The following is a 50378-nucleotide window of genomic DNA, read 5'->3' as shown; positions in this document are numbered from 1 at the left end:
GAAGGCCCGTACCCATGAAGAGCTTTATGCGGTAGTAGCGAAAGCCCTGAGCATGATCACACAGAATGATGCCCAGGGCTGGTTTGAATCGTGCGGGTATGAAAAAATTTAAAGTTAATCTGCTCTACTACACTTCATGTGCAGCATAATCCGGAAAAAGAATATATAACGCTTTGTTACTCCTGAATTACTCCTTGCATAGATAATTTAGTTGTCAAAACTTTCAATAAATCTGAAGCTAATTTTGCTTAAACATCTCTTCTCTTTCAATCAATTTTCCCTGTTTTTCATATAGCTCAATGTATATATTTCCATGTGTATCTGTGGCCATATGCTTTTCTAATGCTAATAATAAAGCGGGCAAATTTTTCCTAAAGTCATTCGTCTCATCTGAAGTTACTAATATAATTTCCCATACTTTTTTAGAGAGTCCTATGTCTGCTTTTGAAAAGGAATATGCCGCTACAGATAATAAATGTGTATAAGATATTTCTGTTGTTTGGTAATTGTCATAGCCAATAGTTCCATATTTTGGAGTAGTATATGTATGTGGTGTCATCCCATACGGGCCATATGTATATGTCGTATGAGTATTGACTCCAACTTGTCCTGTTATTGGAGTAGAATGATTTACGATATTTGTGTGTCCATTAACTTTAAAATTTATAAATACAACATAATCAGCCTCATATATATTTTCAACTATATGATAATTATTTTTTCTAAATATATTTACTATGTTATCATAAACGGGCTGATAATCAAAATCATATTTATTTCTTTCATTATCGAATATTATTTTATAATTATCATTAGAACTTTTATTTTGTTCATACTCTTGTGATGTTCTTCCATCAACAAGAACACTAAACTTTGGGGAACATCCAACAACACATAAAAAAATGGCAATCAGCAGTAATAAGTTTATTATGTACCGCATTTCTTCCCTCTATTGTATTTACTCGTTATGTAACACTATTAGTGTATATTGCCATTGAAAATATCTAAAAATATTTTAAACTATACTCATGGCAAGCGCAAGCAAAGAACTCCGGATCAGGGCTATTGCGGCATATAAAACTGGCAAATTTACACAGCAACGGTTAGGGCGTTTAGCTACTTTCATGCGCAAAACGCTCTAGCTTGTCGATATCTTGACAGTTACTTCTAAAAAACGCGAAAAATCCTGCCGCAACTGTCCATAAATGCAGCATGGCCTCTGCATGCAGCCCGCTCGCCCCTGCAGGAGCGGCGTCGCGGCCGCGCGCCCGGAGCCCGCTTCTTTTTGGCCCTTATTTTGCATTATCGGTTTTGCCGTCAGACAAACGTCGGGGAAAGGCAACAGCATGTTGCCGCACGGCAAAGGAACCGGATCATGCAAGTAAAGACATTCACAGGCGCCACATCGCAAGAGGTTCTTGCCCGGATCAAGGCTGAAATGGGGCCTGAGGCCGTGATCCTGGGCAGTCGCACCTACCGCCGAAACGGCGTGGTCTGCCATGAGATCACCGCCGGGCTTGACCGCGACGCGAGCGGCAGCCGGGAGCGGGAGGCGGGCGCGCCCGAGGGCTGGAACCAGTGGCACAAGGAATGGATGCAGATCAAGGATCAGCTCTTTGCCCTGATGAAGCCCGCCATCCAGCTTGAGCGCCTCACGCCCCGGCAGCGCGTGGCTTTGGAATATCTGCAGCGCGAGGGCGTTTCCGACGCCGTGGCCGTGGCCCTCTACCAGCGCCTGCTCTCCGAGCCCGGGGCCTCTGTGCTGGAATGCCTGTGCGGCATGGTGCCGGTCAAGGCCTGGGGCCTTGAGCATTGGAACCAGCGCACGCATCTTATGGTCGGGCCGTTCGGTTTCGGCAAGACCACCACCGCCTTGCGCTTTGCCCTGCATTTGCGCAAAACCGAGCCCGAGGCGCGTATTGCCTTCATCAACGCCGACTGCCTGCGCGGCAACGGCCGCCTGATTCTGCGCCACTGGGCCGGACTCTCCAATTTCAACTATATGGAAGCGCCAGACAAGGAAACCATGCAGCAGGCGCTCCAGGCGACAACAGGCTGCCGGGCGGTCTTTGTGGACGTGCCCGGCCTCTCCCGCACGCAGAATCTCGCCCAATGGCGGGTCGAGATGGGCCTGGAGGCGCTTGAAGCCGCCACGCATCTGGTGCTTTCGCCCTTCTGCGATCCGATCCAGACCCAGGCCTTTCTGAGCCGCTACAAAAGCGACGGACCGGGCAGCATTGTCTGGACCAAACTGGACGAGGCCGAAAGTTTCGGCAGCATCGTCAACGTGGCCTGCGCGGCCGGGCTGCCGGTTTCCGCGCTCTCCTTCGGCGCGGAACTCAAGGAAAGCCTCGCCCCGGCCACGGAGCCGCTGATCTGGCGGCTGATCTTCAAGCGTCAGATTCCCGGCCAGGCGGCCTGAAGGCCCGGCCCCAAGCCCATTAACCCATGCGGAGCAAACAGATGAGCGGCACATTTCCCCTGGTATTTTCCATCACTTCCGGCAAAGGCGGCGTGGGCAAGACGAACCTTTCAGTCAACCTGGCGCTCTGTCTGGCCCGGCTGGGCAAGCGCGTGGTGCTGATCGACGCCGATCTGGGCCTTGCCAATGTGGACGTGCTCCTGGGTCTGACCCCGCAGAAAAATCTTTTTCATCTTTTCCATGAGGGCGCGTCGCTTCAGGATATTCTTTTTCCCACGCCCTATGGCTTTTCCATTCTGCCCGCCTCATCGGGCATGAGCGAAATGCTCACGCTTTCCACCGGCCAGAAGCTGGAGCTGCTGGAAGCCGTGGGCGAGCTGGAGGACGATCTGGACTACCTGATTGTGGATACGGGCGCGGGCATCAGCGACAACGTGCTGTACTTCAACCTGGCCGCGCAAGAACGGCTGGTGGTGCTTACCCCGGAACCGACCTCCCTGACCGACGCCTATGCCCTGATCAAGGTGCTCAAGCTCACGCACGGGGTGGAGCATTTCAAGGTCTGCGTCAATATGTCGCCGGATCTCAAGACCGCCAAAAACATGTTTCTGCGTCTGCACCAGGCCTGTGATCACTTTTTGAGCGGCGTTTCCCTGGATCTGGCGGGCGTGTTCCCGCGGGACACGGGCGTGCGCAAGGCCGTGGTGCAACAACTGCCCTTCTGCGTCAGCGATCCCGAAAGCCCGGCGTCCAGGGCCGTGCTGCAACTGGCCAACGACATCACCGCCTGGGAAGCGCCCGCGAGCCTGGACGGCAACATCAAATTTTTCTGGAAGAAACTGTTGTTCAGATGAAGCAGCGCCGCGGCACGGACAGAAAAAAATTGTGCGCGAGCGCGAACGCGCGCCAGCGGGCCGTCCTGACGGGCCCGCGCGGGCATGATTTCTGGCTGTGGACGCAGACGCAGTGAACGACAAGCATCCGGATCAAATATCTCCGCTGTACGGGCCGGGCGGGCCGAGGACAGCGGCAACACAAAAGGCAACTGACATGCCGTGGAGAAGAAGAGGCACGAACCGGAAAGGAACGACACATGAAAACCGGCACAGCGCAAGCATCGCAGGCGAGTCCCTGGGAAGCGCTTGAAACCGGCGCCACGGCCTGGGAAGACTTTTCCTCGGCCGAACAGGAAGCGGTGGTGCGCCATTATGCGCCCAAGATCCGTTTTCTGGCGCTGCGGCTCAAGGCAAAGCTGCCGCGCAACGTGGAACTCGGGGAAATGATCAGCTCCGGCACCCTGGGGCTTATGGAGGCTCTGGGCAAATTCCGGCCGCAGTTGGGCATCCGCTTTGAAACGTACGCGGAAAACCGCATCCGCGGGGCCATGCTGGACGAGCTGCGCAGGCTGGACTGGTTTCCGCGCTCCTTGCGCCAGCGCGTGCGCGTGCTGGACGAGGCCATGCGCAAAGTGGAGCACGAGAAAGGACGCCAGGCCACGGAAGAAGATCTGCAGGACATCACCGGCCTGGAACTGCGCGACGTGCGCCAGGGGCTTGAGGCTTTGCAGAACCAGCTCTGGCTTTCCTTGGACGCCATTCAGGACACGCTCTCCGGCGACAGCCCGGAGAGCGGCGGCGAACTGTACAGCAGCACGGCCCGGCGCGAGCTCATCGAGCGCGTGGCGCCGCTTATCGACCGCTTGACGCCAAGGGAAAAGCTGGTACTCTCCCTCTATTATACTGATGAATTAAACATGCGTGAAACGGCTGAAATCATGGGCATTACCGAAGGCCGCGTCTCACAGTTGCATTCGCAGGCCCTGAGCCGTCTGCGCAGAGAATTTGTGAGCCTGTACGGCGACACGGCGGAACTGTAGCTGCCCGCTTCAGGCCCGGCCGGTCCGACGGAAGATCCTGCATTTCCCGGATGCGCTTCTCAAAATCTTCTGCCGTCCACTGTTGCGTTGCCGCGCGGGCACAAGGGCCGCAACCGCGGAGCCGGATTTTTGCCGGGGCAGCCTCCGCACGATACGCGCCTCGAAAAGCCCCCAAGGAGATATTGATGCCTTACAATCCCAATATGCGCGTTCTTGTCGTGGATGATTTTTCCACCATGCGCCGTATTGTGCGCAACATCCTGCGCCAGCTCGGCTTTAACAACGTGGTGGAGGCCGACGACGGCACTACGGCCTGGGAAGTGCTCAACCGCGACAAGATCGACTTTATCGTGTCCGACTGGAACATGCCGCAGATGACCGGCATTGATCTTTTGCGCAAGGTGCGGGCCAGCGAACAGTTTGCCAACATTCCCTTTTTGATGGTCACGGCCGAGGCCCAGCAGGAAAACATCATTGAAGCGGTGCAGGCCAAGGTTTCCAACTATATCGTCAAGCCCTTCACCGCAGACACCATGAAGCAGAAGATCGACAAAATTTTTCCCTAGCGCCGCATCGGGCATGGAGACCTGCCACGGGCCTGAAGAGCGCAGAGCAAACAAACGCGCTTTGGCAGCGATCCCCTGTCGGCGCGCCGTGCCGCGGGCTTTGCCTGATGCCGCTTCACGCGGCGCTCAAGCTTTTTCAGCATGGAATCCGGAAAATGCTGCATCCCCAAGAGGCCTGCTGCCGGTACGCTTTCCCCGATGCGAAACAGCCGCGCTTGGGCGGCATCTTGCTGCCCGCGCCATGAACCCGGCCGCGCTTTTGCTTTTGCCCTCCGGTGTTTTGCCTTGCCGCTTCACGCCTGCATTCCGCGCCATGTTGCGGCCCTCGAGCGTTCTGCTGGAGCATTTTCTCTTTGAAAATGCTCTGCTGACGCGAAAGCGGCAGCCGCCGCAACGCGGCGTACATTCAGGCGAAAACCGCGTTTTTCGCCTGAATGCCACCTTTGACTTTCATAAAAAGTCAAAGGTAATCTGCTCTAAGAAGACAAGCCGCTCTTCTTTTTTTTGACGGAGTAGCCTGTGGCTGACAAAAACAAGCTTAAGGAAGCCCCGGTCAGGGACGATATACAGGTCACGCTGCACCCGGATGCGGGCCTGGGCAAGGTGGAGCTGGATCTCGACGACGCGCCTTTTTTACTGGACGAGCCGGATGCGCCGGCCGTGCCGGAAGAGAGCGAAGCGCCGGCCGTGCCGCAGGAGGCCGAAACCGCCGCCGCGGCTCCGAAAAAGAAAAAACTGCTCCTGCTGGCCGGCGGGGGTTTGCTGTCGCTTTTGCTTCTTGGGGCGGCGGCCTGGTGGTTTTTTGCTCCGCCGCCAGAGCCGGACGCGCCCAAGCCCGAAGTGATCGTGGTGCCCTCCAAGCCGGCCGTACCGGCCAAGCTTGAGTACGTCAAGGAATTTGCGCCCTTTCTGGTGGAACGGCCGGACGGCAAGGGCGGGTCGCGCTTTTTGATCTGCAAATTCTCCGCCCTGACCAAGGTTCCGAACCTGGACAAGGAAATGGATCAGAAAATGCTCTCCCTGCGTGACGCGCTTTACTATTATCTGCGCAGCACGGACAACGACTTCCTGCTGGCCCCGGAAAATGTTCAAACCATAAAAAAGGATCTGACCTCCGTGCTCAACAACTACCTGACGCAAGGGCAGATCGAGGATGTGCTTTTTGAAAGATATCTCAGCGAGTAAGGGGAGTTTTGCCTGAGAGGGAGAGTGACGCGCTTTCGGCCGCGCTTTCCCGGCCGGGCTTGCCGCGCCCTCCCATGATGGGGGCAAGGTCGCGGCGCGGCGCATTGCCGTAAACGGCACGGGATCCAGGGAAGTTTGCCGCCAATCTAGAGCGTTTTGCTAATGAAATTAGCTAAACGCTCTGGCGACAGCGTTAGCTGGCGTCCGCGCCGAATGAGCGTCCAGACCGCGTTGCGGTAGCCGTTAGCAAGCTTTGCTTGCTTACGGATAGCGACAGCGGTTGCGTTGGCTGGCGCCGCAGTAACCAGTTGCTGTCTTCATCCGTAGCTTCCTTCGTCGCAACGGCTGAAGCCTGGACGCGAAATGATGGCAGCGAAGTGATTGAAAATGGATATTTTCAATCAAAAAATGCTCTAAGGACGTCCAGGAGGACGTCCGGGGAGAGCCATGAGCGTTGACGCCACCATGGCCGTGCTCTATGCCCAGACCAATCTGGCCGCGCCCTTTGCCAACGCGGCCGCGGTGGCCCCTCAGGCCTCCATGGCCATGTCGCGGGTGCTGGCCGCGGAAATGGCCCGGCAGGAACAGCAACAGATCGAGAAAACCGAAAAAACCGAAGGCAGCGCCGTGCTCCCGGACGGGCGCAACGGCGGCGGGGCCTCTTTCGGCAGCCGCCGCCGCACGCGGCGGCCTTTGCCCGAAGCTTCGCCGGAAGACGGGGAGATCCGGCCATCCGCGTCGCCGCTGGTAGGCAACCTTTTGAATCTCAAAGTATGAACGCAACCCTGACGTTGGCGCTGATTATTCTTTTTTCCCTGCTGGAGCTGGCCATATTGGGCGGCGTGCTCTTTTTTTACCTGCGCCTGCGCCGCTCGGAGGCTTTGCTCAACGCCTTGCAGGGCAATCAGGAAAGCCTGCTGGCGCGTATTGAAATGAACGCCCGCCTGGAGCGGGAAATAGTGGCCACCTTTGCCCAGCGCCAGGCCGAATTGCGCAATCTGGACGAAAAGCTGGAAGAGCGGGCCCAGGAGCTGCGCCGCCTGCTGGAACAGGCCGAGGGCATCCGCCGCTCGCCGCAATTTTTGCGCGAGATCATTCTCAACGGCCGCCGCAAGGGGCTGAGCACCCGGCAGATCGCGCGCAACGCGGGTTTGAGCGTGGATGAGGTGGAGTTGATCCTGGCCCAGAACACGGAAGCATAACCACTTTTCCGGCGAAGCGATTTTCACACGAAAAAATGAAGCGTTATGTGTGACCTGGTGACGAGAGCGTTTTGCTGATGAAAGCAGCTGAGCGCTCTAAAAATCCATCTTGAACTGCATACCCATACCCAGCACGGATTCGGGTTGGCTGGCGTTGGAGTTGCGCTCGCGCGTCTGTTCATCTCTGAGGATCAGTTCCGGCCCCACGCTGATGCTGAGGTCCTCCCCGGCCGTAACGTCCGCATAGGCGCGCACCACATGACGGCTTTCCAGAGGCCGCGCTTCATCCGCGCGCACGCCGTCCGCCGGCAAGGGCTCGCGCCAGGTGGAAACTTCGCTTTCCATGCTGATGCCCAGCGGCTTCTTTTTTTTCCTGGCCTGAGCCGCCGAGCCGCTCAAGGCGCTGCTGATGCCCCTGGCCGTGTTCACGGCCTTTTTTTCCAGCGCGCCTGAAACCGCGCGGTCGTGCAGATCCTGCGAGGCCACGCCATCCCGCCAGATGGCGGCATTGCGATCGCTGGAGTGGCCGAAAGCCCAGGAACGCCCATGCAAGCCTTGTTTTTTCCGGGTCGCCTTCCCGGAGGAACGCTGCGGCGTTGCCCCGGCAGCCTTGACAGACGTTTTGAACCGCGTGGCCTCCCGGCCGTTGTCGGCAGCCGCCTGAAAAGACTGCCCGGCCGCCGAAACAGGAGCAGTGAAAAAGAGACTCAGAGTCAGGGCCATAAAACCCATAAACAGGGTAACGGGCAGTTGTCTGTCCATATTCTTTTTTACGCCACTCCGTATGTATCTGTAAAGTCCCCGGACATGGGAGACATTCACGCCTTCAATGAAAATGATATTACAACCATCTGAAATTCAAAACGAATTTTTTAGAGGAAGCCGGGAAAAACAAATGCGCAGCGACCGGCCTTTGCCCATGTTTCAGGGGAAAAGCCGGTCGCTTGATTCACGTTTCGATTCCGCCGGATTGGCCGGGAAAAAGCCGCGGCAGGCCAAAGCGCCTTGCGTTGACGTTTACTGCCGGGCGGCCCCCGAAACAGGAGCCCTGGTGGCAGGCGTGGCCTCGCGGGCGCTGGTCTCCTGCTGCAAAAGCCGCTCGGTGTTCACCACCGGGAAGCTCGGACGCGCGCCCGGATCCTGCCAGCCGCCGCCCAAAGCCATGCACACGCTGACCACGGCGTCCAGCCGGTCGCGCAGGGCCGTGGCCAGTTGCAGCTCGGCCGAAAAAAGCTGGCGCTCCGCGTCCAGGACCGTCAGATAGTCAGTATAGCCGTTATCATACTGCAAACGGGCGATGTCCACCGCGCGGCGCAGGCTTTCCACCTGGATTTGCATACTGCGCACAATGGCGTCGGCCTCGCGCTGGGCGGTGAGCGAAACGCGGATATCCTGAAAGGCGGACTGCACGGTCTTGCGATACACCGCAATGGCGGCCCTTTTCTGAGCCTCCGCATCCTTGAGATTATACCAGTTGCGCCCGAAATCCAGGATGGGCAGCGTGCCTGACGCTCCATAGCTCCAGACCCCGGCCGGCCCGCTGAAGAGATTGCCCACCGCGGCGCTGACCGTGCCGAGCATGCCTGTCAGGGAAATGGACGGGAAAAACTGGGCGCGGGCCACGCCGATATTGGCATTATAGGCCATAATCATGTATTCGGCCGCGCGCACGTCCGGACGCCGCTCCAGCAATTCCGAAGGCAGGCCTTCGGGCAGTACCGGCGGCGCGGGCAGCATGCCCACGGCCCGGCCGCGCGTCATGCCCCGGTTGATGATCTCGCGCGGCGAGCGCCCCAGCAGCACGGCCAGGGAGGCTTCGGCCTGATCCACGGATACGGTGCTGGTGTGCACCTGGGCGCGCGCGGTTTCCACCTCGGCCCGGGCGCGCTGCCAGTCCAGCTCGGTGATGTCGCCCTGCTTGTAGCGGCTGGTGTAGATGCCGAAGGCATCCTCCCGGCTTTTCAAGGTGCGCCGCGCCGTATCCAACTGCATGTCAAGAGCGAGCAGGGCAAAATAACTCTGCGCCACCTGACCGGCCACGGAAAGACGCAAGGCCTCGTGCCCTACCACTGTATTCATCAGCACATCGGAAAGGGCCGTATAGTTGTTCCGGTACTTGCCCCAGAGATCCAGTTCCCAGGAGGCGTTGAGCGAACCCTGGTAATTGGTGGTGGACCGCGAAAGCCCGCTGCGGTTGAAAGGGACGGTGTTGGCTGTTTTTTCAGAAGCGCCCTGCGCCGCTGCTCCGGCGTCGCCGCTGACAGAGGGCAGCAACTGCGAGGTGGCAATGCCCACCTGAGCCGCGGCCGAATCGATCCTGGCCAGGGATTCGGCCAGATCCTGATTGTTGCGCAGCGCTTCTTCCACCATGGCCGTCAGCACGGGATCGTTGAAGCGCGTCCACCAGTCGGTATGCAGCGGAGCCGATCCCAAATCCACCTTGCGCCATTGATCCGGGATATCCTGTTCCGGCCGCTCGTAGCGCGGCGCAAAAGAGCAGGCCGAGAGCAGCAACGCGAGACACAGCGCCAAAAGCGGAACCGTGAGCCGGACCTGGCGCCGGGCCTGAACCCGGACCGGCCCGCCTTGGGGGGTGGCGCTCATAAATCCTCCTGTTCATCCTCAATGCGGCCCTTGCCTTCATTGGGATCTTTCTTGCCCTGCAGTTTCAGGGAAAGCTGCATAATACTCTTGAAGAAATACGGCACAAAGAGCGTGGCGATGGCCGTGGCGGCCAACATGCCGCCGATGACCGCGACGCCGATGGCGTGTCGGCTGTTGGCGCCCGCGCCGGAGCTGATGGCCAGGGGCACGCAGCCCAGGATAAAGGCCAGGGAAGTCATGATGATCGGCCTGAAGCGCAGGCGCGACGCATGCATGGCCGCCACGTCGAGGCTGCGGCCGCCGCGCCAGGCCTCCACCGCGAATTCCACAATCAGAATGGCGTTTTTGGCGGCCAGGCCCACCAATGTGATCAAGGCCACCTGGAAGTAGACGTCATTGGACAAATCCCTGAGCCAGGTCGCCAGCAGCGCGCCGAACACGCCAAAGGGCACGGCCGTGAGCACAGCCAGGGGCAAAGACCAGGACTCGTACTGGGCGGCCAGGATCAGGAAGACCATCACCAGAGCCAGCCCGAAGATCAGGCCGGTGTCCGCGCTGGCCAGCTTTTCCTGCAGGGCCGAGCCCACCCAGCCCAGGCTGTAGTCGGCGGGCAGCGAGGCCGCGGCGGCCTGCTCCATTTCGCTCAGAGCCTGGCCCGATGAATAGCCCGGCGCGGGATTGCCCAGGATATGCGCGGCCGGGAACACGTTGTAGCGTTCCATGACCTGCGGCGCGGTGCGCCGTTCCAGGGTCATGATCGCGGTGAGCGGGATCATCTCGCCCTTATTGTTGCGCACATACACGTCGCTCAGGTCTTCGGGCAGGACGCGAAATTCGGCTTCGGACTGCATACGCACCTGGAAAGTCCGGCCCATATAGTTGAAGTCGTTCACATAAGTACCGCCGAACGTGCCGCTCATGGCCGTATAGACGTCGGTAATGCTGATGCCCATGTCCTTGCAGCGTTCGCGATCCAGATTGGCGTACAACTGCGGCGAACCCGTGGAAAAGAGGCTGCGCACACTGCCGATGGCCGGATACTTGGGCTTGCCGTCGGCGTTTTTGGACAGGGCTTCGGCCACCATTTTGTTGGCATTGTTTTCCAGATCGTAAATGGTGCCCTGGCCGCGCATCTGAATATAGCCTTCAAAGCCGCCGGTGGTGCTCATGCCGCTGATGGGCGGCGGCGAAAAGCCCAGAACCACGGCTTCGGGCTGCATCATGGTCACGGCCATGACCTTTTGGGTCAGATCGTCGGCCGACATGCCGGGCCCCTTGCGCTCGCTCCAGGGCTTGAGCGTGGCGAAAAAGGTGCCGTAATTGCTCTTTACCGCCATAGAGGTGATGTCAATGCCGTTGATGGTGGCCACCATATCCACCGAGGGCTGCTTGCGCAGAAAATTGCTCAGAGTTTCGGTGACGGCCAGGGTACGGTGCTGGGAAGCGCCGTCGTCCAGAATGGCCATGCCCAGGATGTAGCCCTGGTCCTCATTGGGCACCAGGCCGCCGGGCACCACCTTGAGCAGCCAGAGCATGGCCGCGAGCATAAGCGCAAAGAGCGTCAGGGCCCGCAGGCTGGAATCCTTGATGTAGCGAACCGTGCGCACATAGCGGTGGGTGACGCGGCCAAAGGCGTAGTTGAACCAGATGAAGAACCTGGCGGGCTTGTAGTCATGAGCATGAGGCTTGAGCAGCAGCGCGCACAAAGCCGGCGTGAGCGTCAGAGCCACAATGCCTGAGAGCACCACGGACACCGAAATGGTGATGGCGAACTGCTTGTACATCTGCCCGGCCAGCCCGCCCATGAAGGAGACGGGAATGAACACCGCGCAGAGCACCAGCACAATGGCAATGACCGGGGCCGTAACCTCGTTCATGGCCTTGGCCGTGGCTTCCCTGGGCGGCAGATGCTCGGTGCTCATGATGCGCTCGACGTTTTCAAGCACCACAATGGCGTCATCCACCACAATGCCGATGGCCAGCACCATGGCGAAAAGGGTCAGGGTGTTCAGCGTATAGCCGAACGCGTACAGGCCCGCAAAGGTGCCGATGATCGATACGGGCACCGCGATACAGGGGATCAGCGTGGTCCGCCAGTTCTGGAGAAAGACATAGACCACGATGAACACCAGGATCATGGCTTCTATCAGCGTCGAAACCACTTCCCTGATGGATTCAATGACAAAGTCATTGGTATCCACCACGATACGGTATTCCATGCCGTCGGGCAGGTTTGCGGCGATATCTTTCAGCTTGGCCGCGACCAGGTCGCCGGTGGCAATGGCATTGGCGCCGGGCAGCAGGTAAACCGCGCCCATGCGGGCAACCATGCCGTTGGCCCGGGAGCTGACGCTGTAATCCTGGCCGCCCAGCTCCACCCGGGCCACGTCCTTGAGGCGCAGCATGGCGCTGTCCGGCCCGGTGCGCACCACAATCTCCCCGAACTCATCGGGCGTGACCAGCCGGCCCTGGGTGTCGATCTGCCAGGTGAGCTGGGTGGAGGAGGGCGAGGGCATATCGCCCAGACGGCCGGGCGCGAACTGGGAGTTCTGCTCCTGAATGGCCCTGGTCACATCATTGACCGTCAAGCCATACTTGGCCAGCTTGTCCGGCTGGAGCCAGATGCGCATGGAATAGCTCATGCTGCCGAAAACAGAAACGTCGCCCACGCCGGGCACGCGCTTGAGCTCGTCCACAACGTTGATCTGCATCCAGTTGTGGATATAGACCTCGTCGTAGCGGCCGTCGGGCGAATAATACGCAAAGAGCTGAAGCATGGCCGGAGAGCGTTTGACCACGCTCACGCCCTGGCGGCGCACCTCCTCTGGCAGCTGTGTCTGGGTCAGGTTGACCTTGTTGTTGACGTTGACCAGGGCCATGTCCGGGTCCGAGCCCAGGGCAAAGTACACGTTGATGGAGCCGGAGCCCGATCCGGAAGCGGCCGTGGAGGTCATGTACAGCATGTTTTCCACGCCGTTGATGTTCACTTCCAGGGGGGCCAGCACGGTGGAGGCGATGGTTTCGGCGGACGCGCCGGGATATGTGACGCTCACGTTGACCGTGGGCGGCACCAGATCCGGGTATTGGGCAATGGGCAGGGCCTTCATGGCCAGAGCGCCCACCAGAGTGATCACGATGGAAATGACGGCCGAGAGAATCGGACGGCGCAAAAAGAAATTCGGTTTGGAAGAAGCGGCCATAGAGCAACCTACTTTTGAGCGGCAGGAGCCTGCGGCTGCTGCTGTGCTCCGGCTTTCTGCACGCGCACCACGGTTCCGGGCCGGGCCTTGACGATGCCCTCGCTGACGATGCGCTCGCCGCCCTTGAGGCCGGAAACCACCAGGTACTTGTCACCCACGGCCACGCTCAGATCGACCGGGACGGCATAGACCTTGTCTTCCTTGTCCAGAGCCATGACCATGGAGCCCTTCTGGGTCAGGATCACGCACTTCTGCGGGATCAGCACCGCGTTTTTGAGGATGTCGCCTTCCATGTACAAGCGCACATACTGTCCGGGCATGATGTGCCCGTCGGCATTGTCAAAGACCGCGCGGGCCTGGATCACGCCCGTGGTGGGCTGGACCTGACTGTCGATGAAGGTCACCTGGCCCTCGCCCTTGTACATGGTGCCGTCCAGAAGACGCAGCCTGGCCTTGTAGCGGTTGTGCTCCGGGAACTCCAGGCGACCGGCCTCTGCCAGTTGCTGCCGGGTCATGCGCTCGGGCGCGGCAATGGAAAAGTCGATGTACATGGGGTCCGTCTGGTTCACATAGGTCAGCAGCGAATTGTTGCCGACCAGGTTGCCGGGCGTGAAGTTTTCCTTGCTGCTGAAGCCGGAAACCGGAGCCGTCACCTCGGTATAGTCCAGATTGATTTTGGCTGTGCGCAATTCCGCCTTGGTGGTTTCATAGGCGGCCCGGGCGGCGTCGCGATCCTTCTGGGAAACCGCGTTCTTTTCATAAAGCGGGCGGATGCGCTTCCACTCGCGCTCGGCATTATTGAACTGGGCCTGGGCCTGCTGGACCTTGGCCTCGTACTGATCGCGCTCCAGTTGAAACAACAGCTGGCCTTTCCTGACGAAATCGCCTTCCTCATAGAGACGTTTCTCAATGATGGCCTCCACGCGGGAGCGCACTTCCACGGCGCGCGAGCCAGAGGCCTGGGCCTGGTATTCGGCCGGCCAGGGCGCGTCGGCAACCTTGACGTCAAAAACAGCCACCGGGGGCCGCATATCAGGCTGGGCTTTTTTGTCATCGCCGCAGGCGGCGAGAGCCAGGCACAGCCCCAGCACAAGAGCAAAATAAATCGATATTCTCATGGTCATGAACTACTCCGTTGGGCGCAGGCGGAAAATCCGCCATTGAAAAGCCCACCCTGACTTGGTAGAGGCGGGCTCAAGCAACACTCTACAAAACATACTTCATGGCAAAAAGCAAGAAACGGGCCAAGGCGAACGCGATATGTTGCCAAGGCGAATCGCTTTGTATTTCAATATCTTAGCATACCGCATTCTGCATCTGTAACTCAGTAAAATAAAAGGATATTTTTTTCAAAAAAATTCTCCGCCCAGGCTCTACGCCCCGGGCGCTTCCAGGCGGGCCCGCACATGGCGCGCCTGCCTGCTGCCGATATTCAGGAATCCGCACCACCAGACAGCGTTTTTCAGCAATTGGAAGCGCTTGAAGCGCTGCCGCTCGTCGCCCGGGCGCAGCACGGTGATTTCCAGGGATTTCTCACTTCCGGTCTCGCTCAGAAAAATAATCCGCAGACCCACCCGCTGGATGGATTTGAGCGTATCCGGAGAAAAACGGCTCAAGACTTTGTTGGCAATCTCCGTGGCCTTGAGCGAGGTGGTCGGCTGCTCGGACGAGCAGGACAGATCCTGCGGCCGGCCGTTGATCAGCAACTCCACCCGCGCGATGTTGGACAGGTTGATCTTGCTGCGGTTAATCACTTTGGTCTGGCGCAAGACGCGATAATACAGCGCGCCGAATTCCTCGGAAGCGCCCATGATCACTGTGGTCTGGGCGTCGGGATAAAAGACGGCCATCGTGGCCGTCATCCGGGAAGCCCCGGCAATGTCGCTCTTTTCTTCGGCAATGCGCTGGAGATACCGGGTGTTCCTGCGCCTGGTCTCCAGATAGATGAACAGCAAAACACTGACGATTACAGCGGCCACCGTGAGTTCCATGTCGCCTGCCTCCCCATCCTGAGGATATCCCGGCCAAAAACAAATAGCAAGGTAGACTCTTCCGGGAAGGATTTACTTTTCTGGTGAAATTCTTTTCTCAATCATGTAAAATTACAATGAATTTTTTAAGAAAATCATCTCAAAAGTGAATCCCTTTCTTCCGGGGCCAGGGCTGCCATGCCCCAACCCTGGCGGCGATGCAACAGCATCGCCCGAAGCGCAGGCTTCGTGGGTGCGAAGTGCGGCTCCGCCGCCGAGGCGGCTCTTGCCAGCGTTTATGATAACATGAAAAAAATTATTGTACTTAGGGCGGTTAGCTACTTTCATGAGCAAAACGCTCTAAGGCTTATGGAGGAGCATGACCTCAATCCGGAATGGCTGAAACAAGGCCTTGGCTGCATGTATCTCACAGGCGTTGTGCGGCGCGCGGCAGAACGTCATATCCGGCCGGACTTGTGAAAAGGCCGCCCGCGCTCAGCGGACGGCCTTTTCACTGTGGGAGGCACAAGAGTTTTACTTGCCCAGCACTTCCAGGGTGGCCTGGGCGATCTGCAATTCCTCGTTGGTGGGGATGATCAGCACAGGGATTTTGCTGTCCGGGGTGGAGATGGCGCGCGCGCCCGGCTTGCGCGTATTGTTTTCCGCGGGGTCAAGCCTGATGCCCAGGCCTTCCAGGCCCTCGCAGACAGCGGCGCGCACGATATCGTCATTTTCGCCGATGCCCGCGGTAAAGACCAGGGCGTCCACCTTGCCGTCCAGCAGAAAGACATAGGAACCCAAGGTCTTCCTGATGCTGCGCACCAGCATCCTGAGAGCCAGCTCGGCGCGCTTGTCGCCCTTTTCCACCTGGGCGTGCACGTCGCGCATGTCCGTATAGCCGCACAGGCCGAGCAGGCCGGATTTTTTATTCATCAAAATGTCGGCCTCAGCCGGGCCGAGCCCTTTCTTTTCCATGACAAAGGGCACAATGGCCGGGTCAATGCTGCCGCAGCGCGTGCCCATGATCAGGCCTTCCAGCGGGGTCAGGCCCATGCTGGTGTCAAAGCATTTGCCATCCCTGACGCAGCTCATGGATGAGCCGTTGCCCAGATGCATGGTGATGGAGCGCAGCTCGCCCAGCGGTTTCCCCAGATATTCGGCGGTCTTTCTGGCAATATACTTGTGGGAAGTGCCGTGGAAGCCGTAGCGGCGGATTTTGAGCTCCTCATACAGCTCGTAGGGCAGGGCGTACATATAGGCTTCCGGCGGCATGCCCATGCCGAATTCCGTATCAAAGACCGCCACGTTGGGCACGCCCGGGAAGAGCTTTTCCGCCACCTCAATGCCCATCAGGTTGGCCGGGTTATGCAGGGGGCCGAGCAAAAAGCACTCTTTGATGATGTCCTTGACGTGTTGATCCACGCGCACCGGGTCAGTGATGGACTCGCCACCGTGCAGCACGCGGTGGCCGATGGCGAAAATTTCGCTTTTGTCTTTGATCACCCCGATTTTCGGATCAGTGAGCAGGGCAATGACCAGCTCCATGGCCTGCACATGGGTGGGGAAGGGCGCTTCGCGGATTGTTTTTTCCGCCTTGTCCGTATCCGGCGCGATTTTGTGGGTCAGGCAGCCGTTCTCCTGCCCGATGCGCTCGGCCACGCCGGAACAGAGCACGGTTTGGGTGTCCATTTCCAGGAGCTGATATTTGCACGACGAGGAGCCTGCGTTGATCACCAGAACTTTCATATCTTTTCCTTTGTCTGCCTGTTTTTTAGAGCATTTTCACTTTGAAAATGCTCTGCTGACGCGAAAGCGGCAGCCGCCGCAACGCGGCGGACATTCAGGCGAAAACCGCGTTTTTCGCCTGAATGCCACCTTTGACTTTCATAAAAAGTCAAAGGTAATCTGCTCTAGCTCATTTCATGAGCAAAACGCTCTAAAATGAAAAGGACAGGAGCGCAGCCGCGCCCCTGCCCTGCAAACGGTTTTTCAGGCTTTTTCGGCAGCAGCCTGCACGGCCGTGATGGCCACGGTGTTCACAATGTCCGGCACAGTGCAACCGCGGGAAAGATCATTGACCGGCTTGTTCAGGCCCTGGAGCACCGGGCCGATGGCCACGGCCTGGGCCGCGCGCTGCACGGCTTTGTAGGTGTTGTTGCCCGTGTTCAGATCCGGGAAGATGAAGACCGTGGCCTTGCCTGCCACCAGGCTGTCCGGCATCTTGGTCTTGGCCACAGTGGGGTCAATGGCCGCGTCGTACTGCAAGGGGCCTTCCAGGGCCAGATCCGGAGCCATCTCTCTGGCGATGCGGGTGGCTTCAACCACCACGTCCACATCCGCCCCCTTGCCGGAGGTGCCGGTGGAATAGGAAAGCATGGCCACGCGCGGCTCAATGCCGAAAACCTCGGCCGTATGGGCTGAGGCCACCGCGATTTCCGCCAATTGCTGCGCCGTGGGGTTGGGGTTCACCGCGCAGTCGCCGAAGGCCAGCACCCGATCCTTGAGGCACATCAGAAAGACCGAGGAAACCACGGAGTAGCCGGGCTTGGTCTTGATGAACTCAAAAGCCGGGCGGATGGTGTGCGCCGTGGTGTTCACCGAGCCGGAAACCATGCCGTCGGCGTCGTCCTTCTTGACCATCATGGTGGCGAAGTAGGTGGCGTCGCTCATCACGTCGCGGGCGATCTCCAGGGTGATGCCCTTGGCTTTGCGCAGCTCGTAGTAGGTCTGGGCATAGTCGTCGAATTTGGGCGATTTCACGGGGTCGATCAGGGTGGCCCCGCTGATGTCCAGGCCCAGATCGCTGGCTTTTTTGCGGATTTTGTCCACGTTCCCGAGCAGAATGATCTCCGCCACCTCGCGCCGCAGTAAAATGTCCGTGGCCTGAAGGATGCGGCCTTCCGTGCCTTCAGCCAGGACAATGCGCATTTTGCGGCTTTTGGCGCGCTCGATCAGCTCGAATTCGAACATCATGGGCGTCATGCGGCTGCTGCGTTTGCAGACCAGACGGTTGGCGATTTCCTTGCCGTTGACATGGTGCTCGAAAAGGCCCAGCACCGTGCTGATCTTGCGCATGTCTCCGGGCTCGATCAGGCCGTACACTTCCTGCAGGGCCAGGATGGCCCTGTAGGTATGAAACTCGGTGAGCAGAATGGGCAGGGGCGAGCCGCTCCAGCCGTCGATCAGGTTGCGGACTTCCTCCGGGGGCCGCAGGCCGCCGGTGAGCAGAACGCCCGCAATGTCCGGCTTGGAGGAGGACAGGCGCGAGGCGATGGACGCCAGCAGAATGTCCGTGCGGTCGCCCGGCGAGATGACCAGCTGATCCTTGGCGATATATTGCAGAAAATGCTCCACATGCATGGCCGCCACCAGATAGTCGCCCACCAGGGTGTCCATGCGGTTCGCGCCGAAAAGGACTTCAGCCTGCAGGCCCTTTTTCACGTCGCCCATTGTGGCCCGGCCGATGGCCGGATCATTGGGCACCGCGTAAATCAGGGCCGGGCGGCCTTCCTGGCTGAACTGGGCGCGCAGCTCGTCCAGATCGGTCTGGGAAAGATGGGCCCGGTTGATGATCGTGGCGATCACGTCCAGAGAATACGGCTCCAGACTGTCCATGGTCATTTGCAGGGACTGGCGCACCTCTTCGGCCGTGGCAGTGTCCCCGCTGGTCACCAGCATGACCGGGCAGCCCAGATTGGCCGCGATTTCGGCGTTGAGCTCAAACTCGAAGACCGGGTCCTTGCCCAGAAAATCCGTGCCCACGCAGAGCACGAAATCGTGCTCCAGGAGGATTTTTTTGAATTTCTGGATAATATTTTCCAAAAGCAGATTGCGCGAGCCCTGATTGATGATTTCGCGCGCTTCGCGGTGGGTGTAGGCGAAAGTGTCTTTATAATCCATCTCCAGCCGGAAATGCTCCAGCATCAGATGGATGTCCGGGTCGCGGTCGTCCAGTTGGGGCTCGTTGATGATCGGGCGAAAGATCGCCACATTGCGCATATGGCGGCTGAGCATCTGCATGGTGCCCAGCGCAATGGCGCTTTTGCCCGTCAGCGGCCCGGTGGCCGTGAGATAAAGAGCGTTATGCATACGTTCTCCGTTGCCTGGCGGCATCCGGCGTGCATTTTTCCCAATGCGGCCGGTTCTGTTCTTGGAGCAGATTGCCTTTGGGATTGTCCAATCTCAAAGTGTTGAAGACGGCCGGCATGCAGATCGGGCGGCCTTGCCCGTAAAGCTCCACGGCTCGTTCAGGGGCAGGGCGGGAGCGCAAATGCATTGCGCGTGGCTTTCGCAGCGGGCGTCCGCTTTGTACGTCACGGGCCTGCGCTCTTGCGGCTGCCGGAACCGAGGGCTTTTCAAAAGGCAACATGCTCTGAAAACGTGCAGGGCGCGGCGTGTCCGCGCCGCGCCCTGCCTGTTGCGTATTCCGACGCGGCCCGCGCGTCGCGCGGGCCGCATTTCATCCGGCATTTCCCGCATCCGTCCGGTGGAAGGCAGTCAGAGCGCGTGCTCCTGCCTGCTTCGGATCGGCGCGGATTTTTTCCGCGGCGGCCTGCTATTCCACTTCCGGCGCGCTTGCCGCCGGCGCGGGATGGGGCATGTCCGCCAGTTGCTTGTACAGCGCGTAGCGCTCCGCATATTCCCTGGCCAGTTCGGCTTTGAGTTGCCTGGAGATTTCCGGCTTGGTCTTGTCCAGAGAGGCAAAGCGCACTTCGCCCTGCAGGAATTCCTGCATGTCCGCGCCGGGCGCTTTGGAGTCAAGCTGGAAGGGATTCTTGCCCTCCCTGGCCAGATCCGGGTTGTAGCGGTACAGGGGCCAGTAACCGGTCTGCACGGCCATTTTGGCTTCTTCCATGCTCTTGCCCATGCCCTTGCGCAGGCCCTGGTTGATGCAGGGCGAGTAGGCGATGATCAGCGAGGGGCCCTTGTAGGCCTCGGCTTCGCGGAAGGCCTTGAGCACCTGCTGCTTGTCCGCGCCCATGGCCACGGAAGCCACATAGACGTAGCCGTAGGTCATCATCATGCGCCCCAGATCCTTTTTGCGGGTGCGCTTGCCCCCGGCCGCGAACTGGGCCACCGCGCCCAGAGGCGTGGATTTGGAGGACTGGCCGCCGGTATTGGAGTACACTTCGGTATCCAGCAGCAGCACGTTGATGTCGTCGCCCGATGCCATCACATGATCCAGGCCGCCGTAGCCGATGTCGTAGCCCCAGCCGTCGCCGCCGAAGACCCAGACGCTCTTCTTGGTGTACAAGTCGTCCATGTCCCAGAGCTGGCGGGCCAGGGGGCTGTCGAAGCCGTCCAGGCTGGCCAGGATTTTCTCGCCGTATTCGCGGGAGCCCTGGGGATCGTCCTTGTGATCATGCCAGCCCTGCAGGGCTTCCCTGAGCTCGGCGGGGACATTCTCCTGCTTCAGGGCCTCTTCCACAATCATGGCCAGGCGGGCGCGGCGCTGCACATAGGCCAGGCCGATGCCGCAGCCGTATTCGGCCGCGTCTTCAAAGAGCGAGTTGCCCCAGGCCGGGCCGAAGCCGTCCTTGTTGGTGCAGTAGGGAGTCGTGGGCGAGGACGCGCCCCAGATGGAGGAGCAGCCCGTGGCGTTGGCCACGACCATCCGCTCGCCGAACATCTGGGTGAGCAGCTTGACGTACGGCGTCTCGCCGCAGCCGCCGCAGGCCCCGGAGAATTCATGCAGGGGCTGCTGCAACTGCGAGCCCTTGAGCGTGTCGCGGGGCAGCAGATTGTCCTTGAGGGAGATGTGCTCCTCGGCGAATGCCAGGTTGGCTTTCTGGGTTTCCAGCTGGCTTTCCAGGGGCTTCATGACCAGAGCCTTTTCCTTGGCCGGGCACACGTCGGCGCAGGAGCCGCAGCCGACGCAGTCTTCGGGATAGACCTGGATGCGCACCTTGAGGCCCTTGAGCTCCTTGCCGGTGGCGTCCTTGGTTTCAAAGCTCGCGGGCGCGCCCTGCAGCTCGTCCTCGGTGGCCAGCACCGGGCGGATGGTGGCGTGCGGGCAGACAAAGGAGCACTGATAGCACTGGATGCAGTTCTGCGGCTGCCATTCCGGGATGTTGATGGCCACGGCCCGCTTTTCGCAGGCTGTGGTGCCCAGGGGCATGAAGCCCGCGGGCTCCATGGCCGAGACCGGCAGCTGGTCGCCGCGCATGGAAAGGATGGGGCGCACCACGTCGCGGATGTACTCGTCATCGCCGCAGTGGCAGGACTCGGCGCCCTGCGTGGCGTCGGCCCAGGAAGCGGGATAGCGGATTTCCTCCAGCGCGTTCGCGCCCTTGTCCACGGCCGCGATGTTCATATTCACAATCTTGTCGCCCTTGAGCCCGTACGTCTTCTTGATGGACTCCTTGAGCAGTTCCACGGCCCTGTCGAAATCAATGACGTTGGCCAGCTTGAAGAAAGCCGTCTGCATGATCATGTTGATGCGGCCGCCGAGGCCCACTTCCTGAGCGACTTTCACGGCGTCCACGTTGTAGAATTTAAGCTTCTTGCGGGCAATGATCCGCTTCATGGCCGCGGGCAGGTGGCTTTCCATGTCCGCCAGGGACCAGTTGGAGTTGAGCACAAAGGTGCCGCCCTCCTTGATGCCGTCCAGCACGTCGTACATATTCACATAGGCGGCCTTGTGGCAGGCAATGTAGTCGGCCTGGGTGATCAGGTAGGAAGACTGGATGGGCTGTTTGCCGAAGCGCAGATGCGAGACGGTCAGGCCGCCGGATTTCTTGGAGTCATAGGCAAAGTAGGCCTGAGCGTACATATCGGTGTTGTCGCCGATGATCTTCACGGCCTGCTTGTTGGCGCCCACGGTGCCGTCGGAGCCGATGCCGAAGAATTTGCACTGCACGGTGCCCGCGGGCACGGTGTCGATCTCGTCTTCCACGTCAAGGGAAAGATTGGTCACATCGTCCTTGATGCCCACGGTGAAGTGGTTCTTGGGCTGCAGGCCGAGCATGTTGTCAAACACGGCCTTGGCCATGCCCGGCGTGAAGTCCTTGGAGCCCAGGCCGTAGCGGCCGCCCACGATGGTGGGCGCCTCGCCCTTTTCCAGAAAGGCGGTGCAGACATCCTGGTACAGCGGATCGCCCAGGGCGCCCGGCTCCTTGGTGCGGTCCAGCACGGAGAGAGAGGTGACCGTGGCCGGAAGGGCGCGCAGCAAATGCTCGGTGGAGAAGGGACGGTAGAGGCGCGTTTTGATCAGACCCACGCGCTGATCGCGGCTGTTCAGGTAATTGACCGTTTCCTCAAGGACTTCGCAGGAGGAACCCATGCTGATGACCACGCGGTCGGCTTCCGGATGGCCCACATAGTCGAAGAGGCGGTAGCGGCGGCCGGTGACGGATTCCACCTTTTTCATGTTTTCCAGCACAATGGCGGGCACGGCCTCGTAATAGAGGTTGGAGGCCTCGCGGTTCTGGAAATAAATATCCGGGTTCTGGGCCGTGCCGCGGATGTGCGGATGTTCCGGGTTCATGGCGCTGGCGCGGAATTCCTCGACCTTGTCCCAGTTCACCAGGCCGCGGATGTCCTCGTAATCAATGACTTCAATCTTCTGCACCTCATGGGAGGTGCGGAAGCCGTCAAAGAAATGGCAGAAGGGCACGCTGGAATCAATGGCCGAAAGATGGGCCACCAGCGCAAGATCCATGCATTCCTGCACCGAGGAGGAGCAGAGAAAAGCGAAGCCGGTCTGGCGACAGGCCATCACGTCTTGCTGATCGCCGAAAATGGACAGGGCGTGGGAGGCCAGAGCGCGGGCCGCCACATGAAAAACGCCGGGCAAAAGTTCGCCGGCGATTTTATACATATTGGGAATCATCAGCAAAAGGCCCTGGGAGGCCGTGAACGTGGAGGTCAGACTGCCCCCGGCGAGCATGCCGTGCACAACGCCCGCCGCGCCTGCTTCCGATTGCATTTCGCGCACAATGACCGTCTGCCCCAGCAGGTTTTTTTTGCCCTGGGCCGCCATCTCGTCCATAACTTCGCCCATGACCGAAGAAGGGGTGATGGGGTAAATGGCTGCCGTTTCCGACAGGGCGTAGGCAATATGCGTTGTGGCGTTATTGCCGTCCATGGTTTTCATTTTAGCCATCTGTTCCTCCTTGGCGCCGCCCTGGCGCGCAATGTTGGTTCCCAATGAATTGCCGGGGCCGTGCTCCGGCTGTCTGGTCTTGTGGTGCGAAAAAGGCGCGTTGCCGGGGTGCGGAGCGTGCTGACGCATGTGCCGGCGTGCCCGCGCGCGGCGGTTTTGAAAAAATTCGTCTCGTCCCAGGATGCGGATCAAGATGCGGATGAAACAGTTTAGCCAATCCCACCGTGCTCGTCCATTAAAAATGGGCTGCCGCAACCGCCTGAAGCGGCGCAATGCCGTGCCCGGCGGAAAGCCGTGCCGGAACAGGCCGCCGGTTTGCCCGCAGGGAGTCTGGGCCGTGGCTTGCAAAAGGCCGAACCCTGCGCGGCCTCCTGCATGGATTGCTTGCCAAAACTACTAGAGAATTTTGCTTTTGAAATTATCCAATTTCAAAAGCGGCGCTGCCATCATTTCGCGTCCAGAACGCGGTCTGGACGCTCATTCGGCGCGGGCGTCCGCTCCCGCGGCCGCTAGAGCAATTTCAAAGTGAAATTGCTCTAGCACAAAATTGTTTGTTTGAACAGTCAAAAAAGCGTATTTTGGGTGAAATTATTTTTTTGTTGCGATTGCGGCATCTTACCGGTTGTGAGGCGACATCCTGGAGCAGAGCGCTTGTGCAACGCTCGCTCCGGCGCGCATACCACAGCTCCGCGCCCGCTGGCGTCGGCAGGAGCGTCGGGCGCGGAGCTGCAAGAGTCTATGCGTACAAGCGAAGTTATGGTTTCAGACCCATCTTGTTGAGGGCCTGCATGCCGCCCGTGGAATTGACGGTGTCTGTAATTCCGTTGCGGGCCAGAATCAGCAGGCTGTCGTATGCGCGCAGGCCCGTATTGCAGATCAGGGCCACCGGGCGATCCCTGGGCACTTCGTCGATTCTGGCCGCCATTTCTTCCAGGGGAATGGAATGCCATTCCGGGTGCTCGGCCTGCATGGCCTGACCGGCCTTGGCCGGGCGGGCGTCAATAAAGAAGACGCTGTTCCGGTCCCGGTTTTTCCAGAGCTCCATGAATTCGTCGCCGGTGACGGGTTTGAAGCGGCCTGCGAGCACGTTGTCCGCCACATTGGCCACCACGTTGACCACGTCCATGGCCGAGGCGAACGGCGGCGCATAGGCGATTTCCAGATTGGAAATATCCTCCACCGTGGGCCTGGCATACTGCAAAACCCCGGCCACTGCGTCCACTCTGGCCTTGAGAGCGTCGCCCGCCGGCCCGGCGCCCTGAATGCCCAGCACGCGCCTGTCGGCTTTGTCCACAACCAGCTCCAGGCTCATCATCTCCTTTTCGGGATAGAAGTGAGCGCGATCCAATTGCTCCACGCTGACGCTCATGGCGTCAAAGCCTTCCTTGCGGGCGCGCTCAAGCGTGAGGCCCGCGCCGCAGAAGGAAAGGCCGAAAAGTTTCACCGCCCAGGTTCCCACATAGCCCGTGAAGGCCGCATTGCCGCCTGCCAGATTGGTGCCGATGACGCGGCCCTGACGATTGGCCAGGCTGCCCAGGGGCAGATAGCCCGGCTTGCCGGTGATGAGGTTTTTGATGGCCACGCAGTCGCCGCCGGCGTAGATGGCCGGATCGGACGTGCGCATGTGCTCGTCCACCACCACCCCGCCGAAGGGGGCCACATCCAGGCCCGCGTCCCTGGCCAGCTGGCCGTTGGGGATAAAGCCCGCGGCAAAGATGACCAGTTGGGCGGGGAGCTCGCGCCTGTCGGTGATGACTTTGCTCACCGCGCCGTTTTTGCCTTCCAGCCTGAGCACCTTTTCAGCGGTATAGACATCAACCTTGTGGCTTTGGCAGTCATGCGCGGCCATGCGGGCCAGAGAGCGCGAGAGCACGCCCGGCAGGATCTGATCCATCATTTCCACCACGCTGACCCTGACGCCCCACATGTCGGCCAGGGCCACGGCCGCTTCCAGACCGATGAAGCCGCCTCCCACAATCACGGCCTCGTTGATTCTGCCCTCCTGGCAGGCCGTGCGGATCGCGTCCGCGGCCTCCAGGCGGGTGAGCGAGAGCACGTTGTGCAGGTCTTTGCCTTCCACCGGGGGAACCCGCGGGCTCGCGCCCGTGGCCAGGACCAGTTTGTCGTAGGGCAGTTTTTCTTCCTTGCCGCTGACCACATCCCTGACCAGCAGGGTTTTGCCCTGGCGGTCGATGGCCAGGGCCTTGGTCTGGTTGCGCACGGTCACGCCCTTCATGCTGCGGAAAAATTCCGGGTCGCGCACCGTATGGTAGGGGGTGGCGCGCAGATCATCCAGATTCTGCACCTCGCCGGAGACATAATAGGGAATGCCGCAGCCGCCGTAGGAAATGTAGACATTTTCGTCCACAATGGTCACGTCGGCATCCGGCATCAGACGCTTGCAGCGGGATGCGGCTTTGGGGCCCAGGGCAACGCCGCCCACAATAAGAATTTTTTCAGGCATATCTTTTCTCCTCTTCACATAAGATTATGTTGCGGCCTGAAGAATTTTTACCCTGCCGTGGCTTTTGGAGGAAGAGAAGCCTGCGCGCCTCGGATCGCGGCAATCCGCGCCGCGGCCGGGACGGCCGGCACTGCCTCAGCGCCCCCGGAAACGGCGCTGATCGCCCACGCGCACGGTTATCCGCTCATTATCCATATATTCCAGCAAGGCGATAAGGTACTTGCGGGAAAGCCCAAGAATTTCCTTGAGACCGCCCACGTCAAGATTTTCATGGCTTTCGAACCATTGCCGTACCTGTTCGAGAATCGCGCCCAGGGCTGCCGCGTCGTAATACAGGCCATCCTTCACCTTGACCAGCGCCCCTTGCTCGCAGAGCAAACGCAGCACGGGCGCGGCCTCTTTGACAGTACAGCCGAGCTCTTCCAGCAGATCCCTGGCGTTGGGCGGCGTCAAGCCGGCGCGCTGATGGGCCGCCAACAACTTTTGGCGCAGGCCCGCCTGATCCGCAGCCAGGGTCACCGTATGCCCGGCCAGGCGCAGACCTTCGCCTGCCACGGCCAGACGGCCCGCTTTTACCGCGGCGTCCAGAACCTTCTGGATCAGGCGCGGCGGCAGGTTTTTGCTCCAGGCCGCCAACAGGGCGTTGCGCGAAAAAGCGGGTTTGAGCGGCTCCTTGCAGTGCAGTTCTGCGGCGCGCGCCAAAGCGCCGGCGAGCAGCCTGTCAAAGGCCGCCTTGCTGATCCAGCAATGATTTTCCTTGTCCCAGCACAGGGCTTCGCCCTTGCCGGAAAGCAGGCTGAGGCCGGCGTCCAGCGCGCTTGCGCCGAGGCCCGTAAGCGCCTTGAGTTGCGCGCGGCTCGCCCCGCCCGCGCCGCGCAGCGCGAGCACCGCGCCGATCAGGGCGGCGCGGCTTTCGTCGCGCTGCCGTCCCCCGGCCGTGGCGGCGCGATCGCTCAAGGAGGGGAGCTGTTCCAGCAGACGCAGTTTGTCGGGCAGTTCCGGGTCTTTGCGGCGCAATTCCGGCGGCAGGGGGCTGATCAGCACGCCGCCCGCCACTGTGCGCAGGGGCGCGCAGGCCCGCAGCACGCAATGATCGCCGAAAATGCCGACCATTTCTTCCGCGAAGCGCACTTCCGCCAGAGCCGTCTCGCCGGGAGTCAGTCTGTCGCGATCCCAAAAGACGACGCGGGCCGCGCATTCTCGCGCGCCGTGGTGAAAATGGATTTCCACCCGCTGCCGCAAGGGGCGCGGGGCCGACGCCAGGCAGGTCAGCCTGAGCAGCCAGCGTTTGGAGGGAAAGAGCTCGCCGGGCCTGGCCAGCACAAAACCGCGCTCTATCTCCGGCACATCCAGGCCCTGCACGTTGACCGCGCAGCGTTGCCCGGCCGAAATCGTGTCCACGCTTGTGCCGTGGCGCTGTATGCCGCGCGCGCGGCCGGGCAATGCCGGCGGCATGAAGCGGATTTCGGCCCCGCTGTTCAGCGCGCCGGAAATCACGGTGCCGGTGATCACCGTGCCATGCCCTTTCATGCTGAAGACGCGATCCACAGGCAGGCGAAAAATATCGCTACGCCGCCGGGCGGGCTGCGCTGCGGCATTTTGCAGGATATGGGCCCTGAGAGCGTCCAGCCCCAGGCCCGTGGCCGAGGAGACGGGAAAAAGCGGAGCATTCTCCAGAAATGTGCCTTCCAGAAAGCGGCGAATGTCTTCTTCAACCAGCGCGAGCCATTCCGGATCAACCATGTCGATCTTGGTCAGGGCCACAAAACCGCTGTCGATGCCGAGCAGGGAGCAGATTTCCAGGTGCTCGCGAGTCTGGGGCATGACGCCCTCGTCCGCGGCAATGACCAGCATGACAAAATCCACGCCCGCCGCGCCTGCCACCATGTTTTTCACAAAGCGCTCGTGGCCGGGCACATCCACGATGCCCAGGCGTTCGCCTCCAGGCAGATCCAGCCAGGCGAAGCCCAGCTCAATGGTGATGCCGCGGCGTTTTTCCTCGTCCAGGCGGTCGCAGTCCATGCCGGTGAGCGCGCGCACCAGAGAGGTCTTGCCGTGATCGATATGTCCGGCCGTGCCCAGCACAACAGCCATTGTCCGCACTCCCGCAGCCGTGATGATGTTTGCGCCAGCATACACGGGAGGTTGCGGCTTTGCAAATGGCCGGAGCATAAAAAACGGGGAATGCGCAAGCGCATTCCCCGCAAGAAAAACAAGCCGGTATGGATATGCCCGCTCAGGCCGGGGCGTGATCGGGTTGCTCACGTTCCTTGATCAGGGTCAGAGCGCGTCTGGCAAGCTGCGTGACTTCCGGCTTGGAAATCTGATCGTCCGCGCCCACGCTTTCGCCCTTGTGGCGCAGCTTGTCGGTGATCAGGGAGGAAAAGAGCAGCACCGGCAGCTTTTTGAGCAGGGGATCGCTTTTGATCCGGTTGGTCAGGTTCAGGCCGTCCATGATCGGCATTTCAATGTCCGAGACCACCACATGCACAAAGTCCGTGATCGGGCGCTTTTCCTCTTCCGCGCGGCGTCGGAATTCTTCCAGCCGTTCCCAGGCCGCGCGGCCGTTGGATACCACTTCCACGGTAAAGCCCGCCTTTTCCAAGAGGTCGCGCTGCATCTCGCGCACCAGGGCCGAGTCGTCGGCAATCAGGGCGCGGTAGCCGGCGTTGGTCCAGTCCGCGCCGAGATCATCCAGGCGCAGCCCCAGTTTGGGGTTCAGATTGGCCACCACCTTTTCCAGATCCAGCAGAAAGACGATGCGCTCCTCCAGCTTGACCACGCCAATGACCGTGTTGTTGGAAACCGCGGCCACATATTTGTTGGGCGGCTCCACCTTTTCCCAACTGATCCGGTGGATGCGGTTGACCCCGGAAACCATGAAGGCCGTGGTCACGTTGTTGAATTCCGTCACAATGGTTTTGGGCTGCTCGTCGGTCTGGATATGCGTTTTGCCCAGCCACATGGCCAGATCCACCAGGGGGATGATACGCGAGCGCAGGTTGAAAGCCCCGAGCACGCTCGGATGCTGCACTTCGGGCAGTTCCGTCACCTTGGGCATGCGGATGATTTCCAGCACCTTGGCCACGTTGACGCCGTAAAAGCCCCGGTAGGCCTCCTCGGCGGGACCGGCCTCGGGCGTTTCTTCGCCGTCGTCTCCGGATGAAGGGACGACTTCATCCAGATAAAATTCCACCACTTCAAGCTCATTGGTGCCCGCTTCCAGGAGAATATTGGTCTGAGCCATGCTGCCTCCGAAAAAACGCTGCGCAAGATACACGTCATGAAAAAGCGGCATGCAGCCGCATTCGCCCAGGTGCGAACGGCCCCGGCGGGCTGCGTGTTGCCCCGCCGCGTGATCACAGTGATGCCAGCCAGGTCTGGGCGGCGTCAATGAGACTTTTCGGCGTAGATGCGCCAGCCGTTAGGCCTGCGCGCGATTTTTGCGTAAATCTTTCGGCATCAAGCTCGTCCACGCTTTCCACATGAAAGGTCTCAATGCCGCTCAGGGCCGCCACATCGGCCAGTCTGCGGGTATTGCCGCTTTGCCTGCCCCCCACGACTACCATGACATCCACGCGCGAAGCAATGCTGCGCGCTTCTTCCTGCCGCTCGCGGGTGGCGTCGCAAATGGTGGAAAGCACCACGAGATCCGCAAAGCGCGCCCGCAGCATTTCTTCAAGAGCCGCAAAGGTTTCGCGATCCTGGGTGGTCTGCGAGGCCAGCACATAACGTTGCCTGTCCGGCAGAATGAGGCGCTCAAGTTCTTTCTGGCTGCCGAAGACATAGGCAGGACCGAGCGCGTAGGAGACAAGGCCGCGCACTTCCGGATGATCGGCCTCGCCGAACAGCAGCAGCACAGCGCCCTGGCGCGTGGCGCGGGCAATGGCCAACTGGGCCTTTTTGACCTTGGGGCAGGTGGCGTCCGTGATGTGCGCGCCGCTGGCGCGTACTTTTTCCTCCTCCTGGCGGGGGATGCCGTGGGCGCGGATGATCACCGCGTCGCCCGGCCGCAAGTCCGCTGTGTCGCGCACGCAGACCACGCCCCTGGCTTCATAGGCCGCGAGCACCTGCGGATTGTGAATGATCGGACCCAGGGTGCAGATGCGCCCTTGCGGGCTGCGGGCGGGTGTGGTCGCGGCCAGGGTCAGGGCCGTGTCCAGCTTTTGCAGGGCCAGACTCACGCCCATGCAAAAGCCCGCTGTTGTGGCGCGGAGTACGTCCATATTTCTTCTCCTTGGGCACTGGGCCGTTTCAGAGCATTTTCTCTTTGAAAAATGCTCTGCTGACGCGAAAGCGGCCACCTTTGACTTTCATAAAAAGTCAAAGGTAATCTGCTCTAAGATTCCGGCAGAAAGGTCTCCAGCGCGTCTTCCAGCTCCTGCCAATCAGTACAGCGGCAAAGCTCCTGGCGCAAGGCCCGCGCGCCGGGCAGAAGTCGCACATAGCGGGGCAGCACGGAGCGCATCTTCCAGAGCGCGGCCTTGCCCGGGCAGTATGCGCGCGCAAGCTCCATGTGGCGGCGGATCATGGCGCGCAGGCGGGCCGCGTTGGGCGCTTCGGGGACGCCACCCCGGCACAGGGCCCGGTGCTCGGCAAAGACAGCCGGATTGTGCATGGCCCCGCGCGCGTACATCACGCCGCTGACGCCGGTCTGCTCAAGGCAGCGCAGACCATCGGCCGCGCTGAACAAGTCCCCGCTGGCCAGCAGAGGCAGGGATAAACGCGGCGCAAGCCGGGCCAGGGCCGTCCAGTCCGCCGCGCCGCCAAAGCCCTGGCGCGCAAAGCGTGGGTGGAGCGTCAGCCAGCCCGCGCCCAGATCCTCCAGGCGCAGGGCCAGATCTTCCCAGACCGGACGCTCGGCGTTGATGCCCAGGCGCAGTTTGAAACCCACCCGGCCGGGCCCGGCGGCGCGCAGCATGGCTTCAGCCGCGCGCAGGCTGTTTTCCGGATCCGCCAGCATGGCCGCGCCCGCGCCCTGGCGCATGACCTTGGGCACGGAGCAGCCCATGTTCAGGTCAAACCAGCCGAAGCCCGCCTCGCGCAGCACTTCCACGGCCTGTTGCAGAAAAGAGGCCTGGCTGCCGAACAGTTGAACCACCAGGGGTTGATCCTCTGGCAGGGTGGCCAGCAGCGCGCCGGTGCCCGGGCTGCCGTAGATCAGGCCTTTGGCGCTGACCATTTCAGTCACGCAGACAGCGGCCCCGTATTCCCGGCAGAGCAGGCGGAAAGGCAGATCGCTGTATCCGGCCAGGGGCGCGAGCCAGGGGTGCTCCGGACCGAAAGGCAGGCGCGCAGGATTGGCCGGGCAGCGGCAGCGCGGGGCAGGAAGCGCCGGGATTTTGTTCATGGCTGTTTTGTTGCCGATGCTGGTTTTGGGGGCGCTGTTTGCGGCTCCCCTTCATTGGCCGTGGCCGCCATGGCCGCGGCTGTTTTTTCCGGGGGCGGCGCAGGCGGCGGATCCGGCGCGGGCACAGAGCAGCGGTCGTCCCGGCAGGTGATACGGCTGAGCAGATTTGCGGCCAGGCGCAGGCCCTCGTTGATGGTCTCAGCCACAAAACCGGAGCTCAGATAACTCAGCAGGCCCGTGCGCCGCAGAATATCGCGCACATTGCGGCTGCCCACCACCAGAATCACGGGCACGCTGTGCGCGTAGCAGCGTTCGACGAACTGGGCCAGCGCATGCGCGCCCGAGGCGTCCAGCCAGAACACGCGGGTCAGATGGAGGACAACCAGCCGGGCGGGTTCGCGGTCTTCCTCGCGCAGTTGGCGTTCCAGTTCATGAATGGCTCCGAAAAAGAGCGTGCCCTCAATGACGTAGACGGCAATGCCCGGCGGCATGTCCGGCGGCGCGTCGCGCAGCAGGGGATCTTTGGGTCTGAGCCTGCGCACGCGCGGATGTGAGGTTTTATAAATGAAAAGCACCAGTGAAAGCAGCACGCCCACGAAGATGGCGCGTTCCAGATCCAGCAGCAGGGTGGCGGCAAAGGTCAGCAGAAGCACGGCGCGATCCACGCGCGTGGCCACCAGACAGAGGCGGATGGCTTCCCTGTCGATCATCTGAAAGGAGATCAGCAGCAGCACGCCGCCCAGGGCGGGCATGGGCAGATAGCTGATCAGCGGGGCCAGCACAAAGAGCATGGGCAGGACCAGCAGGCCGGAAAACACGGTGCCCATGCGCGTAGTGCCGCCGGAGGTGACGACCAGCGCGCTGCGGGTGAAAGAACCGCAGCCCGGAATGCCCGAGGTCAGCCCGGCCGCGATATTGCCGAGGCCCTGGCCGATGAGCTCCTGGCTGCCGTTGAACACGTCGCCCTTGATGTCGGCCATCTGCTTGCCGATGGCCAGGGATTCCACCGTGCCCAGCAGGGCAATGGCCAGGGCGGGCATGAACAGATCCCCCAGCGCGGTGAGATCAAAGGCCGGGGGCAGGGAGAGCGGCGGGATGATGCTGGGTATGGGCCCCACCAGAGCCACGCCGTTGGCGGTCGCCTGCAAACCGTCCGCGATCAGGCTCACCAGGGCCAGGGCCGCCAGCGTGGCCGGGAAGCGCCGGGAAATGCTGTTGCGCAGCAGCAGAATAAGGGCAATGGTCAACAAGGCCAGCCCCAGGCTCCAGTAATTGATCTGCCCAAGTTGCCGCGCGGCCATGCCCAGTTGCGGGAAAAAGCCCGCGGGCTTGGGGCCGGGCAGCCCCAAAACCGTCTTGAGCTGGCCTGCGGCGATCAGCAGGGCCGCGCCGGTGGAAAATGCGACCATGACCGAATGGGAGATGAAATTGGCCAGATCGCCCAGACGCGCCAGGCCCATGCCCACCTGGATCAGCCCGCAGAGCAGGGCCAGGCCGAAAACATACGCCATGCGCGCTTCCTGCGGCAGGCTGGCGATCAGCGTGCCGCCCACGCTGACTGTGGCCATGGTGGAAAAAAGCACCATGGAAATGGCATTGGTGGGCCCGGCTGCCAGGTAGCGGGCCGAACCCCAGAGCGCGGCCACGATCACCGGCAGCATGCAGGCGTAAATGCCGTACTGCGGATGCACGCCCGCAATCAGGGCATAGGCCATGGCCTGCGGAATGGCCATGGGCGTCACGGTCAGCGCGGCCGTCAGATCCGCGCGGAAATCACGGGCGGTATACGTTTTCAGTGTGTCCAGAAAGGGCAGGAAGGTCGCGGCGCGCATCTCAATCCTCGTGGCGGATGTCGTCTTCCAGCTTGAGCACGTCGTGCCCCAGGGCATAGTGCAGCAAACGGGGGCGCTCGACGGATTTTTTGAGCGAACTGATGATCCGGGTCATGCGCCGCGTGCCTTCCAGGACGCCGCCCAGATGCCCTGCCAGTTCCGTGAGATCGCTGCGGGCCAGAATACTCTCCAGCTCCAGAGCCAGAAAGCGGCCGCGCGAGTCTTCGGGAAATTCGGCCAGAAGCTCCCGCGAGATGCGCAGGGCACGGGCCAGGTTGGCGTCGATGTCCTCCACCAGCTCGCCGCAGTATTCTGCCTGGTTGCGCATCACATTGAGCGCGTTGTTGCCGTAATGGGCCATAGCCCCGGCGGCTTTTTCCAGGGTGTCGCGGGCCACGGCCACGCGGCGGCCCACAGTCAGGGAGACGATGCGCGCGCATTTGGAAAGAAAACGCTCGTCGTAGGCTTCAAAGCCGTACTCGCGCTTGGTGTAGAGCTGCACAAGCCCGAAAGCCGGGCGGTCGTTGCGCTCCCGCAGCACAAAAGCCAGACGCGAGCGATAGCCTTCCTTGTAGATCACGCAGTCAAAAGAGCCGCCCCCGCGCTCCAGGCCCTGCAAGTTGTTGGAAACCACATAGCGGATATGCCCTTCCAGAACCGCGCTCATGACCGGATGTTTGCGCAGGCTCTCATCCAGCATGGGCGCCACTATGGGGATGCTCCCGCCGCGCACATGATTGGCGGCCTGGGTCACCCATTCGCCCCTGGCGTTTCTGAGGCGGCAGACATACAGATCAGCGTGCAGGGCGTGCACCAGGACCTCGGCGCTCTGGCGCAGAACTTCGCCGGGCGGGGCCATGCGGTCGGCAATGGAAAGCAGATCGTTGGAAACCCGCAGCAGGGTTTCGGTGTCGCTCTGCATGGACGTCACCGAGGCCAGCAGTTGCAAAAGGCAGCGCCAGCTTTTGAGGGGCACGCGGCGCACGTCCGGATGGTAGCCGGAATCAAGCGTGCGCTTGGCCGCGGGCAACAGGCCGAGGATCGCGGCGCGCATTTCGGGAGGCGCGTATTGCAAAAGTCGCGTTATATCTTCGCGCACATGGTTTGCTGCCTGGTGTGACACGATTTGCCTCTGCTCCTGGAGCACTAGAGCATTTTGCTTTTGAAATTATTCAATTTCAAAAGCGGCGCTGCCATCATTTCGCCTGAAAAACGTGGTTTTCAGGCTCATTCGGCGCGGGCGCCAGCTAACGCTGTCGCCAGAGCGGTTTAGCTAATTTCATTAGCAAACCGCTCTATACGTTGCGGCATGGCCGCCGCGCCGCCCTTCAGGCCCGTCCGGCGGCATGGGATCAGCAGCATAGGCCGGAAGCGGGCCTGGGTCAATGGGGTTCATTTTTTTGACCGAAAGCTTGTGAAATTTTTTTCTTCATCGTTATTTTCCTGAAAAGATATGGGTGATTTTGATTTGGCAGGATAATTGCATTAAAACAAGAAAAATCTCTCGGCGCACCCGCGCCGGACAGCAGAGGAACAGGCCAAGGATACGCCCATGACGTCCCGCAGAACCATTCTGATTATTTCGCTATGCCTCGGCAGCGCTCTGATCCTGCTGGGGATGCTCGCGGGTTTTGTGCCGCACAGCGAGGGTCCGGAAGTGCGCCGCCGGGCCAGTGATCATGTGATCAGCCTGCGGCCGGAGGATTTGCCAGAGCCGATCCTCCCGCAGGGCGACGGCACGCGCTTGTGGGCCATCCGCGGGCCCGCTCCGGCGCAGGATGCCCCGCGTCCTCCTGAACAGCGGCCCGACCAGGGCGATACGGTCGTCCGGGATCAGATAATCACTTTCGAGAAGAGCGGCGTGCGCCTGGACATGGGCGACGGGGACATTCTTTTTGGCGAGGAGGCCGAGCTGCCGGAGCTGACGCCGCTTCTGGCCCTGGATGGCGCTTCCATGCCGCTGCTCGTGGCGGCCCAACCGCGCGGGTACGGGGATGCTCTGGACGCTTTTGGCCGTCCCTTGCGCTGGCTTGCGGACGAGGCCTGGCTTGAGGGCTATACCCCCGTTAACCTGCAAGCCCCGGCAGAAAGAAAACCGGCCGGCGAAATGTTCGCCTCAGGCTCCGGCGCGGGCGGCAGCCTGCTGGCCAGGGCCCGGCGCTACCGGCAATTGGTGGAGAATTTCGCCCGGCGCTATAATCTGAGCACCGAACTTGTCTACGCCATCATCCACAGCGAAAGCGATTTTTCGCCGGGCCTGATCAGCAACAAGTCGGCCATGGGCCTTATGCAGCTTCTGCCGAGCACAGCCAGCGATGAGGTGCACCGTTTTTTGTACGGCCGCCGCGGCGACGTGAGTTTCGACGAGCTGCGCGTGCCTGAAATCAATATCCGCTACGGCACGGCCTACCTGCATATTCTGCTCACCCGGTATTTTTCCGGGGTGCGCGATCCTCTGGCCCGCGAGTATTGCGCGGTGGCGGCCTACAATATGGGGCCCAACCGTTTTCTGCGCCTCTACGGCGCCAGCAACGAGGAAGCCGTGGCCCGGATCAACGCCATGAGCCCGCAGGCGCTCTACGAAGATCTGACCGTGCGTCTGCCTGTGCGCGAGACCCGTTTTTATGTGGCCAAGGTGCAGCGGATGAAAGGCCAGTTTGCCGAACTGCGCTGAAAGCGTGTTCCGGATGCTGAGGCAGGCCTGCGCTCCCTGCGTACAAAGGATCTGTTTCCTTGCCGGCGCGGCGGAACTCCTGCGTTGCCAGACGCGCTCCGGGGCCTCCAGCTTCAGGAGGATAAAAAACTGTTGAGCTGTGCGCAAAAAAAACGTATGCAAAACGGATTGGCTATATCCGTATGCGCCACAGCGGCTTTGCGCGCCGCCGGCGCAGATCCGGGATGCTTCGGCGGTTGCCTGAGCCGGAGACCATCTCCCCGCAATGCCGTGGTAACGGGTTCGCGGGACCATTATACCTGAGAGGAGTGCTTACCACTATGCGAATCCGTTTTTTCATGCCTCTGTTTTTTGTGTTGAGCTTTATGCTTCTGGCGTGCCAGCAGACCGAGAATGCCGCCCAACCCAGGCTGGCGGTGGTGGATATGGCGCGCATCATGCGCGACAGCGAGCCGGGCAAGGCGGGCGTGAAGTTCCTGGAAGGCCTGCAGGCCGAAATGCAGGGCAAGCTCAATGAGATCCAGGGGCGGCTGGAAAAAGATCCCAAGGACGAAGACGCGCAGAAAGAACTGCAAAGCGTGTACATAGCCTCGCAGCAGCGTATGCAGGCCGAGCAGCAGAATGTGGTCAATCTGCTCTATGACGCCGTGCAGCGCACTGTGAACGCCTATCGCGAGCAAAAGGGCTATGACGTTATTTTGAACACCGAAGGGGCTGCCTCGTTCAATCCCAAGGTGGATGTGACCACGGCGCTCATCGCGGAAGTGAACAAGCAGAAGCTTGATTTCAAGCCTGTGGCCGCCGCAAAGGCGGCGTCCGAGGCCGAAGCGGCTCCCGCCCCGGCAGAGGATCGGCCCGCGGCACAGGATAAAGCCCAGACCCCGGCGTCGCAGAACGGCAAGCCTGCCAAGGGCAACGGCAAATAAGAATTCTTTCGGACGATCGTTCAGGTCTCGTGCCGCTGTCTGCGGCCGAGACCTTTTTTATTGTATGCCGGGCAGCTGCGCCCGCGGCCGCCAGAGCGGTTGCCGTTTTCAACAGCAAACCGCTCTAAAACGCTCGCTCCGGCGCGCCGGACGACAGTATCCCGGCCCGCAAGCATCCACGCTTGCGGCCCGGGATACATAAGACGACTGCGGCTGTATGTGCTCAGCCCGCAGCGCAACGGCCGTTCAACGGCCGTGGGGCGTTAATACCACATTTTTTTGAGTTGGGCGTCAGTGACGCCAAGACGGTGCATGCACATCACAAAATAGGAGTCCCAGAGCGGGTTGGTGGAAGTATAGATGCCGGGGCCGTTCATGGCCGTGGCTTCTTCCTGGCATTGCACTTTGGCGCGCTGGGCCTCCTGCTCCTCGAAGGTCAGGGGTTCATGATGGCGGTATTGCGACGCGCACGCGGCAAGGGCTGAGACGCACAGCGCGGCGGCCAGGAATAATCCTGTGAATCGTTTCATTGTTTGCTCCGATAAAGTTGAAAAGCCGCACGGTCAGAATACCGGTGCGGCTTTCAGGGTTAAAGGATAGGGTTTGGCCCGGTTTGCCGCATGGGTTTTGCGTTCAATTCCCTTGCGGCGCTGATCCGTTACCGGACCGCGGCCGGTTCAGATCCCCGTTGGGGGCTGAAGCGGCCGGAAGGGCAGTGCATCATAAGCCTGCCCTAATATGCATGATCGTCCTCAAGTTCCCGGGCCGTCACCGGCTGAGAGAATATCCGGTAGGTCCAGAACTGGTAGATCAGAACAAGAGGCACCATGACCACTGCCACGCCGAGCATGATCTTGAGAGTCAGCGGGCTGGAAGAGCCGTTGAAGGCCGTCACCGTGGCCGCCGGGTCCAGGGAGGAGATGATCATGCCCGGGTACATGCCCATGACGCCGAAGTACGTCACGCCAATGATGAACAGGGCGCTGCAGCCCCAGGCCAGCCAGAGCCTGCCTGCCCGCAGCATGGCGCGCGCGCCCAGCAGGCCCGCCAGGGCCAGCAGCGGCAGCGCGAAGAGCGCTGGCATGGCCAGGTAATTGGCATAGAGTTTGGTGTAAAAGGCGGTCATGATCAAAAAGACAACCAGCAGCGCCAGCATGAGCGGCCAGAGCATGGTGGCCGCGGCCAGAGCGCTGGTCTGCAGTTGGCCTCTGCTCTTGATGGCGAGCCAGATGGCCCCGTGCAGGGTGAACATGCAGAGAAAGAACACGCCGCCCGCCAGACCGTAAGGATTGAGCAGCTTGAGCAGATTGCCGTGATAGATGCCCTGCGCGTCCACCGGGATGCCCATGAACAGGTTGGCGAAAGCCACGCCCAGCAGCAGGCAGGGCAGCAGGTTGGCCAGAAAGTGCACGCCGTCCCAGAAGGAGCGCCAGGAGGCATGTTCCACCTTGCCGCGGAACTCAAAAGACACGGCGCGGAAAATCAGGGCGAAGAGCAGAAGCAGCAGGGGCGCGTAAAGCGCGCTGAACATGAGCGCGTAGGCCGTGGGAAAAGCCGCGAAGGTCACGCCGCCGGCCGCGATCAGCCAGACCTCGTTGCCGTCCCAGAAGGGACCGGCGGCATTGTACATGATCCGGCGGTCGGTCTCGGTTTTGCCGAGGAAGGGCAGCAGCGCGCCCATGCCCAGGTCAAAGCCGTCCAGGACGAAATATGCGGCCCAGAGCAGGGCCCAGAGCACAAACCAGGTGGTTTCCAACATGACTATGCCTCCCGGGCGTCAGGGCCCTTGAGCGCGTATTTGCGCAGCAGATAGATATCGAGGATGCCCAGCGCCGAATAAACCAGGATGAAGGCGCCCAGCGAGATGGCCACATTGGAGGCCGGCACCGGGGACACGGCGTCGGTGGTGCGCATAAGCCCGTAGACGATCCAGGGCTGGCGGCCTATTTCGGCCACGGCCCAGCCCAGCATCAGACCGATGTAGGGCAGGGGTATATTCCAGACCAGGGCTTTCAGGAGCCCCCGGCAGGGCATCTGGCGCTTGCGCTGTAGGGTGGCCGCCAGAGAAAGCAGAAGGAAGAGCATGCCCAGGGCCACCATCAGCCGGAAGGACCAGAACACGGGCGTGACCGGGGGCCGGTCTTCCTTGGGGAAGCTCTTGAGGCCCTTGACCTCGGCGTCGGTGCGATTGTAGGCGATCCAGCTCAAAAGCCCCGGAATGCCCACGGCCTGGATGCTGTTGCGCTCGTTGTCCGGATCAGGCCAGACCATCAGATAGAAAGGCGCGTTCGTGCCGCTTTCCCAGTGGGATTCCATGGCCGCCAGCTTGGCGGGCTGGTGCTCGGCCACGGCTTTGCCCTGCTCATCGCCGCTGAGCACCAGAACAAGAGTCAGAATCAGGGTCCAGGGCGCAATCATTTTGAAGGAACGGCGGAAAAAATCCGTGTGGGCCTGGTTCCTGTTGCGCAGAAGATGCCAGGCCGAAACTCCGAGCACGAAAAAGCCGCCCAGGGCCCAGGCCGCCAGCACGGTATGCGCAAACATGCCCCAGGCGTAGCCGTTGAAAACCACGTCCCAGAAATTGGCAAGCTCGGCCCGGCCCGCGGCCTCGTTGATCACATAGCCCACCGGGCGCTGCATGAAGCCGTTGGCCAGAATGATCCACAAGGCGGAAATGTTGCCCGCAAGGGCCACCAGCCAGATACAGAGCAGGTGGGTTTTTTTGCCGACCTTGTTCCAGCCGAAATGCCAGATGGCCAGAAAGGTGGATTCCAGAAAAAAGGCCACCGTGGCTTCAATGGCCAGAAGCGAGCCGAAAATATCGCCTACATACTCGGAATAGCGGGACCAGTTGGTGCCGAACTGAAATTCCAGAGTAATGCCGGTCACCACGCCCAGCGTAAAGTTGATGAGGAAAAGTTTGCCCCAGAATTTGGCATGGCGTTTCCATATTTCATCGCCGGTGCGCACATAGCGGGTTTCCATCCAGGCGATAATTACGGAAAGGCCGAGGGTCAGGGGCACGAAAATAAAATGAAAAAACACGGCCACAGCGAATTGCAGCCGTGAAAGCATCACAACGTCCATTAGGGCCTCCTTACGACTTCGTCTATGGCAGATAGCCTGAAGTTCGCCAAAAAGCAAGCAATAGTTGATATGGAAGGATTCATTTTTCGAGTGAAATTTCTTTTTCAATCATGTAAAATTACAATGAACTTTGTAAGACAGTCATCTCAAAGGTGAATCCCTCCTGAGATCGGCTGATCCTTGACGCCGCGCAATACGGCCTTACTGTAACGGGTAATGTTGTAATCCAGGAGGTTCGTTATGGCCGAAGCCGGCAAAAAGACCCGTCAATTTCGCGCTGAAGTACGCAAGGTTCTGCAGATCCTGACCAATTCCCTGTACACCAATCGCGAAATCTTTCTGCGCGAGCTCATTTCCAATGCCTCGGACGCGTTGGACAAGCTGCGCTTTCGCATCAGCCGCGGCGAAAAGCCGCGCGATACGGAACTGCCGCTGGAAATCCGGATCAGCATCGACAAGGATGCCAAAACCCTGACCATCGCCGACACCGGCACAGGCATGACGGCCGAGGAACTGGCCGAAAACCTGGGCACTATCGCCAAGTCCGGTTCCGAGGAATTTCTGGCGGATCTGGCGGCCGAGGCCGAGACGCGCAAGTCCAAGGGCAACGGCACAAGCGGCGGCGAGGCCGAGACGCCGGATGCGGCCAACATCATCGGCCGTTTCGGCGTGGGCTTTTATTCGGTCTTTATGGTGGCCGACAAGGTGGAAGTGACTTCCCGCCCGGCCTTCGGCAAGGACGCCGCGGCCCATGTCTGGACCAGCGACGGCCTGGGATCCTACAGCATTGCGCCTTCCGACGCAGCCGAGCCCGCGCGCGGCACAACGGTCAAAGCGCATCTCAAGGACGACGCCGTGGAATTTCTGGAAAAATTCCGGGTGGAGTCGGCCATCCGCAAGCATTCGGCCTTTGTGCCCTTTCCTGTTTTCGTGGACGGGGAGCGGGTCAACACCCAGCCCGCGCTCTGGCGCGAGCCCAAATCCGCAGTCAGCAAGGAGCAATATGACAATTTTTACAAATCCCTGACCTATGACGCCAAGGCCCCTCTGGATGTTCTGCATATTGCGGTGGATGTGCCGGTGCAGTTCAATGCCCTGCTGTTCATCCCGGACAGCGCGCAGGATTTCTTTGGCGCGGATCGCGATTTCTGGGGTCTGGATCTCTATGCCCGGCGGGTGCTCATCCAGAACCGCAACAAAGAGCTGATCCCCGAATACCTGGCCTTTCTCAAGGGCGTGGTGGACACCGAGGATCTGCCCCTCAATATTTCGCGCGAGACGCTCCAGGAAAACGTGCTGCTGCGCAAGATCCATCAGGTCATTGTCAAGCAGACCCTGAGCCATCTGGAAAAAACGGCCAGGGACAATGCGGAGCAATACAACCGTTTCTGGCGGCTGCACGGCAAAGTCTTCAAGCTCGGCTACCACGATTACCCCAATCGCGAGCGGATCAGCGCGCTGCTGCGCTTCAACTCCTCAAGCCTGCCGGAGGCCGAACTGCTGACCAGCCTGGACGAATATATGTCCCGCGCGCCCCAGAGCCAGAAAACCTTCTGGTATGTGGCCGCGCCCAATCGCGAGGCCGCCAGGCTCAATCCCCATATGGAGCTTTTCCGCAGGAAGGGCATTGAGGTGCTCTATCTTTTCGAGCCGGTGGACGAATTTGTCATGGAAGGCATCGGCAAGTATAAGGAATGGGATTTCAAATCCGTGGAAAGCGCGGCCGATGACGCCCTGAGCGCCTTTGAGGACAAGGAGGGCGAAAGCAGGGAAGCCGCGGCGCCGCTTACCGAAGCGGACAATGCCACCTTTGAGGATTTGCTCAAACGCATGAAAGAGATCCTGGGCGAGAGGGTCACTGATGTGCGCGTCTCGCACCGTCTGGCAGACAGCCCGGCGGTGCTGGTTTCCCCTGACGGCGGGCTTTCCTCATCCATGGAAAAGCTGCTCAAAGTCATGCAGAAGGATGACTCCCTGCCGGTGAAGGTTCTGGAGGTCAACCGCGATCACCCGCTGCTGCGCAGCATGTTGCGGATCTACAAGGCCGATGCGCAGGACAGGACGCTGTCTGAAATGACCCAGGGCCTTTTTGACGCCGCCCTGCTGCTGGACGGCTACCTTAAGGATCCGCAGGCCCTGGCCGCGCGCGCCAACAAGCTGCTGGAAGAGGCCGCGGCCTGGTATACGGAGGTCAGGAAGATATAGCAACTGCAAAAGTCTTTGCAGGAATCTGCCGCACAGGGCGTTCGCCAGCCGCACAGGGCATGTTCCAGCGGTTCCCGAACGCCCTTGCGCTTTTTCAAAGGCAGGCTGCCGAGAGCCTCAGTGTCCGGCGTCCTCGTGCGTCCACCCCTGCGACCGGAAGCGGAAGGAAAGGGGGCGGTACACGGAAATCAGGCACATGGAAAGAATGATTGCCAGTTGCAGAGCGCCTTCCCGCATGCTTTCGGGCAGGATGCAGGCCCGCACGAAACGCAGCGGCCCGTCCAGGCCCCGGGACGCCAGCAGCCCGATCCAGGCGTCGCCCCACGGGCCCCAGAACACGGTGCCCCAGAAGCCAGCGCAGAGGCTGATCAGCCATTTGTAGCCGATCCAGGCGAATTTGAAAAAGCCGATGGACGTGCAGGTGGAATAGAACAGGCCGGTGAGCAGGCAGCCTGCCAGCCCGGGCATCACCACCCAGGTATCCACAAAGTGCAGGCATTGGCCCACCAGCGCGGCAAAAGCCGGATCTGCGGACGAAAGCTTCAGAAAACTGAGCGCCTGCATGGAAAGGGCGCCGCCTGCCCAGGCTGTGGCGGCCAGCAGGTGCAGGGCCTTCATGCCTTTGATGATCACATTGTCGTGCGCGCTGAGTCCTTTGCCCTTTGCGCCGTATTTTTTCACCATCTCGTTCAGCATACGCGCCTCTCACAAACAAAAATCCGCGACGTGGCCTGTCCGGATCCGCTCTCCGCCGTGCCGGGCCGTGCGTCCACACGGGGACAATCTACGCAATTCAGGCGCGCGGGCCAATCCTGTTTGTTTGAACAAACAAGACCGGCTGGCCAAGGCCCCGCTCTTGGGGCCGCTGCCGGGCGTCTCTGTCCTCAGGCCGGTCCTGCCCCGGCTCAGGCCCGTGAACCGCGCGCCGGGCAGTCCTGGGAGAGGTAGATCAACTCCTCCACGATGGTCAGCAATTCCTCAACCAGACCGCCGCCGTGCATGGCGTGGCCGAACAGGGCTTCGCGCTGGTTGCTGAGGCCGCGTTTGTCCACCGCGTCAGGCAGGCTGGGAGCCAGGGTTTCGGCCAGGCGGCAGGCCAGCAGATAGCCTTCTGCTCCGGCCTGAAACAGGGGCATGAGCCTGGCAAAACGCGGGCGGGCCGTATCCCAGAAGTCCAGCGCGGCCTTGCCGGGCGCAAGGCTGACGGCCGTGCAGAGCGCGGCGTGCAGATTGTTGCAGGCCGCGCCCGGCAAGCCCGCGCGCCAGCCCCAGAGCCAGGGCGCGCGCTCGAAAAAAAGATTGTGATCCACAGCCAGATCCAGCAGGGCGCGGGTCATGCGCAACCCTTCCAGCAGGGGCGCGCCGCGGCTGTCGTCCGCCCAGGCCGCGCCCGGCTCGTGCAGATTCCAGGCCGGGATCAGCTCCGCGCCCGGCTCAAGCCCGGTCAGGGCGCGCAGCAAATGGGCCAGCCAGGCGTTGGCGTCGCGGCTTTCGGGCGTTTCCAGATGGGAATAGCTCAGAACATAGCGGCCCTTGCCGAACGCCCCACTGATCACCAGAGGTTGATCCGTGAGAAAATCCGCGGACAGATTGACTCCGTACAAGGCCTGCCAGGCCTCGAAGACCTGTGCCGGAATGCCCTGCAGGGGCAAATCCGCAAGCCAGAAGTCCGTATCGGGCGCGGCGTACGCGGCCAGCACGCTGACGTCGTCACGCTCTTCCGGGGCAAAACGGCCCGGCCACCAGACCGGCAGGGAAAGGCCGCGCTCGCGGCTCGCATCCTGAAGAAAGGCGGGCAGCAGCCTGGCGTCGCCCTGGCAGTGCGCGCGCACTCGCACATGGCCGGAAATCAGATGATGCAGGCGTTCGGGATAGGCGGCGCGCGACCAGGGGCAGATATTCAGGCCGTCCCGCGCATCGCGCTGGCTGAGCGCAAGACCCGCGCCCCCGCAAAAACCCAGATAACTGCCGCCCCTGGCCAGATAGGCGCGCACGGCCTTGCGCCCCGCCTTGCCCAGGGCCAAGGCCTTGAGGCGGGCGTTGCCCCCCGGAACCAGCAGAAGGGGCGTGGAGGCGCAGCCAGGGGAGCACGATCGCTCTGCCCGGCCCTGCTTGCCTAAAAGCGCGCCTTCAGCTATTTCTTTGCCCTTGACCAGGCGGCAGGCCAGGCCCAGGGCGCGTAACGCGCGCCAGGCCATGAGCCCCCAGATGTGGGACGCATCCCATAAAATACAGATCGGCCGCGCGTCGTGCATAGCGGCGCAGTATCGCCGCCTTTCACGGAGAAAGCAAGATGGCGGACACCCTCCCCAAAGGCTACGAGCCCCATGACGTGGAAGCCCGGTGGCGCAGGCACTGGGAAGAAAACAAGACTTTCACGCCCGACCCGGACGCGCCCGGCGAGCCCTATTCCATTGTCATCCCGCCGCCCAACGTCACCGGGGCCCTGCACATGGGCCACGCCCTGAACCTCACCCTGATCGACGTGCTCTGCCGCCATGCCCGGCAGAAGGGTAAAAACGTCCTTTGGGCGCCGGGCACGGATCACGCGGGCATTGCCACCCAGAATGTGGTGGAGCGCGCTCTGGCCAGGGAAGGCAAGACCCGCCAGGACGTGGGCCGCGAGGCCTTTGTGGAAAAGGTCTGGTCCTGGCGCGCGGAGTACGGGCACCGCATCCTGGATCAGATCGGCGCTCTCGGCGCGTCCGTGGACTGGACGCGGCTGCGCTTCACCATGGATGAAGGCCTCTCGGCCGCGGTGCGCAAGGTTTTTGTGCAGCTCTATGATCAAGGCCTGATCTACAAGGGCGACTATATCATCAACTGGTGCTCGCGCTGTCACACGGCTTTGGCCGACGACGAGGTGGAGCACGAGCAGACGCGCGGCAAGCTCTGGCGCGTGCGCTACCATCTTGCGGACGGTTCGGGCGCCCTTGTGGTGGCCACCACCAGGCCGGAAACCATCCCCGGCGACACGGCCGTGTGCGTGCATCCTGAGGATGAGCGCTACCGGCATCTGGTGGGCAAAACCGCGCGCGTGCCGGTGCTGGGCCGCGAAGTGCCGATTATCGCGGACAAGTATGTGGATCGGGAGTTCGGCACCGGCGCGCTGAAGGTGACGCCCTGCCATGACCACAACGACTGGACGCTGGGCAAGAAACACAATCTGGAATTTGTGCAGGTCATTGACGAAAACGGCGTGATGACCGCTGCCGCTGGGCCGTACGCCGGGCTTTCCAAGCAGGAGTGCCGCGAGCGCATCACGGCCGATCTGGAGGCCGCCGGAGACCTGGCGGGCGTGGATGATCTGGAGCACGCCGTGGGGCATTGCTACCGCTGCCATACGGTGGTGGAGCCGCATGTTTCAACCCAATGGTTCGTGGCCGCCACCAGAATGGCCCCGGCCGCGCGCGCGGCCGTGCCCGAGCTGACCCGGATTCTGCCGGAATCCTGGCTCAAGACGTATTATCATTGGCTGGACAATATCCGCGACTGGTGCATCAGCCGTCAGATCTGGTGGGGGCATCGCATTCCGGCCTGGACCTGCAAGGCTTGCGGCAGGCTGATCGTGGCCGAGGAAGCTCCGGCTGCCTGCCCGGCCTGCGGCTCGGCCGATCTGGCCCAGGACGAGGATGTGCTGGATACCTGGTTCTCCTCCGCGCTCTGGCCGTTCTCGATCCTGGGCTGGCCGGAACGGACCAGGGAGCTGGCCCGCTGGTATCCCACCGCGGTGCTGGTCACGGGCTTTGATATCCTCTTTTTCTGGGTGGCCCGGATGATGATGATGGGCCTGCATTTCATGAAGCAGGCGCCTTTCCGGGACGTCTATCTGCACGCCCTGGTGCGCGACGCCACGGGCCGCAAGATGTCCAAGTCCACGGGCAACGTCATTGATCCCCTGTCCATGATCGACAAATACGGCTGCGACGCCCTGCGCTTCACGCTCACGGCCTTTGCGGCCATGGGCCGGGACATCCGCCTCTCCGAAGATCGCATTGAGGGCTACCGCCATTTTGTGAACAAGCTCTGGAACGCCGCGCGCTTCGCCCTGATGAACCTGCCGGAGCACGCGCCGCGGGCGGTGAGTCTGGAAAGCGTGCAGGGCCTGCATCATCAGTGGATTCTGCACCGCCTGGAAATGATCAAGCTGGACATGGATCGGGCGCTTGCCGAATACCGCTTCAACGACGCGGCCCAGCTCGGCTACAAATTCCTCTGGAATGAGTTTTGCGACTGGTATCTGGAATTGATCAAGCCGGATATGGGGCCCGGCATGCAGGCCGCTGAAAGCGCGGAGGGCGTTGCGCGCAAAGAGACGGCCCAGTATGTGCTCTGGCTTGTGCTGCGGGAGCTTCTGGTTTTGCTGCATCCGATCATGCCCTTTGTGACCGCCGAAATCTGGCAGGCCCTGCCCGTGGCGGCCGGGGAAAAAGCCACGGATATCGCGCTGGAGCCCTATCCGCCCCTGCGGCCCGGCTGTGTGCGCGAGGCCGAAGCCTGCCGCATGGAGCTGATCCAGGGCGTGATTGTGGCCGTGCGCACCATCAAGGCCGAGCTGGGCATCAACCCCGGCCAGAAGGTGGGCTTGCTCCTGCATCCCGTGGATCAGGCCCAGGCCGCGCTGCTCGAAGAAAACCGGGGCCTGATGCTGACCCTGGCCCGCCTGGAATCTCTGACGCTGGGGGCCGACGTGCATGCGCCCAAAGCTTCGGCCTCGGCCGTGGTGCAGGGCTGCCAGGTCATTGTGCCCCTGCGCGGCGCCGTGGATCTGAGCAGCGAGCTGGCGCGTCTGGACAAGGAACTGGCCAGGTTGGAAAAGGACGTGACAGGCGTGAACAAGAAGTTGAGCAACGAGAGCTTTGTAAGCCGCGCCCCGGCCGAAGTGGTGGCCCGCGAAAAGGAACGCGCCACGCAGCTTTTGGACGCCAAAGCCAAGTTGCAGGCACTGCGGGCCCGCTTTGCGGAGGCCCTTGCCGAAGAATAAGCGAGCAATCAACGCGCCACGGGCCTGTGCGGGCTTTTGCCCCGCAAGGGAGCCATTTCCCCGCCACAGTGAGCCGGAAAAAGCGGAGGCAGTATGCCGCGCGCAAACATGTCCTTTCTCGTCACTTGCCTGGTCTGCCTGTGCCTGATTTTTATGCCGCGCTCCCCTCTGGCGGCCGCGGGCGGCAGCGAGAGCCCGGCCGCGGTGGTGGCGGCCATGCGCCCGCTGCTGGATCTCCGGGCCCTGCGGCAGGGTCTGGATGAAATCGGGCTGCTCAAGGAAGCAGGCTTTGCGTATCAGATCGGGTTGACCGTGCCCAAAGACATCTGCCCCCAGCCCGGCGATTGGGATCAGACGGCGGTGCTCAGTGGCATGGTGGCTTCGGATCGGACCTATGCGTTGTTTTTCGGCAAACCCGAGGAGGCCGTGCAGGAGAACAGGCTGCTGCAAAAACTGAATCCCGGCATACACCTGCCCGGCCTGACCGCAACGGAACGGGCCGTGCTGCGCAAGGATCCGACAGGAGCGGCCGGGCGTGAAATCATTGTCCGGCGCATTGAGGCGCAGCTCACAGCCATGCTCAAGGCAGCGTCGGAAAGCGAAGCCCATCTGCGTCTTTTGGGCGCGCATTTGTACGGCCTGTTTCTGGAGCGCCTGTATACGACTTCGATCATGGTCCTGGCCGCGGCCGAGAGCGACACGCTTGAGCCCCTGTACAAGGTGCATGCGGGCCTTGTGGCCCGTCAGGGAAAAATCCTGGCCCTGCTGGGACGCAGAAATCTGCTTGGTGACAGCCGCTTCACCGCCACCCGCCGCGAGGCTGTGGACCGCCTTTTGCATCTGCTGACAAGCAACAAGGGGCGTCCGACCCTGGCCCATATGGAAGAAATTCTGGGGATAGTGCGGGAAGAGCGGGCCTCGTTTCTCACGCCGTGCCCATAGGACTACCTTCGGCCCGCTTCATCTGACGCCGATTGCGGAGAAAGGGCGGTTGCCGGCGACACGGCCGGGGGCAAAGGCATCGGCCCCGCCCGCGCCCTTGACAGAGTATGCCCCGGTGGGCTATGTCCAACCCTCTTGGAGTTTTGTCGGTTCAACTGTTGCGCATTATGGAGGAATATAATGCCCACGATCAACCAGCTTATCCGCATTGAGCGGAAGGCGTCGGTAAAGCGCAAAAAAACCCCGGCCCTGCAGGCCTGCCCGCAGCGCCGCGGCGTTTGCACCCGCGTGTATACCACCACGCCCAAAAAGCCCAACTCGGCCTTGCGCAAGGTGGCCCGCGTGCGCCTGACCAACGGCATCGAGGTGACGGCCTACATTCCCGGCGAAGGCCATAACCTGCAAGAGCACTCCGTGGTGATCATCCGCGGCGGCCGCGTCAAGGACCTTCCCGGCGTGCGTTATCACATTGTGCGCGGCACGCTGGATACCTCCGGCGTGGCTGATCGTCGCAAGAGCCGTTCCAAATACGGCGCCAAGCGGCCCAAGTAGACGCAGATTCGGCGAATTGTTTTCCTTTGTCCGGCGTGCGCCATGTCCCGCACCGGAATAGACTGCCAAGGGGCCGCGTGTGGCGGCTGTTGCGGCATATCCGGGCGCGGGGCGGGGTTGGTGACGCCGCAATGCGCTTTGTAAAGGAGAAACCCCATGCCCCGTAAAGGTCCTGTTCCCAAGAGGGAAGTGCTGCCCGATCCGCTTTATTCCAGCCGCCTGGTCACCAAATTCGTGAACCGGCTGATGTACGACGGCAAAAAGGGCGCGGCCGAAAAAATTTTTTACAGCTCTCTGGAAACCCTGGCTGAAAAAACCGGCGAAGATCCCATGCGCGCTTTTGAAAAGGCCTTGGACAACGTCAAGCCGCATATGGAAGTCAAGGCCCGCCGCGTGGGCGGCGCCACCTATCAGGTGCCCATGGAAGTGCGCCCGGAACGCCAGGTCTCCCTGTCCATCCGCTGGCTGATCAATTATGCCCGTTCGCGCGGCGAAAAGGGCATGACGTCCAAACTTTCCGCCGAACTGCTGGATGCCTACAACGGTCGCGGCGGCGCGGTGAAGAAGCGCGAAGACACGCACCGCATGGCCGACGCCAACAAGGCCTTTGCCCACTATCGCTGGTAAGAGCGTTTTGCTCATGAAATGAGCTAAACGCTCTGGCGACAGCGTTAGCTGGCGCCCGCGCCGAATGAGCGTCCAGACCGCGTTCTGGACGCGAAATGATTGAAAATGGATATTTTCAATCAAAAAATGCTCTAAGAGGCCGCCGGCCGCATCCGCCAACATCTTCCGACGCCGCGTCCGCAAGGAAGCGGCGTCGGTTGTATACCACCGCTTCCGCAGTATGGAGGAATACCGTGTCCCGCACCATTCCCGTAGACAAACAGCGCAATATCGGCATCATGGCCCATATTGACGCCGGCAAAACAACGACGACCGAGCGCATTCTTTTTTATACCGGCGTTTCGCACAAGATCGGCGAAACCCATGATGGCGAGTCCACCATGGACTGGATGGAGCAGGAGCAGGAGCGCGGCATCACCATCACCTCCGCCGCCACGACCTGCTTCTGGAAAGATTGCCGCATCAACATCATTGATACCCCCGGCCATGTGGACTTCACCATTGAGGTGGAGCGCTCCCTGCGCGTGCTGGACGGCGCGGTCTGCGTCTTTGACGCCGTGGCCGGCGTGGAGCCGCAATCCGAAACGGTCTGGCGGCAGGCCGACCGCTATCATGTGCCGCGCATCTGCTTTGTGAACAAAATGGACCGCATCGGAGCCGACTTCTTCCGTTGCGTGACAATGATCCACGATCGCCTGGGCACCAAGGCCGTGCCCCTGCAACTGCCCATCGGCGCGGAAGACAAGTTCGAGGGCGTGGTGGATCTGGTGCTCGGCAAGGCCATCCGTTTTGACAAGTCCACCAAGGGCGCGGAATTTGTGGTGGAAGACGTGCCCGCCGACATGCGGCAGCTTTTTGAGGAAAAGCATCATGAGATGCTGGAAGCCGTGGCCGAGGAGGACGAAGCCCTGCTCGAAAAATACCTGGGCGGCGAAAGCCTCACGGAAGAGGAAATCATCTCCTGCGTCCGCAAGGCCACCATTGCCCGCAACATCGTCCCGGTGCTCTGCGGCTCGGCCTTCCGCAACATGGGCGTGCAGCCCCTGCTGGACGCCGTGGTGGCCTATCTGCCCTCGCCTGTGGACATTCCGCCCATGACCGGCCATGTGCCCGACAAGGAGGATGCGCTCGTCGAATGCCATTGCGACGACAAGGAGCCTCTGGCCGGTCTGGTCTTCAAGCTCTTTTCCGATCCCTTTATCGGCCATTTGTCCTTTTTCCGGATCTATTCCGGCTATCTGGAGTCGGGCAGCGGCGTGTTCAACGCCAATACCGGCAGAAAGGAGCGCATCGGCCGCATTCTCAAGATGCACGCCAACAAGCGCGAGGATATCAAATGGGCGGGCGCGGGCGACATCGTGGCTCTGGTGGGCCTGAAAAACGCCTCCACCGGCGATACGCTCTGCGATGAAAAACGCCCGGTGATCCTGGAATCCCTGAATATTCCGGAGCCGGTCATTGAAGTGGCCATCGAGCCCAAGACCAAGGCGGATCGCGATGCGCTCTCCGCGGCGCTGAACAAGCTGGCCAAGGAGGATCCCTCTTTCCGAGTCAAGGGCGACGAGGAAACCAATCAGACCCTGATCGCCGGCATGGGCGAGCTGCA

37 protein-coding genes (1 of these 37 only partly in view) are annotated in these 50378 nt (G+C 61.1%); 16 read left to right on the top strand and 21 right to left on the bottom strand.

Annotated features, from left to right (window positions below):
- Positions 1 to 238: 238 nt before the first annotated feature.
- A complete protein-coding gene (locus tag G7Y51_RS04025; protein ID WP_165175094.1) occupies positions 239 to 940 on the bottom strand; it encodes a hypothetical protein in 702 nt (233 codons plus the stop codon).
- Between the two features lie 435 nt (positions 941 to 1375).
- Here G7Y51_RS04025 and G7Y51_RS04020 point away from each other — a divergent pair, with 435 nt between their 5' ends.
- The 7 genes from G7Y51_RS04020 (at position 1376) to G7Y51_RS03990 (ending at position 7251) form a co-directional block, all read left to right on the top strand.
- Positions 1376 to 2422, top strand: a complete 1047-nt coding sequence (locus G7Y51_RS04020; protein ID WP_165175093.1) for a flagellar biosynthesis protein FlhF — start codon at positions 1376 to 1378, stop codon at positions 2420 to 2422.
- A gap of 41 nt (positions 2423 to 2463) precedes the next feature.
- Complete coding sequence (locus G7Y51_RS04015) at positions 2464 to 3276, top strand: MinD/ParA family protein (protein WP_165175092.1); 813 nt, start codon at positions 2464 to 2466, stop codon at positions 3274 to 3276.
- 239 nt (positions 3277 to 3515) lie between these two features.
- Positions 3516 to 4298: a FliA/WhiG family RNA polymerase sigma factor gene (locus G7Y51_RS04010; RefSeq protein ID WP_165175091.1), complete on the top strand. Its 783-nt coding sequence runs from the start codon at positions 3516 to 3518 to the stop codon at positions 4296 to 4298.
- Positions 4299 to 4483: 185 nt separating this feature from the next.
- Positions 4484 to 4864 carry a chemotaxis response regulator CheY gene (locus tag G7Y51_RS04005; RefSeq protein ID WP_165066395.1) on the top strand — a complete coding sequence of 127 codons (381 nt, stop codon included), beginning with the start codon at positions 4484 to 4486 and terminating at the stop codon, positions 4862 to 4864.
- A 519-nt stretch (positions 4865 to 5383) separates the two neighbouring features.
- On the top strand, positions 5384 to 6049 hold the full coding sequence (locus tag G7Y51_RS04000) for a flagellar basal body-associated FliL family protein (protein WP_165175090.1): 666 nt from the start codon (positions 5384 to 5386) through the stop codon (positions 6047 to 6049).
- A 447-nt stretch (positions 6050 to 6496) separates the two neighbouring features.
- Positions 6497 to 6826, top strand: a complete 330-nt coding sequence (locus tag G7Y51_RS03995; protein ID WP_165175089.1) for a hypothetical protein — start codon at positions 6497 to 6499, stop codon at positions 6824 to 6826.
- On the top strand, positions 6823 to 7251 hold the full coding sequence (locus tag G7Y51_RS03990; RefSeq protein WP_165175088.1) for a hypothetical protein: 429 nt from the start codon (positions 6823 to 6825) through the stop codon (positions 7249 to 7251). The genes G7Y51_RS03995 and G7Y51_RS03990 overlap by 4 nt, the downstream gene beginning before the upstream one ends.
- A 96-nt stretch (positions 7252 to 7347) precedes the next feature.
- On the opposite strand, the gene G7Y51_RS03985 is transcribed toward G7Y51_RS03990, so the two are convergent.
- The 5 genes from G7Y51_RS03985 to G7Y51_RS03965 form a co-directional block, all read right to left on the bottom strand.
- A complete protein-coding gene (locus G7Y51_RS03985) occupies positions 7348 to 8013 on the bottom strand; it encodes a hypothetical protein (RefSeq protein WP_165175087.1) in 666 nt (221 codons plus the stop codon).
- A 255-nt stretch (positions 8014 to 8268) separates the two neighbouring features.
- Positions 8269 to 9855, bottom strand: a complete 1587-nt coding sequence (locus tag G7Y51_RS03980; RefSeq protein ID WP_165175086.1) for an efflux transporter outer membrane subunit — start codon at positions 9853 to 9855, stop codon at positions 8269 to 8271.
- On the bottom strand, positions 9852 to 13055 hold the full coding sequence (locus G7Y51_RS03975) for a multidrug efflux RND transporter permease subunit (RefSeq protein ID WP_165175085.1): 3204 nt from the start codon (positions 13053 to 13055) through the stop codon (positions 9852 to 9854). The genes G7Y51_RS03980 and G7Y51_RS03975 overlap by 4 nt, the downstream gene beginning before the upstream one ends.
- An 8-nt stretch (positions 13056 to 13063) precedes the next feature.
- A complete protein-coding gene (locus G7Y51_RS03970) occupies positions 13064 to 14179 on the bottom strand; it encodes an efflux RND transporter periplasmic adaptor subunit (RefSeq protein WP_165175084.1) in 1116 nt (371 codons plus the stop codon).
- 249 nt (positions 14180 to 14428) lie between these two features.
- Complete coding sequence (locus G7Y51_RS03965; RefSeq protein ID WP_165175083.1) at positions 14429 to 15046, bottom strand: thioredoxin; 618 nt, start codon at positions 15044 to 15046, stop codon at positions 14429 to 14431.
- A 177-nt stretch (positions 15047 to 15223) separates the two neighbouring features.
- Here G7Y51_RS03965 and G7Y51_RS03960 point away from each other — a divergent pair, with 177 nt between their 5' ends.
- Positions 15224 to 15505: a hypothetical protein gene (locus tag G7Y51_RS03960; protein WP_165175082.1), complete on the top strand. Its 282-nt coding sequence runs from the start codon at positions 15224 to 15226 to the stop codon at positions 15503 to 15505.
- Positions 15506 to 15559: 54 nt separating this feature from the next.
- On the opposite strand, the gene G7Y51_RS03955 is transcribed toward G7Y51_RS03960, so the two are convergent.
- From G7Y51_RS03955 to G7Y51_RS03910, 10 genes are all read right to left on the bottom strand, one after another.
- On the bottom strand, positions 15560 to 16771 hold the full coding sequence (locus G7Y51_RS03955) for an acetate kinase (RefSeq protein ID WP_165175081.1): 1212 nt from the start codon (positions 16769 to 16771) through the stop codon (positions 15560 to 15562).
- 243 nt (positions 16772 to 17014) lie between these two features.
- Positions 17015 to 19114 carry a phosphate acetyltransferase gene (gene pta, locus G7Y51_RS03950; protein ID WP_165175080.1) on the bottom strand — a complete coding sequence of 700 codons (2100 nt, stop codon included), beginning with the start codon at positions 19112 to 19114 and terminating at the stop codon, positions 17015 to 17017.
- Positions 19115 to 19580: 466 nt separating this feature from the next.
- Positions 19581 to 23129: a pyruvate:ferredoxin (flavodoxin) oxidoreductase gene (nifJ, locus tag G7Y51_RS03945; RefSeq protein ID WP_165175079.1), complete on the bottom strand. Its 3549-nt coding sequence runs from the start codon at positions 23127 to 23129 to the stop codon at positions 19581 to 19583.
- 754 nt (positions 23130 to 23883) lie between these two features.
- Complete coding sequence (locus G7Y51_RS03940) at positions 23884 to 25593, bottom strand: FAD-dependent oxidoreductase (RefSeq protein WP_165175078.1); 1710 nt, start codon at positions 25591 to 25593, stop codon at positions 23884 to 23886.
- Between the two features lie 135 nt (positions 25594 to 25728).
- Positions 25729 to 27687 carry a selenocysteine-specific translation elongation factor gene (gene selB / locus G7Y51_RS03935; protein ID WP_165175077.1) on the bottom strand — a complete coding sequence of 653 codons (1959 nt, stop codon included), beginning with the start codon at positions 27685 to 27687 and terminating at the stop codon, positions 25729 to 25731.
- A 142-nt stretch (positions 27688 to 27829) separates the two neighbouring features.
- The gene (locus tag G7Y51_RS03930) at positions 27830 to 28840 is read right to left on the bottom strand and encodes a chemotaxis protein (protein ID WP_165175076.1); all 1011 of its coding nucleotides are present in this window, start codon (positions 28838 to 28840) and stop codon (positions 27830 to 27832) included.
- A 112-nt stretch (positions 28841 to 28952) separates the two neighbouring features.
- Positions 28953 to 29819: a 4-hydroxy-3-methylbut-2-enyl diphosphate reductase gene (gene ispH, locus G7Y51_RS03925; protein ID WP_165175075.1), complete on the bottom strand. Its 867-nt coding sequence runs from the start codon at positions 29817 to 29819 to the stop codon at positions 28953 to 28955.
- A 113-nt stretch (positions 29820 to 29932) separates the two neighbouring features.
- Positions 29933 to 30943: a tRNA-dihydrouridine synthase family protein gene (locus G7Y51_RS03920; protein WP_165175074.1), complete on the bottom strand. Its 1011-nt coding sequence runs from the start codon at positions 30941 to 30943 to the stop codon at positions 29933 to 29935.
- Entirely contained in the window at positions 30940 to 32775 is a 1836-nt protein-coding gene (locus G7Y51_RS03915) for a SulP family inorganic anion transporter (protein WP_165175073.1), read from the bottom strand. Before G7Y51_RS03915 ends, G7Y51_RS03920 begins: the two co-directional genes overlap by 4 nt.
- 1 nt (position 32776) lies before the next feature.
- Positions 32777 to 33898, bottom strand: a complete 1122-nt coding sequence (locus G7Y51_RS03910) for a hypothetical protein (RefSeq protein WP_241160124.1) — start codon at positions 33896 to 33898, stop codon at positions 32777 to 32779.
- A 429-nt stretch (positions 33899 to 34327) separates the two neighbouring features.
- Between G7Y51_RS03910 and G7Y51_RS03905 the strand changes: the two genes are divergently transcribed.
- Complete coding sequence (locus G7Y51_RS03905) at positions 34328 to 35449, top strand: transglycosylase SLT domain-containing protein (RefSeq protein WP_165175072.1); 1122 nt, start codon at positions 34328 to 34330, stop codon at positions 35447 to 35449.
- Positions 35450 to 35769: 320 nt separating this feature from the next.
- Positions 35770 to 36375 (top strand): OmpH family outer membrane protein, encoded by a 606-nt coding sequence (locus G7Y51_RS03900; protein WP_165175071.1) that lies wholly within the window; start codon positions 35770 to 35772, stop codon positions 36373 to 36375.
- Between the two features lie 263 nt (positions 36376 to 36638).
- Here the strand turns inward: G7Y51_RS03900 and G7Y51_RS03895 are convergent, their stop codons facing one another.
- The 3 genes from G7Y51_RS03895 to G7Y51_RS03885 form a co-directional block, all read right to left on the bottom strand.
- Complete coding sequence (locus G7Y51_RS03895; RefSeq protein ID WP_165175070.1) at positions 36639 to 36905, bottom strand: hypothetical protein; 267 nt, start codon at positions 36903 to 36905, stop codon at positions 36639 to 36641.
- A gap of 203 nt (positions 36906 to 37108) precedes the next feature.
- Positions 37109 to 38134: a cytochrome d ubiquinol oxidase subunit II gene (cydB, locus tag G7Y51_RS03890; RefSeq protein ID WP_165175069.1), complete on the bottom strand. Its 1026-nt coding sequence runs from the start codon at positions 38132 to 38134 to the stop codon at positions 37109 to 37111.
- Positions 38135 to 38136: 2 nt separating this feature from the next.
- Positions 38137 to 39462 (bottom strand): cytochrome ubiquinol oxidase subunit I, encoded by a 1326-nt coding sequence (locus G7Y51_RS03885; protein WP_165175068.1) that lies wholly within the window; start codon positions 39460 to 39462, stop codon positions 38137 to 38139.
- Between the two features lie 240 nt (positions 39463 to 39702).
- Here G7Y51_RS03885 and htpG point away from each other — a divergent pair, with 240 nt between their 5' ends.
- On the top strand, positions 39703 to 41667 hold the full coding sequence (htpG, locus tag G7Y51_RS03880) for a molecular chaperone HtpG (RefSeq protein ID WP_165175067.1): 1965 nt from the start codon (positions 39703 to 39705) through the stop codon (positions 41665 to 41667).
- Positions 41668 to 41784: 117 nt separating this feature from the next.
- On the opposite strand, the gene G7Y51_RS03875 is transcribed toward htpG, so the two are convergent.
- A complete protein-coding gene (locus tag G7Y51_RS03875; RefSeq protein ID WP_165175066.1) occupies positions 41785 to 42363 on the bottom strand; it encodes a hypothetical protein in 579 nt (192 codons plus the stop codon).
- A gap of 209 nt (positions 42364 to 42572) precedes the next feature.
- The gene (locus G7Y51_RS03870) at positions 42573 to 43922 is read right to left on the bottom strand and encodes a BPL-N domain-containing protein (protein WP_165175065.1); all 1350 of its coding nucleotides are present in this window, start codon (positions 43920 to 43922) and stop codon (positions 42573 to 42575) included.
- A 38-nt stretch (positions 43923 to 43960) separates the two neighbouring features.
- On the opposite strand from G7Y51_RS03870, the gene G7Y51_RS03865 reads away from it, so the two are divergent.
- The 5 genes from G7Y51_RS03865 to fusA all read left to right on the top strand — a co-directional run.
- Positions 43961 to 46651 (top strand): valine--tRNA ligase, encoded by a 2691-nt coding sequence (locus G7Y51_RS03865; RefSeq protein ID WP_165175064.1) that lies wholly within the window; start codon positions 43961 to 43963, stop codon positions 46649 to 46651.
- 93 nt (positions 46652 to 46744) lie between these two features.
- On the top strand, positions 46745 to 47593 hold the full coding sequence (locus G7Y51_RS03860; protein ID WP_206214238.1) for a hypothetical protein: 849 nt from the start codon (positions 46745 to 46747) through the stop codon (positions 47591 to 47593).
- A gap of 180 nt (positions 47594 to 47773) precedes the next feature.
- On the top strand, positions 47774 to 48145 hold the full coding sequence (gene rpsL, locus G7Y51_RS03855; RefSeq protein WP_165065249.1) for a 30S ribosomal protein S12: 372 nt from the start codon (positions 47774 to 47776) through the stop codon (positions 48143 to 48145).
- A gap of 156 nt (positions 48146 to 48301) precedes the next feature.
- On the top strand, positions 48302 to 48772 hold the full coding sequence (gene rpsG, locus G7Y51_RS03850) for a 30S ribosomal protein S7 (RefSeq protein WP_165065246.1): 471 nt from the start codon (positions 48302 to 48304) through the stop codon (positions 48770 to 48772).
- Between the two features lie 233 nt (positions 48773 to 49005).
- Positions 49006 to 50378: the 5' portion of an elongation factor G gene (gene fusA / locus G7Y51_RS03845; RefSeq protein WP_165065243.1), read on the top strand. Its footprint extends 706 nt past the window's final position; only the first 1373 of its 2079 coding nucleotides appear in the window; it begins with the start codon at positions 49006 to 49008; the stop codon falls past the right edge of the window.

The organism is Desulfovibrio sp. ZJ369, assembly GCF_011039085.1.
Classification (GTDB): Bacteria; Desulfobacterota; Desulfovibrionia; order Desulfovibrionales; family Desulfovibrionaceae; genus Desulfovibrio.
This window is presented reverse-complemented; position numbering and strand designations above follow the sequence as displayed.

Bases quoted from the DNA above. Each gene is read 5' to 3' on its own strand.
- G7Y51_RS04025 (WP_165175094.1), bottom strand. From the start codon at position 940: ATGCGGTACATAATAAACTTATTACTGCTGATTGCCATTTTTTTATGT.
- G7Y51_RS04020 (WP_165175093.1), top strand. From the start codon at position 1,376: ATGCAAGTAAAGACATTCACAGGCGCCACATCGCAAGAGGTTCTTGCC.
- G7Y51_RS04015 (WP_165175092.1), top strand. From the start codon at position 2,464: ATGAGCGGCACATTTCCCCTGGTATTTTCCATCACTTCCGGCAAAGGC.
- G7Y51_RS04010 (WP_165175091.1), top strand. From the start codon at position 3,516: ATGAAAACCGGCACAGCGCAAGCATCGCAGGCGAGTCCCTGGGAAGCG.
- G7Y51_RS04005 (WP_165066395.1), top strand. From the start codon at position 4,484: ATGCCTTACAATCCCAATATGCGCGTTCTTGTCGTGGATGATTTTTCC.
- G7Y51_RS03995 (WP_165175089.1), top strand. From the start codon at position 6,497: ATGAGCGTTGACGCCACCATGGCCGTGCTCTATGCCCAGACCAATCTG.
- G7Y51_RS03990 (WP_165175088.1), top strand. From the start codon at position 6,823: ATGAACGCAACCCTGACGTTGGCGCTGATTATTCTTTTTTCCCTGCTG.
- G7Y51_RS03985 (WP_165175087.1), bottom strand. From the start codon at position 8,013: ATGGACAGACAACTGCCCGTTACCCTGTTTATGGGTTTTATGGCCCTG.
- G7Y51_RS03980 (WP_165175086.1), bottom strand. From the start codon at position 9,855: ATGAGCGCCACCCCCCAAGGCGGGCCGGTCCGGGTTCAGGCCCGGCGC.
- G7Y51_RS03975 (WP_165175085.1), bottom strand. From the start codon at position 13,055: ATGGCCGCTTCTTCCAAACCGAATTTCTTTTTGCGCCGTCCGATTCTC.
- G7Y51_RS03970 (WP_165175084.1), bottom strand. From the start codon at position 14,179: ATGACCATGAGAATATCGATTTATTTTGCTCTTGTGCTGGGGCTGTGC.
- G7Y51_RS03965 (WP_165175083.1), bottom strand. From the start codon at position 15,046: ATGGAACTCACGGTGGCCGCTGTAATCGTCAGTGTTTTGCTGTTCATC.
- G7Y51_RS03960 (WP_165175082.1), top strand. From the start codon at position 15,224: ATGCCCCAACCCTGGCGGCGATGCAACAGCATCGCCCGAAGCGCAGGC.
- G7Y51_RS03955 (WP_165175081.1), bottom strand. From the start codon at position 16,771: ATGAAAGTTCTGGTGATCAACGCAGGCTCCTCGTCGTGCAAATATCAG.
- pta (WP_165175080.1), bottom strand. From the start codon at position 19,114: ATGCATAACGCTCTTTATCTCACGGCCACCGGGCCGCTGACGGGCAAA.
- nifJ (WP_165175079.1), bottom strand. From the start codon at position 23,129: ATGGCTAAAATGAAAACCATGGACGGCAATAACGCCACAACGCATATT.
- G7Y51_RS03940 (WP_165175078.1), bottom strand. From the start codon at position 25,593: ATGCCTGAAAAAATTCTTATTGTGGGCGGCGTTGCCCTGGGCCCCAAA.
- selB (WP_165175077.1), bottom strand. From the start codon at position 27,687: ATGGCTGTTGTGCTGGGCACGGCCGGACATATCGATCACGGCAAGACC.
- G7Y51_RS03930 (WP_165175076.1), bottom strand. From the start codon at position 28,840: ATGGCTCAGACCAATATTCTCCTGGAAGCGGGCACCAATGAGCTTGAA.
- ispH (WP_165175075.1), bottom strand. From the start codon at position 29,819: ATGGACGTACTCCGCGCCACAACAGCGGGCTTTTGCATGGGCGTGAGT.
- G7Y51_RS03920 (WP_165175074.1), bottom strand. From the start codon at position 30,943: ATGAACAAAATCCCGGCGCTTCCTGCCCCGCGCTGCCGCTGCCCGGCC.
- G7Y51_RS03915 (WP_165175073.1), bottom strand. From the start codon at position 32,775: ATGCGCGCCGCGACCTTCCTGCCCTTTCTGGACACACTGAAAACGTAT.
- G7Y51_RS03905 (WP_165175072.1), top strand. From the start codon at position 34,328: ATGACGTCCCGCAGAACCATTCTGATTATTTCGCTATGCCTCGGCAGC.
- G7Y51_RS03900 (WP_165175071.1), top strand. From the start codon at position 35,770: ATGCGAATCCGTTTTTTCATGCCTCTGTTTTTTGTGTTGAGCTTTATG.
- G7Y51_RS03895 (WP_165175070.1), bottom strand. From the start codon at position 36,905: ATGAAACGATTCACAGGATTATTCCTGGCCGCCGCGCTGTGCGTCTCA.
- cydB (WP_165175069.1), bottom strand. From the start codon at position 38,134: ATGTTGGAAACCACCTGGTTTGTGCTCTGGGCCCTGCTCTGGGCCGCA.
- G7Y51_RS03885 (WP_165175068.1), bottom strand. From the start codon at position 39,462: ATGGACGTTGTGATGCTTTCACGGCTGCAATTCGCTGTGGCCGTGTTT.
- htpG (WP_165175067.1), top strand. From the start codon at position 39,703: ATGGCCGAAGCCGGCAAAAAGACCCGTCAATTTCGCGCTGAAGTACGC.
- G7Y51_RS03875 (WP_165175066.1), bottom strand. From the start codon at position 42,363: ATGCTGAACGAGATGGTGAAAAAATACGGCGCAAAGGGCAAAGGACTC.
- G7Y51_RS03870 (WP_165175065.1), bottom strand. From the start codon at position 43,922: ATGCACGACGCGCGGCCGATCTGTATTTTATGGGATGCGTCCCACATC.
- G7Y51_RS03865 (WP_165175064.1), top strand. From the start codon at position 43,961: ATGGCGGACACCCTCCCCAAAGGCTACGAGCCCCATGACGTGGAAGCC.
- G7Y51_RS03860 (WP_206214238.1), top strand. From the start codon at position 46,745: ATGCCGCGCGCAAACATGTCCTTTCTCGTCACTTGCCTGGTCTGCCTG.
- rpsL (WP_165065249.1), top strand. From the start codon at position 47,774: ATGCCCACGATCAACCAGCTTATCCGCATTGAGCGGAAGGCGTCGGTA.
- rpsG (WP_165065246.1), top strand. From the start codon at position 48,302: ATGCCCCGTAAAGGTCCTGTTCCCAAGAGGGAAGTGCTGCCCGATCCG.